The sequence below is a fragment of the Microbacterium sp. M1A1_1b genome (assembly GCF_053345565.1).
Genome location: NZ_JBKFAJ010000008.1, coordinates 57,672 through 113,738 on the forward strand (window position 1 = coordinate 57,672; position 56,067 = coordinate 113,738).

A 56,067-nucleotide genomic window follows, 5' to 3' on the forward strand; every position below is an offset into this window, starting at 1 on the left:
CGCGATCGCGAAGACCATCGCGTCGCTGCTGACCGGGTCGGCGTCGATGGTGGCCGAGGCGGCGCACTCGTGGGCGGACACCGGGAACGAGATCTTCCTGCTGGTGGCCGAACGCCGCGGCGCCCGCAAGCGCGACGTCAAGCACCCGATGGGCTACGGCCGCGAGACCTACATCTGGTCGATGTTCGCCGCATTCGGGCTGTTCACCGCCGGTGCGATCGTGTCGATCTACCACGGCATCACCCAGCTCGGCGAGACCGGCCCCGCCGAGGACGTCGTGCTCAACTACGTGGTGCTGGCCATCGCCGTGGTGCTCGAGGGCACGAGCTTCCTGCAGGCGTACCGGCAGGCGCACGGTGCCGCGACGAAGCGCAGCGTGCCCGTGCTGCGCCACGTGCTGCAGTCCTCGAACCCGACGCTGCGTGCGGTGTTCGCCGAGGACGCAGCGGCGCTGATCGGTCTGGTCGTCGCGTTCCTGGGCGTGTTCCTGCACCAGGTCACGGGCCTGGCGGTGTTCGACGCGATCGGCTCCATCGCGATCGGCGTGCTGCTCGGTGTCGTCGCGATCATCCTCATCGACCGCAACCGCCGCTTCCTGCTGGGCGAGAGCACGTCGCCCGAGCTCGAGAACGCCGTTCTCGTCGAACTGCTCTCCCGCAAGCAGATCGAGCGGGTGACGTACCTGCACCTGGAGTTCGTCGGGCCGTCGAAGGTGTACCTGGTCGCCGCGGTCGACCTGACCGGCAACGAGGACGAGTCGCACGTGGCGGTCCGGTTGCGCGACGTCGAGCAGTCGCTCGAGGACAGTCAGTACATCGAAGAGGCCGTCCTGACGCTGAGCCTGCCCGGCGACGCCGCGCTGGTGCCGACCGACGGCGTCGTCCCCGAGACGGTGCGCGACGGCACCGCCGAGGACGTCGCCGCGGGTGGCGCGGGAACGCTCCGCGCCTAGCAGTCCGCCTTCGTGAAGGTCATGTCGACCTTCTTGCTCGACCCGTCGAAGCCGTACGAGTACCGCATCGCGATGTCGCGGTCGAGCAGCTTCTTGGTCTCGGTGGTCGAGCACAGCTGTCGCAGCACGCTGTCGTGCAGCGCGCTCTCGTCGAGCTGCGACGGGTCCGCCTGCACGGTGTAGCGGTAGTGGATCGTGCCGTCCTCGGCCGACACACCGGTCCACGTCGTGACGGAGTCGACCTGTTTCGGCAGGTCCGTCTGCTCCTTGATCTGCTTGACGCCCTCGTTGACGATGTCCTGCTTGGACTCGCCGAAGGCGGCGTTGAAGCCCTGGCGGACGAGCACCGCGACGACGATCGCCACGACGATGCTGACGACCGAGATGAGCACGCGCTTGCCGCGGGACTGCCCGGTCGGCGGCGTCGGGGGCTGCGGCTGGTACGGCGGCTGGCCGCCGGGCTGGTACGGCTGGCTGTTCTGCGGGAGCGGCGGCTGGCCGTTCGGCTGGAACGGCGGCTGGCCGTTGGGCTGGTTCTGCGCAGGCATGTCGGACATGGTCCCCCGGTTCGTCGGACGCGCCTTCCCCCGTGGGCGGCGCAGGCTGAACCTAACAGTTCCGCGCGCGCCCCGGCAGGTGTCGTGCCGCGGCAGGGTGCGGACAGGAGGCCCGGTGCCGGCCCGCCACGCCGCTGCTGTCCGTATCAGCGTGCGTCGAGCCCCGCGACCACCGGCGTCAGCGCCGCGGCGACGTACTCGACGAGCGGTCGCCGCGAGACCCCGTCGGTGACCCAGACACCGAAGGCCGCAGCGGCCGCCCCGAGCATCGCCCCCGCGACCGTCTGCGGCCACAGCGCACCCGCGTACTCCCCCGTCCGTCGAGCGAAGTCGGCGGCGACCGCCGCGTGCTGCGCGGTCACCCGGGCCGCGACGCTCGCGACGAGTTCCTGCCCGATGCCCATCACCTCGGCCTGCGCGATGGCCCACGGCACCCGATCGGGATCGTGCGCCCGGGCGGCCGCGAGCAGGGCGCCCTCGACGGCACGGACCGCCGAGGTCTCGGTGGACGCGGCGAGCAGCTGCGGGAGCGACCCCACCGCGGCGTCGAGCTCGAGCCACATCACGTCGGACTTCGCCGGGAAGTAGTTGAAGAACGTGGCACGGCTGACCCCGGCACGGACGGCGATCTGGTCGACCGTGGTGCGCGCGTAGCCCTGCTCGAGGAAGAGCTCGGCAGCGGCGTCCGCCAGCACCTCGGCACTGGAGCGGCGCGGGCGTCCTCCGCGGCGGATCGGTTCGTCCATGGGCCCCATTCAACCGCTAGACTCGGTCGGTCATGATCTTGGACCGAGTACAGAAACGCCGCACGCGCATCGCGGGCACCATCGCCGGAGCGACGGCACTGCTCGTCACCCTCACCGCCTGCACCGGCGGCGGCACGAGCACCGCGGACAGCACCCCGGTCGCCGGCGGCACGCTGACGTACGCGTCGGGCGACGCCGAACCCACGTGCCTGGACCCGCACGTCGGCGGCAACTACCCCCAGGCGCTGCTGTCGACGCAGTACATCGAAGAACTCGTCGGGCTGCGGGAAGGCAAGCCCACGCCGGCGCTCGCGACGAAGTGGTCCACGAGCGACGACGGCAAGACCCTGACGTTCACCCTGCGCGACGACGTCACGTTCACCGACGGCACCCCGTTCGACGCGTCCGCCGTGGTGGCGAACATCGAGCACGTGCAAGACCCGGCGACGGCGTCGAGCACCGGGTACCTGGCGCTGCAGTCCATCGCGAAGGCCACCGCCACCGACGACCACACCGTGACGCTGTCGCTCAGCCGTCCGGACAGCGCCCTGCTCGAGTCGTTCTCGCAGCCGTGGGTCGGCATGGAGTCCCCGAAGGCACTACAGCGGACGCAGGCGGTCAACTGCGAGTCCCCCGTCGGCACCGGCCCGTTCCGGATCTCCGGCTGGCAGCACGGCGACCGCGTCACCCTGACGAAGAACAGCGGGTACTGGGGGTCGACGAAGCCCCGTCTGTCCGGTATCACGTGGCGCTTCCTGCCCGACTCGACCTCGCGGTACGCGGCGCTGCAGTCCGGGCAGGTCGACGTGATCGACAACGCCCAGCCCGACCAGCTGCGGGCGGCGTCATCCAAGGCCGCCATCCGTGACCTCGACGCTCCCCGACCCGGCGCGTCGAACCGGCTCGAGCTGAACTCCGGGCACGGGGTGTTCCAGGACGAAGCGGTCCGCAAGGCCTTCATCGCCGGTGCCCAGATCGACCCGGGGATCCAGTCGCTGTTCCTCGGGACGGCGAAGCGCTCGTACTCGCTGCTGTCGAGCGTCGAGCCGTTCGGGTACTCCGACAAGTCGCTGTTCCGGTACAGCCCGTCGACCGCGAAGCAACTGCTCGACGACGCCGGCTGGAAGACGGGCTCGGACGGCATCCGCGTCAAGGACGGCCAGCAGCTCACCGTGACGTTCCCGGTGTCGACCAACCAGTCGGTGCCCGCCGAGCGCAGCCTGTTCCAGCAGATCCAGGCCTCCGAGGCAAAGGTGGGGATCAAGGTCCAGCTGCAGGAGCTCGACCTGTCCAGCTGGTACGCCGCGCTGGCGAAGAACCAGTACGACGTGGTCAGCGCGCCGTACACCAAGGTCGGCGCCGACGTGCTGCGCATCCTGTACGACAGCGCGAGCATCACGCCCGCACCGTCCGGCTACTTCGCGAACCTGGCGCAGCTCGACGACCCCGACGTCGATGCCCTGCTGCAGCGGGCCGCGCAGACCTCGGACCGCTCCGAGCGCGCCGCCCTGTACGAACAGGCCCAGCAGCGGATCCTGGCATCCCGCACGGTGCTGCCGCTCTACGACCAGCAGAACCACTTCCTGTACCGCTCGGCCGTGCACGGCATCCAGACCACGGCCGTCTCCACGCCGTGGTTCGGCACGGCGTGGATCGACCGCTGACGCGGTGACGCGGTGACGCCCAGCAGGTCCGGCCCGGCTGGCAGGCGCTGGTCGCTGTGGGCGCTCCGGCGTCTGCTCGGCGCCGTCGGGGTGCTCTGGGCCGTCGCGACCATCGTCTTCGTCGCGATCCGGCTGATCCCCGGCGACCCGGCGCTCGCGGTCCTGGGTGGTCCGGGCTCCCAGGCCTCACCCGAGGCCGTCGCCCAGGTGCGCGCGTCGTACGGCTTCGACCGACCGGTGATCGTGCAGTACGCGGTGTTCCTCGGTCGTCTGGCGTCCGGGCAGCTCGGCGACTCGTACGCGTTCCGGACCCCGGTCGCCACCCTGCTGGCGCAGCAGCTGCCCGTCACGCTGACCCTGGCGGTCGCCGGTCTGGTCGTCGCCTGGGCGCTGGCGCTGGTCGCCGCGTGGTGGTCCACCCAGCGCGGTCGCGTCGCCGCCGGGCTGACCTCGGCGATCAGCGTGACCGCGAGCGTCATGCCGCACTTCTGGCTCGGCAGCGTGCTCATCGTCGTGTTCGCGAGCGCGCTCGGCTGGTTCCCCGCGGTCAGCGACGGCACCGTTCGGGGCTGGGTGTTGCCGGTGTTCACCGTCGCGGTGCCCGTGGCCGGCTACCTGGCGGAGACGGTGCGCGACGGCGTGGTCGATGCGCAACGGTCCGCGTTCGCGCTCGCTGCCCGCGGTCGTGGTGAGACCCGTGCGGGGCTGTTCGGCCGGCACCTGCTGCGCCACGCGGCCCTGCCCGGGATCGCCCTGTCGGCGTGGGCGTTCGGCTCGCTGGTGTCCGGAGCCGTCGTCGTCGAGTCCGTCTTCGCGCTCCCCGGCATCGGTCGCGCCCTGGTCACGGCGGTGACCCAGCGCGACATGCCCCTGGTCGCGGGCATCGCCCTGGTGTCGGCGCTGGCGTACGTCGTCGTGCTGACGGTCGCCGACCTGGTCGAACGCGTGGTCGATCCGCGCCCGTCGAGGGAGCAGACGACGTCGGGTCGACCCCCGGGTACCCGACGTCGGCTGCTCCCTCGACGCAGCCGGCCCGGGGCGGGTGCGCGGTGAGTGGGATCCTGGCGGGGGTGGCGGGCGTCCGCCGCCAGCGCTCGCTCGGGGGCGCCGGCACGGTGGCAGCCGTCGTCGTGGCGGTCGGTGTGCTCGCCGCGGTCTGGCCCGCTGTACTCGGGGGCGCGGCGCCCCTCGCCGTGCACCCCGCCGAAGCGCTGCTGCCACCCGGCCCCGGGCACCCGTTCGGCACCGACGAGTCCGGGCGCGACGTGCTGGCCCGGGTCGTCGCCGGCACCCACGCCAGCCTGGTGGTCGGCGTCGTCGCGACCCTGGTCGGCGGCGGTGTCGGCGTGCTGCTCGGGGTCGTCGCCGGGCTCGGTGGTCGGGTCCTCGATGCCGTCATCGGACGCGTGACCGAGGTCGCGTTCGCCCTGCCCCTGCTGCTCGTCGCGCTGGTCGTCATCGCCGTCACCGGTCCTGGTCCGGTCCCCGCGATGCTCGCGGTCGGGTTCGCGACCGCGCCCGGGTACGCCCGCATCGTCCGCGGCCTGGTCCGCGCAGCACGCTCGTCGCAGGTCGTCGAGACGGCCGTGCTGCAGGGGCGGTCCCCGGCGCGCATCGTCGTGCGGCACGTGCTGCCGGCGGCCCTGTGGCCGGTCGTCGCGGTCGGGACGCTCGGCATCGGCCAGGCGATCGTGTGGGCGTCCGCCCTCAGCTACCTGGGCGTCGGGACACCGCCGCCCGCACCGGAATGGGGCGCGATGCTCGCCGACGGCCGCACCTACCTGCAGACAGCACCGTGGATGAGCACCTTCCCCGGGCTGGCCATCGTCGTGCTGGCCACCGCGGTCACCGTCCTCGGACGCGCCCTCCGCCGCACCGGGGCACTGCGGTGAGCGCCGTCCTCGATGCCCGAGGGCTGCACGTCGCCATCGGCGGGACCCCGGTCGTCGCCGGTGTCGACCTGCAGGTCGATGCGGGCGAGTGCGTCGCGCTGGTCGGCGCCTCGGGTTCCGGAAAGACCGTGACCGTCCGGGCGCTGCTCGGCCTGTCGGCCGCCGGGTCCGCCGTCCGGGCCGACCGGCTCGACGTCGCCGGGCTCGACGTCCGCGCGTTCTCCGACCGACGCTGGCGGCCGGTGCGCGGAGCGCGTGTCGGCTACGTCGGACAGGAGGCCCTGGGCGCGCTGGACCCGCTGCGTCCGGTCGGACGCGAGGTCGACGACGTCCTGCGGCTGCACACCGAGATGACCGCACGCGAGCGCGTGGACGCCGTGCGCTCCGCGCTCGACGACGTCGGGCTCGACCCGGGCATCGCGACCGACGGACGACTCGCGGGGACCCTGTCGGGCGGGATGCGCCAGCGCGCGCTCATCGCCGCTGCGACCGTCGGCTCGCCGGCGCTCGTGGTGGCGGACGAGCCGACGACGGCGCTCGACGCAGGGATCGCCGTGCGCGTGATGGAGCAGCTGCGACGGGCGCAGGAGCGTGGCGCGGGGCTGCTCGTCGTGACGCACGACCTGGGGCTCGTCGCCGGGTGGGCGGACCGCGTCGTGGTGATGGACGCCGGGCGGGTCGTCGAGCAGGGCACCGTGCAGACCGTGCTGCGGGCGCCGAAGCACCCCGTGACGCAGGCGCTCGTCGCCGCCGCCGGCGCGGGCACGGGCACGGGCACGGGCACGGGCACGAAGAAGGGTGCAACCCCGCTCGGTGCTCCCCCGCACGGTGCGCCTCCGGTGCTCGAAGCGCGCGACCTCCGCAAGGCGTACGACGGCGTCGCGGTGGTCGACGGGGTGTCGTTCGGCCTGCAGCCCGGGCGGGTGCTCGGGGTCGTCGGGGCCTCGGGTTCGGGCAAGACGACGGTGGCCCGGATGCTGCTCGGGCTCGCGACGCCGGACACGGGGACGGTGACCCTCGACGGTGCCGCCTGGGCGCCACTCCCCGAGCGCGAGCGCCGCGCCCGACGCCCCCGGATCGCGGCCGTCGTGCAGGACCCCGGCGCGACGTTCGACGAGCGCTGGGACGTCGAGCGTGTCCTGGCCGATGCCCTGAGCGACGGCGATGCCCGGCGTGCGACGGGCCCGCTCGGCCCGCAGGTCGACGCGGCGCTGCGCCAGGTCGACCTGGGCCCCGGGCTGCGCGGCCGGTCACCGCTGACGCTGTCCGGCGGGCAACGGCAGCGGCTGGCGATCGCCCGGGCGCTGGCGACCGCGCCCGACGTGCTCGTGCTGGACGAACCCGTGACCGCCCTCGACGCGACGGTGCAGGACCAGGTGCTGACGCTGCTGGAACGGCTGCGCGACGACACCGGCGTGGCGATGGTGTTCGTGTCGCACGACCTGCGGGCCGTGCGACGGATGGCCGACGACGTGCTCGTGGTCGACGCGGGCACCGCGGTGGAGCACGGTCCCGCGTCGCGGGTGTTCACGAGCCCGGAGCACCCCGTGACGATCGCGCTCCTGCGGTCGGCCGAGCGCCTGGCAACCGGCCCCGGGACGGACCCGGGCCCGACGCGCTGACGCGGGTCGGGCCTCCTGGCCGTGCGTCCGTCAGCTGCGGGACGCAGCGGAGTCGTCGGCGGACACGACCGGGATCTCGCTGGTCGAGAACTCCTTGGCCCAGTCCGACTGCGCGAACTCGGACGACGGGTCGTTGTACTCGTCGATGACCTGGGCGACCTCGTCTTCGGACGCGACCGTCGGGCCCGAGCCCATGAGCGGGGTGGCGGCGGTCTCCTTCGTGAAGTACACCGCCACGAGACCGATGAGCGCCGCGGCCATCAGGTAGAACGCCGGGATGTCCTCGGCCCAGCCCAGTCCCGCGTCCTTCGCCGCGTTGATGAGCGCCGCCGTCGCCAGCGGCGTGGTGCCACCGAACAGCGAGACCGACACGTTGAACGCGATCGCCAGCGCGCCGTAGCGGATGATCGTCGGGAACAGGGCGGGGAGCGTCGAGGGCATCGTCGAGGTGAAGGTGACCAGCACGACGCCCAGGATGAGCAGACCGAAGAACACCCCGACCCCGCTGCCGGACTGCACGAGCTGCAGGGCCGGCCACGAGAACAGGAAGAAGCCGATGCACCCCGCGGCGAGCACGGGGCGGCGGCCGAACCGGTCGGACAGGCGCCCGCCGAACGTGATGACGACCATCATCAGGATCATCACGATGACGATGAGGATCAGGCCGAACGTGGCGTTCTGGCCGAGGTTCTGCTCGAGGTACGTCGGCATGTACGACAGCAGCATGTAGTCGGTCACGTTGAACACCAGCACCAGGCCGATGCAGATGACCAGCGCGCGCCAGTTCTCGGCGAACAGCTTGAGGAACGGGGTCTTCGCGGACTCACGCTCGGCGGCCTGCTCCTGCTGCTTCTGGAAGGCCGGGGTCTCCTCGAGCTTCAGGCGCAGGTACAGCCCGATCAGGCCGAGCGGACCGGCGACGATGAACGGGATGCGCCAGCCCCAGCTCAGCAGTGCCTGGTCGGACAGGCCGAACTGCAGCCCGGTGACGATCGAGGCGCCGAGCACGTAGCCGGCCAGCGTGCCGAACTCCAACCACGAGCCCATGAACCCACGACGCTTGTCGGGCGAGTACTCGGCGATGAAGGTCGCGGCCCCGCCGTACTCGCCACCGGTCGAGAAGCCCTGCACGAAGCGGGCGACGAGCAGCAGGACGGGGGCCCAGAAGCCGATCGTGTCGTACGACGGGATCAGGCCGATCATGAGCGTGCCGGCGGCCATCAGGATCATCGTGAGCGCGAGGACCTTCTGCCGGCCGATCCGGTCACCGATCGGACCGAAGACCGCACCGCCGATCGGGCGGACGATGAACGCGGCGGCGAAGAAGCCGAACGTCGCGACGATGTTCGACGCCGGGTCGCCCTGCGGCAGGAAGACCTGCGAGATCGTGACCGTCAGGTACGCGAAGATGCCGAAGTCGAACCACTCCATGGCGTTGCCGAGGGCCGCCGCGGCGACGGCACGCTTGAGCAGCGACTCCTCGACCACGGTGACGTCGTTCGTGGTCATCGTCCGGCGAGCACGCTTCGCAGCGCCCTTCGTCCGCAGCGGCCGGTCGCCGTGCGTGTTCGGTGCGGTGTTCGGTGTCAAGGGTGTTCCTCCGGTGTGCTGAGCGTCCTTCGGGCGTCCGACGGGACGGCGACGTTGCAGCTCCTACGAACTCGCGTTCGCCGGACAAACCCCGACAGACTAGCAGGTCGCAGTGGAGCGCTCCAGTGGAGGCCGTCGACGAGTCGCGGACAACCGGTACGATCAAGGGCACCACGTGCCACACGTGGACACTCAGGCACCTCATCACGGACTCGGTGCCGCACATACCGATCGAAAGGCGCAGCCATGACCAAGCCCATGCCCGACAAGCCCACGGTGGACGGACTCGAGCAGGTCTGGGGCCCACGATGGGAGCAGGACGGCACGTACCGGTTCGACCGCGACGCCGCCGGCCACCGCGACGCCGTCTACTCGATCGACACCCCGCCGCCCACGGCCTCGGGCTCGCTGCACATCGGGCACGTGTTCTCGTACACACACACCGACCTCAAGGCCCGGTTCGAGCGCATGCGCGGCAAGCACGTCTTCTACCCGATGGGCTGGGACGACAACGGTCTGCCGACCGAGCGGCGCGTGCAGAACTACTACGGCGTCCGCTGCGACCCGTCGCTCCCCTACGACCCCGACTTCACCCCGCCGTTCCAGGGCGGTGACGGCAAGTCGAGCAAGGCCGCCGACCAGCTGCCGATCTCGCGCCGCAACTTCATCGAGCTGTGCGACCAGCTGACCGTGCAGGACGAGCAGCAGTTCGAGGAGCTCTTCCGCACGCTCGGCCTGTCCGTCGACTGGACGCAGTCGTACCGCACGATCGACGCCACCTCGCGGGCGAGCGCCCAGCGGGCGTTCCTGCGCAACCTCGAGCGCGGCGAGGCCTACCAGGCCGACGCCCCGACGCTGTGGGACGTCACGTTCCGCACCGCCGTGGCCCAGGCCGAGCTCGAGGACAAGGAGATGCCGGGCGCGTACCACGGCATCGCGTTCCACAAGTCCGACGGCTCCGGCGACGTCGTCATCCAGACCACCCGCCCCGAGCTGCTCCCCGCGTGCGTCGCCCTGGTCGCGCACCCCGACGACGAGCGCTTCACGGACCTGTTCGGCACGACGGTCCGCTCCCCCCTGTTCGACGTCGAGGTGCCGGTGCTCGCGCACCACCTGGCACAGAAGGACAAGGGCGCAGGCATCGCGATGGTCTGCACCTTCGGCGACACCACCGACGTGGTGTGGTGGCGCGAGCTGCAGCTGCCGAACCGCGCCATCATCGGGTTCGACGGCCGCGTGCGCTCCGACGAGCCGGCGTGGATCACGTCGTCGCGTGGCCAGGAGCTGTACGCCGAGATGGCCGGCAAGACCGTGTTCTCGGCCAAGAAGGTCGTCGTGGACGCCCTGACCGAGTCCGGTGAGCTGGTCGGTGACGTGAAGACCATCCAGCACCCGGTGAAGTTCTTCGAGAAGGGCGACAAGCCGCTCGAGATCGTCTCGACCCGCCAGTGGTACATCGTCAACGGCGCCCGCGACGAGCAGCTCAAGGCCACCCTGCGCCAGCGCGGCCAGGAGATCGGCTTCCACCCCGACTTCATGCGCGTCCGCTACGACAACTGGGTGGGCGGCCTGTCCGGCGACTGGCTCATCTCACGCCAGCGCTTCTTCGGCGTGCCGATCCCGGTCTGGTACCCGCTCGACGCCGACGGCAACCCGGTGTACGACCAGCCGATCGTCCCGACCGAGGCCCAACTGCCCGTCGACCCGTCGTCCGAGCCCGCCCCCGGGTACCAGGACGACCAGCGCGGCGTGCCGAACGGCTTCGTCGGCGAGCTCGACGTCATGGACACCTGGGCCACCTCGTCGCTGACCCCGCAGCTTGCGGGCAAGTGGGAGACCGACCCCGCGCTCTACGACCTGGTGTACCCGTACGACGTCCGCCCGCAGGCGCAGGACATCATCCGCACGTGGCTGTTCACGACCGTGCTGCGCAGCCAGCTCGAGGCCGACGTGGTGCCGTGGAAGCACGCCAGCATCTCCGGCTTCATCGTCGACCCCGACCGCAAGAAGATGTCGAAGTCCAAGGGCAACGTCGTCACGCCGATGTCGGTCCTCGAGCAGCACGGCGCCGACGCGGTCCGCTACTGGGCTGCGTCGTCGAAGCTCGGCACGGACGCGGCGTTCGACCCGCAGAACCCGAAGCAGATCAAGGTCGGCCGCCGTCTGGCGATCAAGGTGCTCAACGCGGCGAAGTTCGTGTACGGCTTCGACCTGCCCACCGGAGCCACGAGCGTCACCGAGGCACTCGACATCGACATGCTCGCCGCCCTGGGCACCACGATCGAGCAGGCAACCACCGCGTTCGAGGGCTTCGACCACGCCCGCGCCCTCGAGGTCACCGAGCGCTTCTTCTGGACGTTCTGCGACGACTACCTCGAGCTCGTCAAGGAGCGCGCCTACGGCACCGCGCCGGACGCGACGCACGAGACCCAGGCGAGCGCGGTCCTGGCACTGCGCGCTGCGATCGACGCGCTGCTGCGCCTGCTGGCACCGTTCCTCCCGTTCGCGACGGAAGAGGTGTGGGCCTGGACCCACGACACCAGCGTGCACACCGCCGCGTGGCCGACCGCTGCCGACCTGCCGGTCGACGCGGCCGAGACGGGGCTGCTGGCCGCCGTCGGCCAGGCGCTCATCGGGATCCGCGGCGCGAAGACCGCGGCCAAGGCGTCGCAGAAGACCCCGGTCACCCGGGCCGTCGTGGCCGCGCCGGCGTCGACGCGCGAACTCGTCGAGCGGGCCGCCGTGGACCTGGCGGCCGTCGGGCGAATCGCGAACCTGTCGTTCGTCGACGGGCCGGAACTCGCCGTCGTCGAGATCGAACTGGCCGAGCAGCCCACCGCGTAGGCGGCGGTCCGCCGGTCGTCACCACACACAGCCAGGAGGCTCGGATGCAGTTGGGCACACGATGGAACGTCGGCGCCGTGGCACCGTCACGGCTCGACGCGGCCCTGGTGGCCGCGGCGCAGCAGGTCGAGGCCGAGCTGGTCTCGGCGTCGGTGGACACCGCGGGGTGGGGCTGGACGCTGACGTACCTGGAGGGCAAGCCGCGGGTGGAGCTGGACGACGGCACGTCGATCCACCTGGATGACGCCGGGCACGCCCAGGTCACGAACCCGGACGACGCGGCCGAAGAGGACTGAGTCCGGGTCGTCGTGCGCGTTCGCACGGCCCCGTTCGAACGGCGCGTTCGCACAACAGAAGCACCCCGAGCCACGCAATGCCGTGGTTCGGGGTGCTTTCGGTTGTGCGGTGTCGCTCGGGCTGGGCCCCGGCGGGTCAGGCCTTGGCGAGCCAGCCGAGCAGGACCTCGTTGACCTCGGCGGTGTGCGTCGTGAGCAGGCCGTGCGGGGCGCCCTCGATCTCGACGTACTCGGCGTGCGGCAGGGCCTTGGTGAACCGGCGGCCCGTCGCGTCGATCGGCAGGATGTTGTCCGACGTGCCGTGCACGATGAGCGCCGGCACGGTGACCTTCGGGATGTCCTGGCGGAAGTCGGTCGGCCAGGTCAGGGGTGCTGCGGCGCTGGCGATCGAGCCGGAGCCCGCCGCGACGTTCCAGGCGTTGCGGACGGCCTCTTCCGAGATGCGCGAGCCGAGGCTCTCCGACAGGTTGAAGAAGTCCTGGGTGAAGTTCGTGAAGTACGCGTACCGGTCCTTCTTGACGTCGGCCGCGATGCCCTCGAAGAACGACATCGGGCCGGCGCCGTCGGGGTTGTCGTCGGTGATCGCCAGGTACGGCTCGAGCGAGGCCAGGAACGCGACCTTGGCGATGCGGTCCTCGCCGTGACGGCCGATGTAGCGGGCGATCTCACCGGTGCCCATCGAGAACCCGACCAGGATCACGTCGTGCAGGTCGAGCGTCGTCAGCACGGTGTGCAGGTCGTCGGCGAACGTGTCGTAGTCGTAGCCGGTGGACGGCTGCGAGGACTGGCCGAACCCACGGCGGTCGTACGTGATGACGCGGTAGCCGGCGTCCAGGAGCGGCGGGACCTGACCCTCCCACGAGTTGCCGTCGAGCGGGAACCCGTGGATCAGCACGATCGGCTGGCCTGTGCCCTTGTCTTCGTAGTGCAGCTGGATGTCGACGCTGTTCTCGGTACCGACGGTGATCGAACCCATGATGTGCCTCCCTGATCCGGGGAGAACGAGCGTTCCCCTCCGGTGTGCCCTACGATAGAGAACGGCCGTTCCCAGCGCAACTCGGGTCCGGTGAACACGCAGGGAACGAGGTACGACACATGGCAGCCACGACAGCGGGTTCGGTCGCCGACGACACCAGGGCACACATCGTCGACGTCGCTGACGAACTCTTCTACACGCGCGGGATCCAGTCGGTCGGCATGGACCAGATCCGGACCGACGCCGGCGTCTCGCTGAAGAAGCTCTACGCCGCCTTCCCCGGCAAGGACCAGCTCATCGCGGCGGTGCTGGCGGGCCGTCACGACCTGTGGGAGCGGGGCATCGAGCAGGCGGTGCAGGCGGCGACCACCCCACGGGACAAGCTGCTGGCGATGTACGACTTCCTCGAGTCCTGGTTCGATGACGACACCTTCCGCGGCTGCGGCTTCATCAACGCGTTCGGCGAGCTCGGCGCGACCTCGCCGGCCGTCGCTGCGATCGCGAAGGACCACAAGGAGTCCTTCCAGCGCTACGTCGCCGGGCTGACCTCGCAGGCCGTCGCCGACCCGGCGCTGGCCGACGAGCTCGCCGCGCAGCTCGCGCTGCTGGCCGAGGGCGCCCAGACCACCGCTGCGATCGCCGGCGACACGGCGCCGGCCCGGCACGCGCGCCGCGCCGCCGCCGTCCTGATCGACGCCGCCACGCGGTAGCGCTGCCAGGGGTGCGTCCGAGGGCTGCCAGGGGTGCGTCCGAGGGCTGCCAGGGGTGCGTCCTAGGGTGGGGTGATGACGACGACGCCGTTCGATGCCCCGAGCACGCTTCCGTACGCACTCCCCCCGTTCGACCAGATCCGACTCGAGCACCACCGCCCCGCGTTCGACGCAGGCATGGCCGAGCAGCGCGACCAGGTCGAGGCCATCGCCACGAACCCGGATGCGCCGACGTTCGACAACACGCTCGTGGCGCTCGAACGCTCCGGGCAGCTGCTCGGTCGGGTCAGCGCGGTCTTCTTCACGCTGTCCTCGGCCGACTCGACGCCCCAACTCCACGACCTCGAGGCCGAGGTCTCGCCCCTGCTCGCCGCGCACCGCGACGCGATCACGCTGGACGCGCGGTTGTACGCCCGGGTGCAGGCCGTGCTCGACGGCGCCGAGGCCGCCGGGCTGACGGGCGAGGACCTGCGCCTGGTCGAGCGCACCGCCACCGAGATGACCCTGGCGGGAGCCGGCCTCGACGACGCCGGCAAGGCGCGCCTGACCGCGATCAACCAGGAGCTCTCGACCCTGACCACCACGTTCGAGCGCAACCTGCTCGACGAGACGAACGACCTGGCCGTGCACGTCACCGACGAGCACGAGCTGGTCGGTCTGGACGACGGCGCGAAGTCCGCCGCCGCCGCTGCCGCCGCCGACCGCGGGCTCGAGGGCTGGCTCATCACGCTGCCGCTCTACACCGGACACCCGTGGCTGGCCTCGCTGGCCGACCGCGGCCTGCGCGAGCGGATCATGCGCGCCTCGCTGTCCCGCGGTCGTCGCGACAACGAGCACGACAACCGCCCGGTCTTGCTGCGCATCGTGCGTCTGCGTGCCGAACGGGCCGAGCTGCTCGGGTTCCCGAATCACGCCGCCGTCGTCACCGCGGACGAGACCGCCCGGACCCCCGAGGCCGTCGACGGGCTGCTGTCCTCGCTCGTGCCGGCCGCCGCCGCGAATGCGGACGACGAACGTGCCGTCCGCGCCCGCACGCTCGGGCACGACGTCGAGGCCTGGGACTGGGCGTACGCCACCGAGATCCTGCGCGGCGAACAGTTCGCCGCCGACAGCACGGCCCTGCGCCCCTACCTCGAGGCCGACCGGGTGCTGCACGACGGGGTGTTCTTCGCCGCGAACGCGCTCTACGGGCTGAAGTTCACCGAGCGCCCGGACCTGCACGGGTACAACGACGAGGTCCGCGTGTTCGAGGTCACCGACGACGACGACACCCCCGTCGGGCTGTACCTGCTCGACCTGTACACGCGTGACGGCAAGCGGGGCGGCGCGTGGATGAACCCGATCGTCGAGCAGTCCGCGCTGATGGGCACCCTGCCCGTCGTGATGAACAACCTCAACGTCGCCAAGCCCGCGGCCGGCTCCCCCACGCTCCTGATCCAGGACGAGGTCGAGACGCTGTTCCACGAGTTCGGGCACGCGCTGCACGGGCTCATCGCCCGCACGACCTACCCCCGGTTCTCGGGGACGAACGTCGAGCGGGACTTCGTCGAGTTCCCCAGCCAGGTGAACGAGATGTGGGTGACGTGGCCCGAGGTGCTGGCGAACTACGCCAAGCACCACGAGACCGGTGCCCCGATGCCGCCGGAGCTCGTCCTGGGCCTGAGCGACTCGGCCGGGTTCAACGAGGGCTTCGGCACGACCGAGTACCTGGCAGCGGCCCTGCTCGACCAGGCCTGGCACCGCCTGTCGAAGGCCGAGGCCGACGCCGTCACCGACGTCGAGGCCTTCGAGCGCCAGGCGCTGGCGGACGCGGGCATCGCCGTCTCCGCGGTGCCGCCGCGCTACTCGTCGACGTACTTCGCGCACACCTTCTCGGGCGGGTACGACGCTGGCTACTACGGGTACATCTGGAGCGAGGTGCTCGACGCCGACACGGTGGAGTGGTTCCGCGACCACGGCGGGCTCGACCGCGCCGCCGGCCGTCGCTTCGCCACGATGGTGCTCGGTGTCGGTGGGTCGAAGGACCCGATCGAGGCCTTCCGCGAGTTCCGCGGCCGCGACGCCGAGGTCGGGCCGCTGCTGCGTCGCCGCGGCCTGCAGTAGGCAGCGGCCGGGCGCCACGCTCGCGCCGTCACGGCTGCCTCGTCGTCACGGCTGCCGCGTCGGCACGGCTGCCGCGTCGGCACGGCTGCCGCGTCGGCACGGCTGCCGCGTTGCACCCCCGGACGAACATCGCGCCCCGGAGAACCGGGGCGCGATGTTCGTGCGCGGGTGCGAAGGGCGGCGGGACCGTGCGACGCACGGCGGACCGCGGCGGCTAGGCCGACTTCTCGATGCGCCCTGCCTGCTGACGCGGCACGATCGTCGGCGCGGCGTTCTCGAGCACGGACTCGCGGGTGACGACGACCCGGGCGACGTCGTCGTCCGAGGGGACGTCGAACATGATCGGCCCGAGGACTTCTTCCATGATGGCGCGCAGCCCGCGAGCACCGGTCTGGCGGAGCACGGCCAGGTCAGCGATCGCCTCGAGGGCGCCCTGCTCGAAGTCGAGCTCGACACCGTCGATCTGGAACATGCGCTGGTACTGCCGGACCAGGGCGTTCTTCGGCTTGGTCAGGATCTCCATGAGCGCGGACTGGTCGAGCTGGGACACCGTCGTGACGACGGGCAGACGACCGATGAACTCGGGGATGAGCCCGAACTTGTGCAGGTCCTCGGGCAGGACGTCGGCGTACAGGTCCTGCTGGTCGAGCGGGCTGTGCAGCTGCGCCCCGAACCCGATGCCGCGCTTGCCGACGCGCGAGGACACGATCTCTTCGAGCCCCGCGAACGCACCGGCCACGATGAACAGCACGTTCGTCGTGTCGATCTGGATGAACTCCTGGTGCGGGTGCTTGCGACCACCCTGCGGTGGCACCGATGCAACCGTGCCCTCGAGGATCTTGAGCAGGGCCTGCTGCACGCCTTCGCCCGAGACGTCGCGCGTGATCGAGGGGTTCTCGGCCTTGCGCGCGATCTTGTCGACCTCGTCGATGTAGATGATGCCGGTCTCGGCGCGCTTGACGTCGTAGTCGGCGGCCTGGATCAGCTTGAGCAGGATGTTCTCGACGTCTTCGCCGACGTAGCCCGCCTCGGTCAGGGCCGTGGCGTCGGCGACCGCGAACGGCACGTTCAGGCGCTTGGCGAGCGTCTGCGCCAGGTACGTCTTGCCGCAGCCGGTCGGACCGATCAGCAGGATGTTCGACTTGGCGATCTCGACGTCGTCGCGGTCTTCGGCGGCGGTGATGGTGCCCTGCGCACGGATGCGCTTGTAGTGGTTGTAGACCGCGACGGCGAGTGCACGCTTGGCCGGGTCCTGCCCGATGACGTACTCCTGCAGGAAGTCGAAGATCTCGCGCGGCTTGGGCAGCTCGAACTCGCCACTGCCGGTCTCGTCGCTGGCTTCTGCCAGGCGTTCTTCGATGATCTCGTTGCAGAGCTCGACGCACTCGTCACAGATGTAGACGCCGGGACCGGCGATCAGTTGCTGTACCTGCTTCTGGCTCTTGCCACAGAAGGAGCACTTGAGGAGGTCCGCGCTCTCTCCGATGCGTGCCATGCCCGAGCCTTCCCTGGTCGACGTGCACCGATGCGCCGGTGCACGAGGTCGTCGTGGGTCCGAGCCTAACCGCATCCGACGACACTGACGGCGACGCCGAGCGCGTTTCGAGGGGCGCGTTCGCCGTGGGCGTTGCGTCCTGCTAGGTTGGAGCCCGAGGTTCTACAAGTTGTAGAGCAAACCCCGGTGACCACCGTGAGAGGAACCACCCCATGCAGAAGCGCCTCGCCGTCGGCAGCGCAGCGACCCTCGCCGTCGCCGCAGCCATCGTCCTGGGCACCGCCGCCTCCGCCAGCGCCCACGTCGAAGCGACGAGCACGAGCACCGCGGCGAACTCGTACACGACCGCCACGTTCTCGGTCCCGCACGGCTGCGACGGCTCCCCCACGACGACGCTGCAGTTCCACATCCCGTCCTCGATCATCGAGGTCACGCCGACCGTCAACCCGAACTGGGACATCACGAAGACCACCGAGCCGTACACCAGCACCAAGGCCGCGTCCGACGACGAGTCCGCCGCCGACGCCGGTGAGCGCGTGACGAGCGTCACCTACACGGCGAAGACCCCGCTCCCCGCCGACGAGCGCGACACGTTCTCGCTGTCGTTCTCGCTGCCCGACGGCAAGGCCGGCGACGTCGTCGCGTTGCCCGTCACCCAGACCTGCGAGAAGGGGGCCACCGAGTGGGACCAGGTGCAGAAGGCCGGGCAGGCCGAGCCCGAGCACCCCGCGCCGTCGATCACCCTCACCGCCGCATCCACCGCCGCCGGTGACGACGACGACGCAGCCGCCGCCACCACCGCGTCCTCGTCGTCGTCCGCCACCACGCCCGCCACGTCCGAGCCCGACCTGGTCGGTCGCTTCCTCGGCCTGGGCGGGCTGGTCCTCGGTGCAGCCGGACTCGTCGTCGCCGTCGCCGCGACCCGGCGCCGCAGCACCAAGTGACCAGAACCGGTCGCCGGCACGCACCGGCCAGGAGGATCGTGGCGGGCGCCGCCACGATCCTCCTGGCCGTCGGTGGTGCCGTCTTCGGGCTCGCCGGTCCGGCGAGTGCCCACAACTACATGATCGCGTCGACCCCCGCGGTCGACGGCACGCTGACGTCGCTGCCGAAGGCGTTCGAGATCACCACGAACGACAAGCTGCTCGACATCGGCGGCACCGGATCCGGGTTCGCCTACCGCATCGTCGGGCCGGACGATCGGTACTACGAGGACGGCTGCGTCGCGATCGACGGTCCATCGATGACCACGAAGGCCTCGCTCGGCGCCTCGGGGAAGTACCGGGTCGAGTGGCAGATCGTCTCGGCGGACGGGCACACCGTGTCGGACGAGTACGCGTTCACGTGGAAGGCCCCGTCCGGGTCCACCCCGGCGACGGGCTCGGCGAAGCCCCCGACGTGCGCGGCCGCGGGGTCGACCGCGTCGTCCGACAGCACGACGGGCACGGCATCCGGCAGTGGGGACTCCCCCGCGTCCGACGCACTGTTCATCGGCGCTGGCGGGCTGGTCGTCGTCGCGGCGATCGTCGGGGTGCTGCTGCTCGTGCGGCGCCGTCCCGCGCCCGAGGCCGACACCGACGACACCGACTGACCAGTCACGACACCGACGACCCCGACGCCTGACGACCCCGACGCCTCAACGGTCACAACACCCCGCTCACGTTCGTCCACCGGTCGGTGATCGTCGCTGCCGGCCCCGCCGACCGACGATTCCCGACCGGCCGGCGCTCGACCGACGGGGTGTCGTGACCAGTCGACCAGCGCCGCAGGCGTCCCGACCCACCGCCCCACCGCCCGCCGGCCCGCCGGCCCGCCGGCCCGCCCGCCACTGCCCCACGCACGACGAAGGCCCCGCACCAGATCGGTGCGGGGCCTTCGTGCGTTGCGCTACTTGACGAGTGCCGGCAGGTTCTTCCGGCTCGTCAGGACCTGGTCGATCAGGCCGTACTCCACGGCTTCGGCAGCGGACATGATCTTGTCGCGCTCGATGTCGTGGTTGACCTGCTCAGGCGTCTTGTTGGAGTGCTTCGACAGCGTCTCCTCGAGCCAGGTGCGCATACGGAGGATCTCCGCCGCCTGGATCTCGATGTCGGACGCCTGACCGCCACCCTGCTGGGTCGCGGGCTGGTGGATGAGCACGCGGGCGTTCGGCAGCGCCAGACGCTTGCCGGGGGTGCCGGCAGCCAGCAGCACCGACGCGGCCGAGGCAGCCTGGCCGAGGCAGACCGTCTGGATCTGCGGACGGATGTACTGCATCGTGTCGTAGATCGCCGTCATCGCGGTGAACGAGCCACCGGGCGAGTTGATGTACATCACGATGTCGCGGTCGGGGTCCATCGACTCGAGCACGAGCAGCTGGGCCATGACGTCGTCGGCCGACGCGTCGTCGACCTGCACGCCGAGGAACACGATGCGGTCCTCGAACAGCTTCGCGTACGGGTCCTGCCGCTTGTAGCCGTAGGCCGTGCGCTCTTCGAAGCTCGGGAGGATGTACCGATCAGAGGGAGCCGGGACGTTCTGCGCGCCACCGAGCATGGGGAGATGCATTCTCGTTTCCTTTTCTTCGGTGGGGGTCAGGACTGGGCGTCGGGGTCGGCCGCGGGGGTCTGCGTCTCGCCGTCGCTGACGGTGCCGCCACCGCCGATGACCTCGGCGCTCGATGCGCGGAGGTGGTCGACGAAGCCGTAGTCGAGCGCTTCCTGCGCCGTGAACCAGTTGTCACGGTCGTTGTCCTTGAGGACCTGGGCGACCGTCTTGCCGGTCTGCTCAGCCGTCAGCTCGGCCATCCGCTGCTTCATGTCGAGGATGACCTTGGCCTGCGTCTGGATGTCCGCGGCGGTCCCGCCGAAGCCACCGGACGGCTGGTGCAGCAGCACGCGGGCGTTCGGCGTGATGTACCGCTTGCCCGGGGTGCCGGAGGACAGCAGGAACTGTCCCATCGACGCGGCGAGGCCGATGCCCACCGTGACGATGTCGTTCGGCACGAACTGCATCGTGTCGTAGATCGCCATGCCGGCGGTGATCGAACCACCGGGCGAGTTGATGTAGAGGTAGATGTCCTTCTCAGGGTCCTCGGCGGCGAGCAGCAGCAGCTTGGCTGCGATCTCGTTCGAGTTGTCGTCGCGGACCTCGGAGCCGAGCCACACGATCCGGTCTCTCAGAAGGCGGTCAAAAACACTGGGGTTCAGTGTTGCTTCGGCCATGGAAAAGCTCCCGTTCAGTTGTCGCTTGATGTCGAACTTATCGGTTGCAACGCACCAGTTCGCGCCTGTTCGCTGTCGGCTGTGCGGGTCGCGGGAAACGCGGCCGGAACACACAGGAGGCGCGGTGCCAGCTGGCACCGCGCCTCCTGTGTGTGACGCGGTTGCGTCGGGAGCGTGACTACTCGGCGTCGACCGTGGTCGGCTGCTGCGCGACGCCCGCGGTGAACGCGGACAGGTCGACGGGCTCGCCGTTGGTGTCCTTGACCGTGACCTGGGCCAGCACGGTGGCGACGGCCTTGGACCGAGCGACCTCGCCGACCATGCCGGGGATCTGGCCGTTCTGGTCGATCACCTTGATGAACTCGCCCGGCTCCATGCCGTACTGCGCGGCGGCCTGGATCAGGTACTGCGTGAGCTCTTCCTGCGAGACCTGGATCGACTCCTTCTCGGCGATGGAGTCGAGCAGGATCTGCGAGCGGAAGGCGGTCTCGCTGGACTCGGCGACTTCCTTGCGGTGCTCGTCGTCCTCGAGGCGGTTCTCCTGCTCGAGGTGACGGTGGACCTCGTCCTCGATGAGCTTTTCGGAGATCGGGATGTTCACGTCCTCGAGCAGCTTCTCGACGAGCTTGTCGCGAGCCGCAGCGCCCTGACCGAAGGTCTTGGACTTCGCGATCTGCTCCTTGAGGTCACCCTTGAGCTCGTCGATGGTGTCGAACTGGCTGGCGATCTGCGCGAACTCGTCGTCGGCCTCGGGGAGCTCGCGCTCCTTGACGGCGGTGACGGTGACGGTGATCTGCGCGGTCTCGCCCTCGCGGTCGCCACCGACCAGCGTGGACTCGAACGTGGTGGACTCGCCGGCGGTCAGGGACTCGAGTGCCTCGTCGATGCCCTCGAGCAGGTCGCCCGAGCCGAGCTCGTAGGAGACGCCGGTGGCCGAGTCGACCTCGTCGTCACCGATGGTGGCGGTCAGGTCGATCTGGGCGAAGTCGCCCTTGGTCGCCGGACGGTCGACCGTGACGAGGGTGCCGAAGCGCGTGCGGAGGTTCTGCAGCTCTTCGTCGATCTCGTCGTCGGAGACCTCGACCGCGTCGACGGTCAGCTCGTAGGAGCTGTAGTCGGGCAGGTCGAACTCGGGACGGACGTCCACCTCGAAGGTGAGGACGAGGTCGCCGGTGAAGTCGTTGACGTTCGGCAGCTCGGCGACGTCGGCTTCGGCACGGCCGAGGATGCGCAGTTCCTGCTCGTCGATCGCCTGGCGGTAGAAGGTGTCGATCGCGTCGCTGACGGCGTGGTTCAGGACCTCGCCGCGGCCGACACGCTGGTCGACGATCGCCGGCGGGACCTTGCCCTTGCGGAAGCCGGGGATGTTGATCTGCTCGGCGATGTGCTTGTACGCGTGGTCGATGCTCGGCTTGAGCTCTTCCGGCGTCACGTTCACCGTGAGCTTGACGCGGGTCTCGCTCACCTTGTCGACGGTGCTGTTGGCCAAGGGGGAATCTCCTGATGGTTGTCGGTGGTGTGTCCTGGTCGGGGCGACAGGATTCGAACCTGCGACCTCCCGCTCCCAAAGCGGGCGCTCTACCAAGCTGAGCTACGCCCCGTTTGACTGGGCCAGGGTGCTCGCGCACACCGGTAGGGCGCATGCGACGCCGATGAGTCTAGCGGTCCGCAGGTGGCTGGTTCCCGGGAGGACCCTCGGGTGTGTGCAAACTCCGGCGCCACCGCACCCCGACGGCGACCTGTACCCCGAGTGCGGCCAGGGCGAGCACGAGTCCGATGACGATCCGCCACACGTGCAGCAGCGCGTGCGCCGGCTGGGTCTGCGGGTCCCCGAACAGCTCCGGACGCAGCGACAGGACGACCGCGGCCAGGGCGACGAGCACGAACGACAGGACCCGGGAGCGCTTGATCCTGCGCTGGGAGGACACGTCCGGTGGGGGCAGGATCATCGGGGGTGGTTCGTCCGGTATGGTGGTTGCGCTGCGCTTCGTGCGCAGGCGCGGGGATGTAGCTCAATGGTAGAGCCCCAGTCTTCCAAACTGGCTACGCGGGTTCGATTCCCGTCATCCCCTCCACCTCACTTTCCCCTGACCCCGAGTCCAGGGTCTGCAGCCAGTCGCGCGGGGCGGAACGGTACGCGGCAGGCATCGCGTCGCCGGCGGCGTCGATCGCCCGCTGCCAGCTCAGCACCCGCGGCACGACCGCGAGCGTGGTCGCCAGCCCGACGAGGTGCTGCACGTCCGGGTCCGCGGCCACGCCGGGCTCGTCGAAGAACGTCTCGAGGTAGGCGTCCACCGCGCCGGGTACTTCCTCTCGCCCGGCGACCAGCAGGCTGCAGAACGGGTGGGACACGCTGCCGTCGCCCCAGTCGAACGGCACGGCGCCCCGCGCGAAGGCGTTCCCCGTGTGCAGGTCACCGTGGTCGAGTGTCGCCATCGGCAGGAGCTCGTCGAGTTCGGCGGCGGTGTCGCTGAGCATGGGGAGCACCCTGCGGAGCTCGGGCGCCCACCGATCCACGAGCGCAGCAGCGACCTCCGGAAGCACCCCGAGACGCACGTCGGGCACGCCAGCGCGTACCAGGTCGTCGGCGGCCGCGGGTTCCGTCGCCCACTGGACCTCCGCGACGTTGCGCATGACCTGCTGCCACACAGCGTCCCGCTCGGACGCATCCGCGAGCCGCACGATCGGCCCACCGTCCGGCAGCAGCACGTGATTGCCCTGCACAGCGATCGCGCGTTGCACGTGCGGGACGCCGTGGAGCGCGAGCACCTCGAGCAGTGCGGGCTCGATCGCGGCGCCGTCGGGCGCGGTCTTCAGGTAGAGGTCACCGTCACCGGTGCGGACACGCCAGACGGTGCTCCATGCACGCTGCCGCACCTGCTCGACGGCCACCACGTCAGCGCCCTGCGCAGCGAGTACCTCGCGGGCCCACGACACCGCGTCCGTCCGGCCGTCGCGCACGTGTCAGACCGCCTGGATCGTCTCGGCCTCGATCTCCTGTCGCAACATCCGGTAGTGGTCTTCCCAAGCAGGGGTTCCGCGCCCGGCTGCGTGCAGGGCTCCGCGTACCGCACCGATACCGGCTTCGAGTGCATCGATCTCGCTCGGAGCCTCCACCACGAGCGAGAACGTCATCGTCCGCTGGGACAGGTCGATCGCGATGTCCTGGTCGAGACCATCGGTGTCGAAGAACGCCTCGGCGATCACGTCGACGTGCGACTCGATGTCCTCGGCCTCCGTGGCGGCGCATTCGAGCCGCAGCGAGTAGTTCGTCATCATGCGCCCTCCGGTCACCAGCATCCTAGGGACGAGCAACGACGGCTGCACCTGCCACGGAGGACCGCCGCGACCCCGTGCGCCGGCGACCGCCCGGTGCGAGGAAAGAACCTCGCACCGAGCGATCAACGGCGCACCAGCGCCGCGGCCCCTACCGGTAGACCGCCGTCTGCCCGTAGAGCACCTTCGTGAACGACGACACGTACGGCGAGACGTCACCGTCCGGCAGGTTGTACGTCATGAAGACGCCGTACCCGTCGGCCTTCGACCGCTGCGCGAGCGACACCGCGGTGGACTGCGGCGTGTTCTGGATGTCGACGGCTGCGGCCGACAGTCGGTCCTTGCCGAGCCCCGGGATCGACGGCGCCGAGTACGTGCCGTAGTACGGGTTCCAGGCGTAGTCGAGCTTCGACCCGATCGACGGGCTCGAGGCGGACAACGACGTCGACGCCGGGCCGATGTCGTAGAACGAGATGAGCTTGCCGGGCATGTCCGCACGGAGCGCGCTGATCAGCCAGCCGATGGACTGGTCGTTCGGCTGCGCGGTGCCGTTCACGCCGTAGTCGGAGTACTCGTCGTCCAGGTCGACCCCGTCGAGGCCGTACTTCGACACCGTCGCGGCCACCTGGGACGCGAAGTCGGCCGCCGCGGCCTGCGAGGTGAAGTTGGCGATGCCGGTGCCCTGGTGGTTGCCCAAGACCGACAGCGACACCTTGATGCCCTTGGCCTGCAGCGGACGGATCTGTGTCGCCGCGGCGTCGAGCGTGGCCTGCACGTTCTCGTTGTTGTACAGGACGGCACGGCCGTCCTGGTTGTTGATGTTCGCGGCGAAGATGATCGCCACGTCGAACGCGTTCGCACCGTTCGCCAGCGTGTACCGGCCGACGTTCGACAGCTGGTCGTTGTTGACCTCGACGTACGCGATGCTCGTCGGCCCGGTCTTGGTCGGTGCCGCGTGCGGCTGCCGGCCGTGACCGACCCCGTGGTGGGCACCGTGCCCGTGCGCGAGGCCGGTCGGCGAGGGCGCAGCCGAGGCAGCCGCTGGCGCGAGCGTCCCGGCGAGCACCGCCGCGACAGCCGCGACGACGACGGACTTCATGGACTTCTTCATGACACTCCTCTTCGAGTGATGAACCGGACGACGGACGTCGTCCGGCGTTCAGCTCCGCGGGAAGCGGAAGGTACGGACCTCGAACGCGTCGACGGGGAAGCTCCAGCCGCCGTCGGTCGAGGAGGCCGCCGTGACACCGGGCAGCGCGGGATCGGTCTCCTCGAGCAGGGTGACCTCGACCGGGTCGCCGAAGGGTCCGTCGACCGACAGGCCACCGGTCCCCCGGCGCCCAGCGGGCTCGTACACGCGCACGACCAGGTCGCCCGAGCGGTCGTCGGCGAGCTTCACGCTCGACACCACGACGTCGCCCGATGCCCGCACGAGGGGCGCGAAGGCACTGCCGCCCGACACCGTGCGCGACGCGGTGTTCATCACGATGCCGGCCGTGGTCGCACCGACGACGTCCGTCCCGATCACCATGCCGTAGCGGTGCGTCTGCAGACCCTGGTCCGTCTCGGGGTCCGGGAACCGCGGCGCACGCAGCAGCGACAGCCGCACGGTCGTCGTGACGTGTCCGTCGACGGCGTCGCGGGTGGTGTCGAAGCCGTGGATCGAGTCGTTCACGAGCGCGACGCCGAATCCGGGTTCCTCGACGAGCACGTAGCGGTGCATCGAGGTCTCGAACTTGGCAGCCTCCCACGAGGTGTTCGTGTGGGTGACCCGCTTCTGCGCGCCGAACTGGGTCTCGGCGACGGTGTGCTCGGCGCGGACGTCGAGCGGGAACGCCACCTTGAGGAACTTCTCGGTCTCGTGCCAGTCGGTGCGCTGGTCGATCTCGAGGGTGCGCGACCCCGGCGCCAGGCTGAGCTCCTGCGTGAGCGTCGACGACCCGAAGCTGCGCGACACGACGATCCGGGCCACCCCGTCATCGTCGACGGACGACGTCAGCGCGTCCACCTGCACCAGGTCCTCGACCCGGTTGCGGTAGTAGCGGTCGACGTCCCAGGCGTCCCACATGTTCGGGAAGTCCTGGTGCAGCTGCAGCAGGTTCGCGACCTGCCCGGGCGCGATCGCCTGCCGCCCGGTGGTCAGGTCGACGGCGCTGGTCACCAGGCCGCGGCCGTCGATGGTGATCTGGACGAGCTCGTTCGTGAGCACGACGCCGCCGTCGACGTCCTCGAGCGTGACCGGCGCGCCCGGTGCGACGTCCTCGGCGCGCGTCGCGCCGAGTGCGGGAGCACCGGACCGGAGGCTCGGGGCCGCGTTCACGACGACCGTGCCGTCCCCGGGACCGACGAGGGCCGACAGGGCGGACGCGATGAGGGCCTCCAGGCGGTCGGCGACCTCGGCGTACTTCGCGACCGCTTCGCGGTGCACCCACGCGATCGACGTGCCGGGCAGGATGTCGTGGAACTGCTGCAGCAGCACCTGCTGCCACAGCGCGTCGAGCTCGTCGTAGGGGTACTCGTACCCGGTGCGCGCGGCTGCGGTGGCGGCCCACAGCTCGGCCTCGAGCAGCAGGTGCTCGCTCCGGCGGTTGCCCTGCTTGGTCTGGTGCTGGCTGGTCAGCGTCGCACGGTGCAGCTCGAGGTAGAGCTCCCCGACCCACACGGGCGGGTCCGGCAGCTCGGCCTTGGCCCGGTCGAAGAACGCGTCGGGGTGCTCCCACGTGACGCGGGCGCTGCCCTCGAGGTCGGCGAGCCGGGCGGCCGTGCCGGTCATCTCACGGGTGGTGCCACCGCCGCCGTCACCCCAGCCGACCGGGGCGATCGACCCCGACGCCAGCCGGTTCTCGCGGAACTGGCGTGAGGCCTTGGCGACCTCGGACCCGGACAGACGCGAGTTGTACGTGTCCATCGACGGGAAGTGCGAGAACACGCGCGACCCGTCGATGCCCTCCCACAGGAACGTGTGGTGCGGGAACTTGTTCACCTGGTTCCACGAGATCTTCTGCGTGAAGAACCACGCGAAGCCCGCGCGGCGCATCAGCTGCGGGAGCGCCGGCGAGTACCCGAAGCTGTCGGGCAGCCACACGCCCTCGGGCCGGATGCCGAACTCACGCTCGAAGAACCGCTGCCCCTGCGAGAACTGCCGGACGAGGCTCTCGCCGGTCGGCATCACCGTGTCGGACTCGACCCACATCCCGCCGAGCGGCAGGAACCGTCCGGCGGCGACGGCGTCCTTGACCCGCGTGTAGACCTCGGGGCGGTGCTCCTTGATCCACGCGTACTGCTGGGCGCTGGACATGCCGTACAGGAAGTCGTCGGTCTGGTCGATGAGCTCGGTCATCGTCGAGGTGGTGCGGGCGACCTTGCGGATCGTCTCGCGCACCGGCCACAGCCACGCGGAGTCGATGTGGGCGTGGCCGACGGCCGAGATCCGGTGCGCCGAGGCCTCGGCGGGCGCGGCCAGCACCTCGGCGAGCGCGGCGCGGGCATCGGGGGCGGTCTCGGCGATGTGCTGCAGGTCGAGGGCGTCGAGGGCGTCGTCGAGCGCCTGCAGGATCCGCATCCGGCGGGGCCCCTCGGGGAGTTCGGCCTGCAGTTCGAGCAGCACGGCGATGTCGAGAGCCAGTTCGTGCACCTCGGACTCGAACACGGCCAGGTCCATCCGGCGGCTGGTGTAGAGCTTCTTCGAGGACGCGGTCTGCACGTCGCCCTCGTGCGTGACGAGGAAGGGGTGGTAGTCGAGCAGCACGGGGTTCGACGCCGCCTCGACGAAGAACTCGACGGTCTCGCCGCCCACGGCCCGTTCGGCGACCAGGACCCACTGGTTGCGGGGGTTGATCGACTTCACCGGGGTGCCGTCGGCCAGGTACACGAGCCCCTCGCACTGGAAGCCCGGCATGTTCGGGTCGAAGCCCAGGTCGATGACGGCCTCGACGCGTCGGCCGGCCCACGCGTCGGGGACGGTGCCGCGCAGCCGGAACCACGTCGTGCCCCACGCGGCACCCCAGGTCGTGCCGACGTCGTACGGCTCGAAGGTCAGCGTCAGGCCCTCGGCGGGGGCGATCGGCTCTCCGGGCAGCTCGTGCCACGCGGTGTCGAGCGGGACGGCCGTGGCGTGCACTGCCGGGGTGATGCGCTCGTCGAGGACCCGACGTGCGCGGCCGGTGGTCAGGGGGATGTCGTCGTGCATGGTGCCTTCCGGGGCGTGTGGCGGGTCCGGTGGTGAGCCGGGTCGGTCAGGGCATCGTCGCGGGGTGCGCGACGCTGCGTGGTTCATGGTGCACGTCACCGGGGACGTCCACCCAGGTGGTGATGCCGCGGGCCTGGAGCAGCGCCCGGTCGGTCAGCCGCGAGCGCAGCACGACCTGGGGGCCGCGCCCGTGCTGTTCGGCCAGGGCGAGCCACGCGGCGGCGAAGCGGCCACCGGGCGCGCACTCGGCACGGACGCCGAACGCCGGCGAACCGTCGGGGCGCACGTCGTCGAGCACGAGCCCGACGTCCGGGCCGGAGGCGCCAACCCTGGCCGCGCGGACGTCTGCCGCGCGGCCGCCGAACTGCTGCGCCATCGCCCGGAACCGCTCCCCCGTGGGCTTCACGCGCCCGTCGTTCGTCAGCAGGCCGAGGTCGTACTCCAGCTCGGGGAAGTCCGCGAGCGACCGGGACACGTCGTGCGAGCACCACCACGTGACGCCGAGCAGGTGCTGCACGTCGAGGGCGTGCCGGATGGTCTGCTCGGTGAACGACGGGGCGTCGGCGACGTCGACCACGTTCGTCGGCGCTCCCACCTCTTGCAGCCAGTTCGGCCGGTCCGCGCGGTGGTTCCACGCGGCGGCGAGCTGCAGCAGGTACTCGCCGTGCCGCACCGACCCGGCGCCGAGCGCTCCGTGCACGGCGGCCGTGCCGTTGAACACCCACGAGTGCGTGACCGTGGCGTCGCCGTGGTCGGCGGCGTGCTCCGGCCCGAAGGGCTGGGCGTCGTCGTACCAGGCCGCGTCGTACTGGGCCACGGTGACCAGCGGCACCGGACGCGACCCGCTGCCGGCGCCGGGCGACGCGGCGGACGGCAGCCGGGCCTCCAGTCCGTCGCGTGCCGCGGCGACCATCGCTGCCGCCCACGCGTGTCCCTGCTCGGGCGTGATCCCGTGCGGGGACGGGTGCGGGGCGTGGGCGAACTGGTTGACCTCGTTGCCGATGGTGATCCCGAGCAGGTTCGGCCGGTCCCCCACCGCCGCGGCGAGCGCTCGGACGTAGGCGCCGGTCGACGCGACCACGTCGGGGTCGGTGAACATGTTGCGCCGGTGCCACGAGTCGAGCCACGACGGCAGGAAGTCGAAGCTCGACAGGTGGCCCTGCAGCGCGTCGACGTTGACGTCGAGCCCGAAAGACCCCGCCAGGTCGACGACCGTGCGGACGTCGTCGAGCGCCTGCTGCCGGATGAGCGTCCGGTTCGGCTGGACGACCGGCCACAGCGGGAAGACCCGCACGTGGTCGGCGCCGAGCGACGCGATCGCCTCGAGGTCGCGTGCCGTGTCCGACGCCGAGAAGTCCAGCCACGAGTGGAACCAGCCGACCGATGGCGTGTAGTTGACACCGAAGCGCATCAGCCCTTCACACCGCCCTCTTCGACGCCCTTGAAGAAGAACCGCTGCAGGACGGCGAAGATCACGGCGATCGGGATGAACGCGATCATGGTGCCCGCGGCGATCAGGCGCTGGTCGGTGCCGAACGTGCCGCGCAGGTACTCCAGGCCCACCGTCAGCGTGAGCTTGTCCGGGGACTGCAGGACGATGAGCGGCCACAGGAAGTCGTCCCACGCCCCGATGAACGAGAAGATCGCGATGACGGCGATCGTCCCCTGCACCGCCGGCAGCGAGATGTAGCGCAGCCGCTGCCAGACGTTCGCGCCGTCCATCACGGCGGCCTGGTCGATCTCGTCCGGGATCTGCCGGAACGCGTTGAACATGAGCAGCACGTTGAGCGCCGCGATCATGCCGGGCAGGGCGACGCCGACCAGGTTGTCGGCGAGGCCGAGGTCCTTGACCGTGACGAACTGGGAGATGATCGTCGCCTCGCCGGGGAGCACGAGCGTGGCGAGGAACAGGCCGAGCACGGCCTTGCGGAAGCGCCACTGCAGCCGGGCGAGCGCGAACCCGGCGAGGGTCGCGAACACGATGTTCCCGATGACGTCGATCGCGGCGACGATGAGCGAGTTGCCGATGTAGCCGAACACCGGGATCGCGTCGCCCACCCGGAGGTAGTTGCCGATCGTCGGCTGGCTCGGGATGAACGACGGGTTCGCGGTGTAGATGTCCTCCCCGGGGCCCTTGAGCGAGGTGGAGAGCTGCCAGAGGAACGGGCCGATCGTGATGAACAGCACCACGATGAGCAGGACGTAGCGGATGGCCTTCTCGCGGGTGGACATGACGCCCCAGACCACGCGGCGTCGCTTGCGGGGCGGCCTGGAGGCTCCCCCTCCGCCCGTCGCGCCGGTCACGTCCGGCGTCGGGCTGGCCGTGCCCTGCACCCCGCCCAGGGTGGGTTCGCTGGTGTCGGTGGTGTTCGTCATCGGTCCGCCTTGCTGTTCATCCGCGCGAGGGCGAGCATCGGGATGAGCGTCACGGCGAAGAGCAGGAGGCTCAGCGCGGACGCGTACCCGAGGTTGCCGGTGAACCCCCGTGCGTACTGCTGGATGAGCATGACGAGGGAGTTGTCCTGGCCGCCGGGGCCGCCCGTCCCGTTCGTCAGGATGTAGAGCTCGCTGAACACCCGGAGCGCACTCACGCACACCAGGATCCCGACGAGGGTCAGCGTGCCGCGGACGCCGGGCATCGTGACCGACCAGAAGCGGCGGACGGAGCCGGCGCCGTCGAGTGCCGCGGCCTCGTGCAGCTCCTTGCCGACGTTCCCGAGGGCCGCCAGGAAGATGATCATGTAGTACCCGAGGCCCTTCCAGACCGTCAGGCTGATCGCGCTGAACAGCAGCAGCCACCGGTCGGTCAGGAACGGGATGCTGCCCTGCGCGATGCCGAGCGACTGCACCATCTCGTTGATGACGCCGCGGTCGTCGAGGATCCAGTTCCAGATCAGCCCGACGACCACCGCGCTGGCGATGACCGGCGTGTAGTACGCCGTGCGGAAGAAGGCGATGCCGGGCAGCTTCTGCTGCACGAGCACGGCCATGAGGAGCGGGAGGACCGTCAGGAGCGGCAGGCAGATCGCCATGTAGATGACGCTGTTGAGCAGCGCCTCCCACACCTGCGGGTCGGCGAGCAGGGTCTGGAAGTTCTGCAGACCGACCCAGCGGCTGACCCCACCGAGCGGGCTGGCGTTGGTGAACGACAGCCGGACGGTGTTGATCGACGGCCAGAGGCTGAACGCGACCAGCCAGACGAGTGCCGGCAGGACGAGCAGCCACGGGGTGAACCAGCGGTTGGCGCGCATCAGCCGTTCGCCAGCAGGGTGTTCATCTTGGTCTGCGCGGTCTCGAGCGCCTGCTTCGGGGTGGTGCCGCCCTTCATGGCCAGCGCGATCTGCTGGTCGAGGAAGTCCGTCATCGCCGAGTTGGCCTCGACCGGGTTGAGGTTCTTCGCGGTCTTCAGCGCGTCGTTCGCGAGCACGCGGGCCTTCGCCTCGACGGTGCCGTCGTCCTTCGAGAAGAACGGGTCGGACTGCGACGAGGTGGTCGACGGGAAGATGTTCACCAGGTGGGCGAACGACTCCTGGTTCTTGGCGTTCGTCATGAACGCGGCGAGCGCCTCGGCCGTGGCGATGTGCTTGGACTTGCTCGACACGGACAGGCCCTGCACGTACAGCGGCGGGTTGTCCAGCGCCGGCGAGACGACGATGTTGCCCTTGAGGGACGGGTTGTTCTTCTCGAAGTCGCTGATCGCCGTCGCGCCACCGGTGGTCCAGGCGACCTTGCCCTGCGTGAACAGGGTCGAGTTGCCGAGGTAGTCCGTGTTCAGGACCGACGAGGGCATCAGGCCGTCCTTGTAGGCCTTGGCGTACTTGCTGATCAGGTCGGCCGCCTTGGACGAGTTCGCGAACGTGAACTTGGTGCCCTGGTCGTTGATGATCTTCACGCCGGCCAGCGAGAAGTCGCTCAGGCCGGGCTTGCGGCTCATCAGGTAGTCGTCCGGGCAGTTCTGGTGCATCGTCTCGGCCTGGCTGAACAGCTGGTCGGTGGTCTTCGGCGGGCTGTTCGGGTCGAGCCCGCACTTCGTGAACATCGACTTGTTCCAGTAGTCGATGTCGGTGTTGAGGTACCACGGGTAGCCGTACGTGCCGTCGACGCCCTTGTAGTTGTACGCCGCCAGCGCGCCCTTGACGTAGGTGCTCGACAGCTTCGAGTCGTCCTTGGCGACGTCCTGCAGGAACCCGCGCTTGGCCAGGGGCAGCGCGATGTCCGGCGGCAGGTTGATGACGTCCGGCAGCGAGTTCGACGAGGCCTGGCTGAGCACCTTGTCGGCGTAGCCGTCACCGGGCTGGTCGACGAGCTTGACCTTGGCGTCCGGGTGTTGCTGCTCGAAGGCCTTCACGACGCCGTTGAGGTAGTCCGTGTAGGTCGGCGTGAGCGCCCACGTCTGCAGGGTGATCGTGCCGGAGATGTCCCCCGAGCCGGAGCTTGCGGCACCGCTGCCCGACGAGCAGCCGGTCAGGACGAGGGCGGTCGCGGCGGCGCCGGCGAGCAGCGCCAGTGCTCGCTTCGTGGTGGTGCGGGTGGTGGTTCTCATCGCGTCGGACTCCCTTGTGCGTGCGGATGGTGCGTGTGGTGGTGCTGGTGCTCGTCGGTGCTGGTGTTGGTTGGTGCTGGTGTTCGTTGGTGCTGGTGTTGGTTTGGGCTGAACCGGTTCAGTGTTGCTCGACCGGTCCTGCGTGATGGAGCCGACTCTGGACAACTAAAGCGTTATAGTCAAGTCATGGTCATCCAGCGTCGGACGACGATCGCCGACATCGCCGCGAAGGCCGGCGTGTCCATCAGTGCGGTGTCGTTCGCGCTCAACGACCGCCCCGGCGTCTCCGACGCCACCCGGGCCAGGGTGCGTGCCGTGGCGCGCGACCTCGACTGGCAACCGCACACCGCCGCGCGGGCGCTCGGCGGCGCCAAGGCCGGCTCGATCGGCTTCGTGCTGAACCGACCGGCCCGCACGCTCGGCACCGAGTCGTTCTTCGGCGACCTGATCTCCGGCATCCAGCTCGGCCTGGCGGGGTCGCACGTCGGCATGAACCTGCTGGTCGCACGCGATGCCGACGAAGAGCTGCAGACCTACCGCGACTGGTGGAACGGGCACCGCGTGGACGGCGTGATCGTCATCGACCCACGGCACGACGACGTCCGGCTCCAGCTGCTCGGGCGCCTGGGCATGCCGACCGTGGTGGTCGGCTCGCACCCGTCACCCCAGGGCGCTGCGCCCACCGTCTGGATCGACGACTCGGACGCCACCGAGAAGGTCCTGCGCTACCTGCACGCCCTCGGCCACCGGCGCATCGCCCACGTCGCCGGCCTGCCGGAGTACGAGCACACCGCGATGCGCATCGAGCGACTGCGGGCGTTCGCCGTCGAACACGACCTCGACGACACGGTGTCGATCCCGACGGACTACGCGGCCGACACCGGTGCCGCCGCCACGCGTGAGCTGCTGTCGCGGCGCACCCGTCCGACCGCGATCGTGTTCGACAACGACGTGCTGGCGGTCGCCGGCCTGGGCGTGGCGAGCGAGATGGGCGTCGCGGTGCCGGGCGACGTGTCGATCGTGTCGTTCGACGACTCCGCGATGGTGCGCCTGGTCCGGCCCACGATCACCTCGCTGACGCGCGACACCGTCGAGCTCGGGCAGCGCGCGGCGACCCTGCTGCGCCGCCAGATCGACGCCGACCACGTGCTGCCGTCCGAACCCGGTCCGGTCCTGACGCTGAGCGTGCGCGAGAGCACGGGGCGCATCCGCGACTGACGACGGGCGCCGCGCGACACGCGCATCCGACTCACATCGCGGCCCGTCGTGGTGGCGTGGACTTGACGCCGCATTCGAACACACGTTCGAATTGCGTCGTGGGACGGCGTCGCGAGAACCGGTGGCAGCCCCCGGAGCACCCGGAGGTCGAACGTCCGCACGCCTACTCCCTGTCGGACGACGCCCGCGGGCCGGACGTCTGCCATGCGGTCACGCCACTGCCCGTGTGGGCATGGGTGCAGTTCCCGACCTTCCACGTCCGCGTCAAGGCGTTCGCGAAGAGCTGGACGCGCGATGCCGTCCTGGTGGAGTGGGCGCAGTTCGGGCAGCACGCCGAGGCCTGGGTCTGGCGATCGGCCGTGAAACACCGCGTTCTGCGGACAGAGCGCGTGCATCGGACTCCGCTTGGCGCACCCGATTGACACGTCGGTGACCACGGAGGATCGTTCGATCCGCCCCGGCTCAGCAAGAATCACGACGATCGAGACATCCGTCCCGTGCCGTCACCACCCCCCCCCGACCGGAAGGAGGCACCCGTGAAGAACCACGACGTGCCGTCCTGGGTGGCACACGTGCTCACGCCGCCCGACGTGATCGCCGCCTACGTCGAGCGACGGGTGAACGACCCCGCTCTGCTGTCGGGCGAGCAGCACGAACCCACCTACGCGGACTTCCTCCGCGCCGAGTAGACCGTCACGCCGACGCTCGCCACCGTCACACAGGCGAGCGCGACCACCTCGACGAGCGAGAGCGCCTCGCCCAGCACGACCAGCCCCGCAAGGGCCGCGACCGCCGGGCCGAGACTCTGCAGCACGCCGAACACCCGGGTCGGCATGCGTCGCAGCGCCGACATCTCGAGCGCGTACGGCAGCACGCTCGACAGCACCCCGACGACGCCGAACAGGACCAGCAGTGACGGGTCGGCCCGGACGCCCGTGATCGCGGTCCCGAGGCCGAACGGCAGCGAGACCACCATCGCGACGAGCATCGACACGGCCAGGCCGTCGACCCCGGGGATGATCGAGCCGACGTGCCGATTCATCACGATGTAGCCCGCCCAGCACACGGCGGCGGCGACCGCGAACGCGACACCACCGAGCTCGGTCACGGCAGTCGGTCCGACCCCGAGCAGCACGACACCGACCAGGGCGAGCACGGCCCAGAGCGCGTCGCGCCACCGCCGGGTGTGCACGAGCGACAGCGAGAGCGGTCCGAGGAACTCGATCGTCACCGCGACACCGATCGGGATGGACGCGAACGCCAGGTAGATGAACACGTTCATGCCGCCGAGGGCCACGCCGAGGCCCAGCGCGCCGAGCCACTGCGCCCGTCGCCAGTGTCGGACGCGGGGGCGGACGACGAGCGCCAGCACGACGGCGCCGAGGACGAGCCGGAGGGTGGCCGCGCCGACCGGTCCGACCTCGTCGAAGCGGGTCTTCGCGATGGCCGCGCCGAGCTGCACCGAGACGATCGCGGCGAGGGACAGCAGCGGCGCGGGCACGCGCGGCTTCGCACCCGGTGCGACGTCGGTGGGCGGGGTCATCCGAGGTACGCGAGGACGGCGAGCACGCGGCGGTGGTCCTCGCCGGTGTCCTCGAGCGCGAGCTTGCCGAAGATGCTCGTCACGTGCTTCTCGACCGCGCCGGTCCCGATCACCAGCGCCCGGGCGATCGCGGCGTTCGTCCGGCCCTCGGCCATCAGGCCCAGGACCTCGCGCTCGCGCGGCGTCAGCGCTTGCAGCGGGTCACGGCGGCGGCGCATCAGCTGCGTGACCACCTCGGGGTCGAGCACGGTGCCGCCGGAGGCGACCCGCCGCACGGCGTCGTCGATCTCCTCGAGCCGGGTGACCCGGTCCTTCAGCAGGTAGCCGATGCCCGCGGACGAGGACGCCAGCAGCTCTTCGGCGTAGGTGGCCTCGACGTACTGCGACAGCAGGAGCACGCCGGTCGCGGGCGCGAGCCGACGGGTCTCGACGGCGGCACGGACGCCTTCGTCGGTGAACGTCGGCGGCATCCGCACGTCCATGACGACCACGTCGGGTGCGTCGTGGGGCAGCGTGGCCAGGAACGAGACGGCGTCGGCGTGCTGTCCGACGACGTCGATCCCGGCTTCGTCGAGCACCCGCGCCAGGCCTTCGCGCAGGAGCACCGCATCGTCGACGACGACGGCCCGGATGCGTGCTGCATCCGGGCCGTCGGTCATGACACCAGACTAGTGGCGCGCCTCACCGTGCCGTCGGCACCCCGTTGAGTGCGCCGAGCGGGATCCGTGCGGTGGCCTGGGTGGGGCCGCCCTCGGGGCTCGACACCGTGAGCTCGCCGTCCAGGGAGCGCATCCGCCCCATCAGGCCCTCGATGCCGTGGCCCTCCCGCACGCTCGCGCCGCCCACACCGTCGTCCGTGACGCTGACCGTCAGGTGCCACACCGCCGACGCGTCGACGATCAGCCCCATGTACACGCCCGCCGCCGAGGCACCGGCGTGCTTGGCGGTGTTCGTCAGCAGCTCGGACACCGTGAAGTAGACGTTCCGCTGGATCTCGGACCCGAGGGTCAGCCCCTCGGGCAGACGGATCTCGAGCCCGGTCGGGATCGAGGTGCGGGCGACCAGGGCCTCGAGCGCTGCGACGAGTCCGCGGTCGAGCAGGATCGGCGGTGCGAACCCCCGCGAGAGCGCCCGGAGCTCGTCGAGCGCGTCGCGGGCGTGCTCGGACGCCTCGCCGATGAGCCGCTTCGCGCCGACCGGGTCCTTCTCGAACGCCCGCTCGGCGGCAGCCAGGTCCATCCGCAGCCGGACGAGCCGCTGCTGTGGCCCGTCGTGCAGGTCACGTTCGATCTGCCGCAGCGCCTGTCCCTCGGCCGTCACCGCACCGGCACGGGAGGCCTGCAGCCCCGCCACCCGCTGCTCGAGCTGTTCGGCACGGAACCCGCCGAGCAGCCCGAAGTCGATCCAGTAGTGCGCGAGCACCGACGCCCGTGCCCACAGCGGGAACAGGGCCACCGACGCCGCCATCGACACCAGCCCGAGCAGACCGACCCCGAGCACGGTCGCCGAGCCGTAGGGGAAGTACCCGCTGCGCAGGTTGTTCACCAGGAACGCGCCGACGAGTGCGACGGGCCACAGGAACCCCGCGACGAGCAGCAGGCCGGCACCGACCGTCGCCAGGGCGGCGAGCGGGTAGACGACGATCGCGTGCAACAGGTACAGCCAGTAGTGCGGGTTCGCGACGGCCGAGCCGGTGCGGGTCCACCAGTTCTGCTGCCAGCGTGGCGTCCAGTCGACGGGCCGGATCGGTCGACGGTCGGCCCAGGACATCCGGAGTCGCTCGAACTGGCCGAGCCACCGCGCGACGAACAGCGCGACGAAGAACATCAGCAGCACGAACGGGTTGAACAGGTCGCGGAACCCGCCGCCGAACACCGCCGTCGGGAACGCGACGTACAGCGTGCAGAGCAGCACCGCGGTGAGGGCCATGTAGCCCACGTCGCGGGGCAGTCGTCGCCACGCGTCACGGTAGAACTCCCCCGCCGTGGGCGGCGGCTGGACCGGGTGCTGCGGCGGCTGCTGTGCCGACGACGGCTCGGGAGCGGCGGCCTGTGGCTGCTCGTGGCTGGGGTGCGCCGGCATGGGTGTCGTGGCTCCCGGAGGTACGGCGTCGTCCAGCGGCACGGTGATCGCCTGGTCGAGTCGGTCGGTGTCGGTCATGTCCTCGAGCCTCGCGGAACGCGGCTCGAACCCCCATCCTGCCCCCTCCCGCACACGGGGTGGGGTTGGCCCTACCCTGGGCCGATGGGGAACAGCACGAGGGAACGACTGATCGCACTGGCCGGGGTGGTGGCGGCACTGCTGCCGGCGGTGGACGGTGTCGCCGGACTGGCGACGCTGACGACCTGGTACCCGGGCCGCGGAGTGCTGGCGACGGGAGCGGTGGTCGCCGCCCTGTGCGCCGTGGTGATCGGTCTCGGCGCGTGGCGACGGGCCGATCGGACGACCCTGGCTCTGGCGTTGTCCGTGGTGCTGTTCGCCCTGACGTGGCTTCCGGTGCCGCTGGGCCTCTGGCCGATCTCGGCCATCGCGCTGCTGGCGTCCCAGGCGCTCCTGATCGCGTTCGGCGTGCTGGTCGCACGGCGCAGCACCGGCCTGACGCGCATCACGGGGTGGTCCGTCGCTGCCGGCGGCATCGTGTGGCTGCTCGGCGGACTGGTCACGTGGTTCGGCGCGGTCCCGAACGCGTCCCAGGAGCTGCTCGGAGCGCTGTTCGTCATCGCTCCGCTCGGGATGCTGATCGGTTTCCTGGCGGCAGCCGTGCTGTTCGCCGGTCCGCTGCTCCGTCCGGTCGCCCAGGGCGCCCGGTACCTCTGGTCCACCGCCGAGGTGCGCTGAGCGGTTCTCCACAGCTGGTCGGTCCGGCTCCGTCGCGCCCGTCACCCTGGGTGCATGGGTGACGCACTCCGAGCCGCGGTCGACGCCGTCGGCCTGCAGGTGACGCATGTCGCCGAACTGGAGGCCGACCCCGGCTCCGCCTGGACCCACCGGTTCCCCGCGTCCCGGCACCACGTCTGGGTCGCCACGCGGTCCAGCCCGGTCTGGGTCGGCCGAGGCGACGCAGCCGAGCCCCTGCGACCCGGGACAGCGGCCCTGCTCGCTCCCGGGGCACCCCGTTGGGTGGGCACGCATCCCGACCAGCCACCCCCGCGGGTGACCCCACCGGACTTCGACCTCGGCGTGCCGACCGGGTTCACGGACGTCCACCACGGCGCGGCAGCGTTCGGTCCGCTCATGCGCGAGGTGCTCGCGCTGCCCGACCTCGTCTCGACGGCGTGGCGCCCGGACGCCGACACCGACGTGCTGTCGGCCCTGCAGCACATCGACGACCAGATCGGTCGCCGCTGGCCCGGCCCCCACCGCGACGCCCTCGCCCGCGTGGTCGTCGTGACGATCGTGGACGCCTGGCGGCCGCCCGTCCTGCGGGACAACAGCCTGACCCGGCCGATCGACGCCATCGCTGGGACCCTCCGTCTGCCCGGAGCCGGACCGGGCGTGTCCGTGCCGCAACTCGCCGCACACAGCAGGGTCTCCGAGCGCACGCTCCGACGGCGGTTCCTCGACGCCACAGGACTGGCACCCGACGCCTTCGCCCGCTGGTTCCGCACCCTGCAGGTCCGCCGCGACCTGCTCGACGGCCGCGACCCCGAGGCCGTCGCGCGCGACCACGGCTACTCGTCCCGAGCAGCGATGGACCGCGTGCTGGCCCGCGTCGAGGCGACCCTCGGGTCACTGCACGGTCCGGACGACCACTTCCGGTTTCCTGGCTGACCGATCCGGTGGGCGATCCCCGAGGATCGCCGACCAGATCGGCCACGCGCGGAAACGGAAATGGTGTCGAGTCGGGGTCGGGGTCGGGGTCGGGGTCGGGGTCCGGGGTCCGGATCGGGGTCGGGGTCGGGTCCGGATCGGGGTCGGCGAAGAGTGGGATGCGGGTCGGTCAGGGCACGAGGGCGGCGAGTCGAGCGGCGCGGCGGATCGCCTGTTCCTCCGGGTCCGGCACGGGCGCGGCCTGCACCAGACGTCGGGTGTACGGGTCTCGCGGCGCGCGCAGGACGTCGTCGCGGGATCCCTGCTCGACCACCCGGCCGCGGTGCAGGACGACGACGCGGTCGCACAGCGTGTCCACCACGGCGAGGTCGTGCGTGACGAACAGGCAGGCGAACCCCAGCCGTTCCTGGAGTTCGCGGAAGACGTCGAGCACGCGCGCCTGCACCGACACGTCGAGTGCGCTCGTGGGCTCGTCGGCGATGAGCAGCGCGGGATCGAGGGCGACGGCACGGGCGATCGCGACACGCTGCCGTTGGCCGCCGGAGAGTTCGTGCGGGAACCGCTCGCGGAAGCCGCCGTCCAGGCCCACGTCCGCCAGCAGCCGTTCGACGCGTCTGGACGTCTCGGCGGCCGGCAGGCGCAGGATCTGCCGGAGCGGTTCGGCGACGGTCTGCCCCACCGTGTACCGCGGGTTCAGCGAGCGGAGCGGGTTCTGGAACACCACACCGACGCGTCGACGCATCGCACGTCGGGCCGCTCGACCGGCATCGGTCAGGTCGACGCCGTCGACCGAGACCGCTCCGCCCGTGATCGGCGCAAGGCCGACGGCAGCACGCCCGATCGTCGTCTTGCCGCTGCCGGACTCGCCCACGAGCCCGACGATCTCGCCACGGCCGACGGTGAACGACACCTGGTCCACCGCGCGGAACCGGCGCCGCAGCGCGCCGCCGTACTCGACCACCAGGTCCTGGACGTCGAGCACGGTGGACGGGACGGACGGGGCGGGGGTGACCACGGCCTCCCGTTCGGTGACCGACGCCAGGCGCGGGACCGCTGCCAGCAGTTCACGGGTGTAGGCGTCCTGCGGCGACCGGAAGACGGCGACCGCGTCGCCGGTCTCGACCACGCGACCCTGGCGCATCACGACGACGCGGTCGGCCAGGTCGGCGACGACGCCCATGTCGTGCGTGATCAGCAGGATCGCGGTCCCGGTGCGCTCGCGCAGCCGACGCAGGACGTCGAGGACCTCGGCCTGCACGGTGACGTCGAGCGCGGTCGTCGGCTCGTCGGCGATCAGCAGATCAGGGTCCGCGGCGAGCGCCATCGCGATCATCACGCGCTGGCACTGCCCGCCGGAGAGCTCGTGCGGGTACTGCCGGAGCCGACGTTCGGGCTCCGGCACCTCGACGGCACGCAGGAGGTCGAGCGCGCGCTCACGGACGTCGGGCTTCGTGGCGGACGGGTCGGCGCGTCGGACGGCCTCGGCGAGTTGGAACCCGATCGTGAACACCGGGTTCAGCGCGGCGGACGGGTCTTGGAAGACCATCGAGACGCTGCGTCCCCGGACGGCTCGCAGGTGCGCTCCTCCGGCCTGCAGGACGTCGACGCCCGCGAGCCGGACCGCCCCGCTGGCCGAGGCGCCGTCGGGGGCGATGCCCATCGCGGTCATCGCGGTCATGCTCTTGCCGGAGCCGGACTCGCCCACCACCGCGACGACCTCGCCGCGCCGGACGCTGAACGACGCGTCGTCGACGGCGCGGACGACCTGGCCCTCGACGTCGAACGTGACGGTGAGGTGGTCGACGACGAGGACGTGGGCGCTGTGCTCGGTCATGACGGTCCTGTTCCTGGTGCGTCGGTGGTCGAGTCGCGGTCGGCCTTGAAGGCCTCCCAGTCCTCGAGCATCTTCCGGTGGTGGCCGTGCAGCCACTGCATGTAGTCGCGGCCGTTGCGCAGGCGTTCCCGCACGGGGGCGTCGACGTCGCCGTCGGCCGTCCGACCGTCCTGCTCGACGACGGCCAGTCCCCGCGCGATCACGTCCCGCTGACGGTCGAGGTACTTCCGCTCGCTCGCCAACCAGCTCCCCCACACGTCGGTCTCGGCGCGGAAGTAGTGGCTCCGCTCCCCCGGCACCGTGTGGCGTTTGACGAAGCCGGAGTCGACGAGCCGCCGGGTGGCCATCGACACCGACCCGGAGCTCGCGCCGAGCGCCGCCTGCAGGTCCGAGGACGACGAGTAGGGCGCGCGGGTCATGATGAGGTAGCCGAGCACCCGGGCATCCGTCAGCGGCATGCCCGCGCCCTCACCGAGCATCAGCGCGAACTCCTCGACGAAGGCCTGCCGGACCGGGTCCAGGACGCGGTCGTCCGTCGTGGTGGTCTGCTGCTGGTCGGTCATGGTGGTCCCCTCGTCGATCCGTCGTGCGCGCCAGGCTATGCGAGGCCGGCCGCGACCTCCGGGGCTTCGTCCGGGATGGCCCACTTCGCCTCGCTCATGCCGCCGCTGCCGCGGATCCCGATGACCGTGCCGTCGGCATCCCGATCGAACGTGATGTCCTCGTCGACGGAGCCGAACCGGTTGCCGTGGGTCATGCGCAGGGTGTCGCCGTCGACGACCTCGAGCCGCGTCGGCGACTCCATCGGGTCGGGACCGGACGGGTCGACGGCGAGCAGTCGGTCGCCCACCCGGACGATGTCGGTGACACCCCAGGGGTTGGCGTACCGGCCCGTGTACCGGGCGGCCTGCTCGGCGGTGACGACGGCGCCGGGCGCTCCGGTGTCGGCCGCAGCGTCGAGCAGGTTGACGATGCCGGTCGCCAGCAGCGACGCTGGCCCCGCGGCGGCACTCGTCATCACGGACACGACGAGCCCGGAAGCGGGGTCGAAGACCGACTGCGTGATGTGTCCGGGGAAGCCACCGGAGTGGCCGCGGACCTCGCGCCCGTTGACGCGGTCGACGATGAAGCCGGCGCCGTAGCCACGGGCAGCCGGGTCGTCGTCCGAGGCGCTCCACGACTTCCGCTGCGCCAGGCGCTTCGAGTGGTCGGTCAGCAGCGTGCCCTGGCCGAGCACGTGGGCGGAGAAGTACCGGACCAGGTCCGAGGCGGTGCCGTGGAAGCCCGTCGCCGCCGCCATCGCCCGGGTGTCCACGTGGGCGATGCGCTGCCGGTGCCGCGCGGTGTGGAAGCCGGAGTAGCCCACGACGAAGTCGTCGCTCCGTGCCGGGTCCCAGTCGGGTCCGGTGTTCCGCAGGCCCAGCGGTTCGACGATCTCCTGCCGGACGAAGTCGTTGTAGCTCCGCCCGGAGACCGCCGCGATCACGAGTCCGAGCAGGGAGTACCCGAGGTTCGAGTAGTTGAACGAGGACCCGGCGGGGACCTTCTGTCCGCGGTCGAGGACCAGGGCGAGCAGTTCCTCCTGGTCCGGGAACGGCCGCGCGAGCGACCAGTAGTCGCCGTCGTGGCCGTCGCGGATCACGCCCGCGCCCATCTCCATGAGCTCGCGGACGGTTGCGTCGGCGATGGGCGACCCGCCGTCCGCGAGCGCCGGGACGTACGTGCCGACGGTGTCGTCGAGCCGCAGCGCCCCACGCTCGACCAGGATCAGCAGCGCGGTCGCCGTGAAGGTCTTGGAGTGCGACGCGATCCGGAACAGGTCGTTCGTCGTCAGGCGCCGGCCGGCCTCGACGTCGGCGTACCCCCACGCCTCGGAGAACAGCTCCTCGCCGCGGTGGCCGATGGCGACCTGCACGCCGGGCACGCGGAGCTGCCAGACCTTGTACGCGACCCAGTCGCGGATGGCGGGCAGGGTCGTGCGGTACGCGTCGCGCGTGGCCTCGGTGTCGAGCACGGTGGTTCCTTCCAGGAGTGCGGTGGTGCGGGGTGCGGTGGTGCGGTCGTGTCGAGTCTGGTCTCAGCGGCGACGCGGGTCGAGCGCGGCCCGCAGGGTGTCGCCGAGCGCGATGACCGCCAGCACCGTGACGGCGAGGAAGCTCGCCGGCGCGATGAGCATGTGCGGGGCACGCAGGAACTGAGAGGTCGCGGCGGACAGCTGCAGCCCCCAGGAGATCGCCGGGCTCTCGAGCCCGATGCCCAGGTAGGTCAGCGAGGACTCGGACACGATGACCCCGCCCACCGTGATGGTGGCCAGGACGAGCAGCGGCGACACCGATGACGGCAGGACGTACCGGGTGGTGATCCGCCACGTGGACAGCCCCATCGTCCGGGCTGCCAGCACGAACTCGGCGTTCCGCACGCCGCGCACGCTCGACCGCACCAGCCGCGCCATGGTCGGCCACCCGAACAGCGCGAGGACGAGCGAGACGGTGAGCACCGAGCGCTCGCCGACGCTGTTGAGCACCACGACGGCGCCGAGCAGGAACGGGAAGCCGAGGAACACGTCCGTCAGGCGGGCCAGGACCGCGTCGACCCATCCGCCGACCATGCCCGCCACCGTGCCGACGACGAGCGCCACCATGCCGGCGAGCACCGTCGTCAGCACCGCGACGGCGATCGAGGACCGGGTGCCGTAGACCACGTTCGCGTAGACGTCGCAGCCCTGCAGGTCGAAGCCGAACGGGTGCCCGGCCGCGGCACCGTCGCCGCTCCGCCCGAGGTCGCACACGCGGGGGTCGCCGTGCCCGAAGAGTCCGGCGAACAGCTGCGGTGCGGCGGCGATCGCGAGCACGAGGGCGAGCACGACGGCCGGCACCCAGAACCCGGGCGTTCGCACCGCGGCGAGCAGGGGGCGCCGCCGGGTGGCGACGACGGGTTCGACGGTGGCGCCGATGGCTGCGGTGGTCATGCGGCGGCTCCTGATCGGACGCGAGGGTCGAGGGCGGCGTGCAGCAGGTCGACGAGCACGCTCGTGACGAGGAACACCAGGATGAGGGCGGTCGAGATCCCGACGACGACGGCGCCCTCGTGCGAGCGGATCCCCTGGAACAGCAGGTTCCCGACGCCGGGCAGGTTGAAGATGCCCTCGATGATGACGGTGCCGCCCATCAGGTACCCCAGGTCGGTCGCCAGGTAGGTGGCGGTCGGGATGAGCGAGTTGCGCATCACGTGCACGCCGACCACGCGTCCCGGCGTGAGCCCCTTGGCCCGGGCGGTCCGGACGTAGTCCGCGTCGAGCGTCTCGATCATCGACGTCCTGGTGAGTCGTGACACGGCCGCGAGCCCGAACAGCGCGATCACGAACGCCGGCAGCACGTACGCCGTCGGCCACCCCGCGGTGGACCCGGCGACCGGGAACCAGTGCAGCCGGACGGAGAAGACGAGCTGCAGGGCGACGCCGAGCACGAAGACCGGGACGGCACCCACGACGATCGTCCCGACCAGCACGGTCTTGTCGAGCACGGTGCCGCGCTTGAGGGCCGACAGCACGCCGAACCCGATGCCGAGGACGATCTCCAGCGCCCAGGCGGTGAGCGCCAGGGTGATCGTCACCGGCCACCGCGACGCCATCTGCGCGCCCACGGATGCTCCGGTGAAGTCGGTCCCGAAGTCCCCGCGGAACAGCCCGCCCAGGTACTGCACGTACTGCAACCAGAGCGGCTGGTCGAGGTGGTACTCCGCGCGCAGCGCCCGGACGACCGCGTCGCTGAGGGGTCGGTCGCCGCCGAGCGCGCGGATCGGGTCACCTGGCAGCGCGAAGGTCATCGCGTAGATCAGGAAGGTCACCCCGAGGAACACGACGACCAGGCCGCCGAGTCGGCGGCCGACGGCGAGCGTCGGACGCATCACGCGCCTCCTGCGATGCTCGCGGCGAGCGGACGGGAGGCCCGACCCACCTCGGCGACGTGGCTCGCGCAGGCGAGGATCGCCCCGTACTGCACGCCCACGAGCTTGCGCACCGGGATCGGTTCCGCCCCCGTCCCCGCGTCCGCCTGCCAGCGGCCGTACCGCTCGGCCAGCTGGTCGCGCAGGCGCCGGAGCGGCGCGGGCGCCGTGCCGGCGGTCGTCTCGGCCTCGAGGGCGCGCAGCAGCATGCCGCCGTAGCGCAGGCGGAAGCACCGCACGAGGTCCTCGCAGCCGAAGCGCTCGGCGACGGTCGCCATCCGGTCCACGGGCTCGCGGTCGGCGCGGGCGCGGTCGGTGTCTGCCATCGACACGAGCATCGGCACGAACGCGCGGCATCCGTCGAGGAACGGTGTCGCGAGCGTGAGCATCGGCGATGCGGCGTCGAGGACCTCGCGCAGCTGCGTCCCTGTGGTGCCCAGGTCGTCCGCGCACCGCCGGAGCAGGTCGGCGTACGACTCGTCCGTCGGTGTCGGGTCGTCCGCGTCGGGGTGGCTCCAGTACGGCAGCTCGGCGACCATGCACAGCGCCCCGTGCCGCATCGCCCACGCGGCACTCGACGCGCCGTGGATGTGCTCCGCCGGGTCGACACCGAGCCCCTCGAGGTAGTCGTACGCCACCTCGACGCCGTCCATCGCGAAGACCGCCGGGGCGAGTTCGCGCAGGTACGGCGACTCGGGCTCCCCGGTGTCGAGCGGCAGCCCGAGCGCGGCCGGCACCGCGTGCAGGACCTCGATCACGTCGGGCAGGTCCTCGGACAGGTAGTAGTAGACGCCGCCCATCTCGCCGTTGTGCAGGCTCACGAGCAGGTCCGGCTCGGTGTCGTCGATCAGCCGCATGAACGCGAGCGTCTCGGGCAGCACCTGGTCGAAGTACACCGACCCGTGACTGTTCGGGAACGTCCACTCCACCTGGCTGTCCGGAGCCGGACGGTGGAAGTGCCGCGCGTAGGACGCGCGGTCGTGCGGGTCGTGGAACCACGCCTCGTTGAGCCGCATGCCGTCCGGGTCGATCGTCGGCACGATGTGCCACGTCGTGTCGAGCGACGCCGCGGTCTCCGGGTCCTCGAGCATCGTCGTCGCCAGGTGCAGCGCCGTCCACGAACCGATCGGCTCGTTGGGGTGCACGCCGCCGACGACGACCGCGGCGTGCGACCCGGTGCCGATGCGGTAGGCGTGCAGTGGTTCGCCCAGGCGGCTCGTCCCGATGCGGGTGACCGTCACGGTGTCCGAGTGGGCCGCGGCGAGCGCGTCGAACCGGGCGTGCAGGTCGTCCACCAGCGGGAACCCGTCGTGGTCGGGCACCTGGCTGACGAGTCGGAGGACGGTGTCGCGGTCCATGCGGTGCTCCCCGGCCCTACTTGACGGTGATCTGCGCGATGACCGGGCTGCCCGCCACGGCCGGGAGCTTCGCGATCTTGTCGCTCGTGACGTACGAGTACTTGTCGAAGAAGGTCGGGACCACCGGGAAGTCCCGCAGGACCGCCTGCTGCGTCTGCGTGTAGTACTCGTTCGCCTCGGACTGCGACCCGGCCGAGTCGGCCTTCGCCAGCAGCGCGTCGACGGTGTCGTCCTGGTAGTACCCCGTGCAGGGAGCGCAGCCGCCCGCCGTGGTGAACAGGGCCCGGAGGGTGTTCTGCTGGCTGATGTACAGCGCGCCCCAGTGGCCGAAGTGCGGGCCCTGGACCTTCTTGTCGGTCAGCTCGGAGTAGTACGACGCCCAGTCGGTGGTGGCCTTCGCCTGGGCGTCGACCCCGAGGTTCTGCCGGATCTGGTTGGCGTACGCCTGGTACAGCGAGTCCAGGCCGTTGCCCCCGGGGTAGACGAGCGTGATGGCGCCGTCGAAGCCGCCCGCCTTCGCCAGCAGCTGCTTGGCCGCTGCGGGGTCGAACTCGCAGGCCGTGCCGCAGATGCCCTCCTGGGTGCCGGACATCGACGGCGGGGTGAGCGCCGTGGCGGGTTCGTACAGGCCGCCGTAGATCGCCTTGTTCACCTGGTCGCGGTCGATCGACATCGAGATCGCACGGCGGACGTCGGGGTCGGAGTACCGCTCGTCCCACAGCGGGAAGCCGATGTAGTCGATGCCGGGTGCCTCGAACGAGTGCAGCTTCTCGCCGAAGTCGGCCTTCGCGCTCGTCATCTTGTCGGTCGGCAGGAAGAGCACGTCCGCGTTGCCGGCCAGAACGTCGGTGTACGCGGTGTTCATGTCGGAGTAGCTCCGGAAGGTGACGTCCGCCGTCGCGGGCTTCGTGCCCTCGTAGCCCTTCCACGCGTGCACGGTGAACTCCTGGTTCGCCTTCCACGCCGTCGTCATCTCGTAGGGGCCGTTGCCGATCGGCTTCTTGTCGTACGCCTTCAGGTCGTCGTACGCGGCCGAGGGCATCGGGTAGAACGCGGTCTGCGCCTGGCTGAGCTGGAGCGGGAACTGGCTGTCGGCGTGGGTCAGGGTGACGGTGAAGGTGTCCTTGCCGGTGACCTTCAGGCCCGACATCTCCTTCGTCGTCGGGGTGCCCGACGTCGGGTTCAGGTCCGAGTACCCGACGATCGATGCGAGCTGCCCGCTGTTCTCCCAGGCGTTCGGGCCGTAGGCGACGTGGTTCCACGCCTTCACGTAGCTCTCCGGGGTGACGGCCTCGCCGTTCTGGAACTCCCACCCGTCCCGCAGCGTGATCGTCCACGTGGTGGCGTCGTCGCTCTCGACGCTCTTCGCCGCGACGTCGTGCAGGTCGCCCTTCGCGTCGGTCTGGGTCAGCGGGGCGAACAGGCTCATCACCTGGTCGAACGCGACCGTCTGCCGTCCGGGCGTCAGGTGGTCGGGCTCGCCGGTCGCGTAGACCAGGCTCGCGTCCGCCGCGGTGCTGCCGGTGCTGCCCGACGAGCATCCGGCCACCACGAGTGCCACCGTTGCCGCCGCGGCCAGCGCGGTGATCGTCCTGCGTCGCATGCGTGCTCCTCGATCAGTGCGTCCGGTCCACTGGCCGGTCGCGTTGTCGGAAAGCTAGGGGCGAGCGAATACCGACCACAAGACTTCTTTCAATGATCTCTGAGACTTTTACCACCCGGAAACACGGGCGAAACGCCCGCCCTCGCGCCCGGGCGACGCGCTGTGCCACGCTGACGGGCATGCGGCACACACCCCACTTCCTGATGACGGACGTCGACGAGGTGCGGCGCCTGGTGCGCGAGAACCCGTGGGCGACGATCGTGTCGCACACCGACGCCGGCATCGTCGCGTCGCACTACCCGTTCCTGCTCGAGACCCCCGGCCCCGACGACGACCCGGACGCCGTCGTGCTCGTGTCGCACGTCGGACGGCCCGACGAACGCGCGCACGAACTCGGGCAGCACCAGGTACTGGTCATCGTGCAGGGGCCGCACGGCTACGTCTCCCCCGGCTGGTACCCGCCCGACCAGTTCGTGCCCACCTGGAACCACGTCACGGCACACTGCTGGGGTACGCCGGAGATCCTGTCCGACGACGAGAACCTCCGCGTGCTCGGGGAGCTCGTCGACCACTTCGAGCAGGCGATGCCCTCGCCCGTCTCGCTCGACGTGGACATCGAGACCGCCCGCCGCATGGCGACGGGCACGGTCGGCATCCGGATCCGCGTCACCCGGTTCGACGCCCGCGCCAAGCTGTCGCAGAACAAGGCACCCGAGGTCATCGACACGATCATCGCGGGCCTGCGTGGTGACGGCCCCTACGCGTCGCCCGCACTCGCGGCCGAGATGGAGCGGGTCCGACCCGACGGCAGTGACGATCACGACGGCCGTGACGACCAGGACGGACAGGAGGCACGGTGAGCGACCTGCTGCTGCGCACCGTCCGGCGCGTGGGCACGTCCGGAGCCCCCGCCGACGTGCGCGTCCGTGCCGGGGTCGTCACCGCCGTGGCACCCGCCGGCACGCTCGACCCCGGCGACCACGACACCGAGGTGGTCGAGGCCGACGGCGCCTGGCTCGGCCCCGGACTCGTCGACCACCACACCCACTTCGACCAGTGGGCCCTGGTCCGACGGCGCATCGACGTCTCCGCGTGCGCATCCGCCGAGGCCGTCGCGGACGTGCTCGCCGGGGCAGCGCGGACCGGCGTGACGGACGCCGTGCTGATCGGACACGGGTACCGCGACGGGTTGTGGCCGCGGCCCGCCCGACGTGCGCTGCTCGATGCAGCCGCACCGGGCCTCCCGGCCGTCGTCATCAGCGCCGACCTGCACGCCGTCTGGTGCAACGCCCGCGCACTCGCGCACTTCGCCGCTGCGGTCGGACGGCCACTGCCGGCCGGCGAGGACGGCGTGCTGCGCGAGCAGGACGCTTTCGACGTGACCGCCGCACTGTCGCGAGTCCCCGACGACGTGCTCGACACCGCCGTGGCCGACGCCGTCGACGCGGCGGCCACCCGCGGTGTGACGCGGGTCGTCGACCTCGAGATGCGCTTCGGCCTCGACCGCTGGACACGCCGCGTCCGCGACGGCATCGACGGGCTGCGGGTGACGTGCGGCGTGTACCCGGACGACCTCGACGCCGTCATCGCGCGCGGACTCCGCACCGGCGACGTGGTCGACGGCACCCGGGGCCTGGTGACGATGGGACCGTTCAAGGTCGTCACGGACGGGTCGCTCGGCACCCGGACGGCAGCCATGGCGACCGGCGAGGGCATGCTCGTCTGGCCGTTCGACGAGCTCCACGCGATCACCCGCCGCGCCGTCGACGCCGGACTCGTGCCCGCGATCCACGCCATCGGCGACCGGGCCAACACCGTCGCCCTCGACGTCTTCGAGGCCGTCGGCGCCCGCGGCTCGATCGAGCACGCGCAGCTGCTCACCGACACCGACGTCGAGCGCTTCGCCCGCCTGGGCGTGACGGCGTCGGTGCAGCCTGAGCACGCGATGGACGACCGTGACGTCGTCGACAAGTACTGGGCGGACAGCGCCGAGCGTGCCTACGTGTTCGCGTCGCTCGCCACGGCCGGCGCCCGCGTGGTGCTCGGATCCGACGCGCCCGTGGCACCGCTCGACCCGTGGGTGTCCCTCGCCGCCGCGGTCGGACGCGCGCGAGACGGCCGCGGTCCGTGGCACCCGGAGCAGCGGATGACGGCGCTCGCCGCGTGGCAGGGGTCGACGGACGGCCGGGTGAGCGTGTCCGTGGGGGACGTCGCCGACCTGGTGCTGGTGGCGGACGACCCGCTCACCGCGTCGACGGCCACGCTGCGGACGATGCCGGTGCTCGGCACCGCGATCGCCGGACGGTGGACCCATCTGGAGCGCTGAGGGCTACTTCTGGTCCTTCGGGCACCAGTAGAGCTTGCGGCCGGCCATGTCGGCCATCCGGATCTCGGTGCCGCACACCCGGCAGGGCTCGCCCTGGCGGTGGTACACCCAGTGCCGGTCCTTCCGCGAGCGCAGCGCCTTCTTGTGGTCGGCCGGCGACAGGCCGTCCATGGTGAGCATCAGGCCGTCACGGACACCCTCGTGCAGCAGCTTCGACCAGTCCGCCCACAGCGCCTTCGCCTGCTTGACGGTGATCTTCTTGCCCACCTTGTACGGGTCGATCCGCTGCCGGAACAGCAGTTCGGCGCGGTAGATGTTGCCGATGCCGCTCACCACGGACTGGTCCATCAGCAGCTGCCCGATCGCGACGTTGCGCTTCCGGACGTTGTCGACGAAGGCCTGCTCGGCCTCGGGTCCGTCGTCGTTCACCGGGTCCGGGCCGAGCTTGTCGAGTGCGCGCTGCACCCCGGCCGCGTCCTCGACCACACAGGCGGTCGGCCCACGCAGGTCGGCGACGGTGTCCTCGGTGAGCAGCCGCACGCGCACCTGGCCGACGGGGTCGGGCGGGAAGGCCTCGATCGGGTCCTCGGACTTCTCCTGCTCGGCCATCCGGTACCGGGCCAGCCGGGGCGCGCCGATCGAGGACAGGGACTCCTCGCGGTCGTCGTCGTCGGACAGCGCCTGGGACGTCGAGATCACACCGGCGAAGTCCCACGCCCCGTACAGGCCCAGGTGGACCCGCAGGAACAGGTCGTCCTCGAACTCCAGGAACAGCTGCTTGCCCACCGCCCGCGACGCGACCATGCGCTTGCCGTCGAGCTGCGCGGCACCGGCGGCGAACCGACCCTGCGGACTCGACACCTCGCAGCGTTTGCCGACGAAGTGCCGGGAGAACTGGTTGGCGATCCTGTGGACGGAGTGACCCTCGGGCATGCGACCTGTCTACTCGGCCGAGCCGTCGATCTGCTTGCCGGCGATGTGCCCCGTCTGCTCGTACTCCGCCAGCTGCGCGATGCGGCGGGCGTGGCGCTCCTCGCCCGAGAACGGCTCGTTGATGAACAGGTCGACGAAGTCGATGACCTCGGCCTCGGTGTGCTGGCGGGCGCCGAGCGAGATGACGTTGGCGTCGTTGTGCTGGCGGGCGAGCAGCGCGGTGGACTCGTTCCACACCAGCGCGGCGCGGACGCCCTCGACCTTGTTCGCCGCGATCTGCTCGCCGTTGCCCGAACCGCCGAAGACGACCCCGAGCGCTTCGACACCCGCACGCTGGTCGGCGACGACGGCGTGGGCGGCGTTGATGCAGAACGAGGGGTAGTCGTCGAGCGCGTCGTACTCGGTCGGACCGTGGTCGATGACCTGGTGTCCGGCGTCCGTCAGGTGTGACGCGAGGGTCTTGCTGAACTCGAGGCCGGCGTGGTCCGTTCCGAGGTGGATGCGCATGCCCCGATCCTATTCCCGGCCGCGCGCGCCCCTGGCCACGACGACGACGTACCGGCAGGCGTCCGCGCTGGCGTTGCGGTACGTCACCTCGGCGGGGTCGCCGAGCTCGATCCGGTCCCTCGGTTCCAGCACCACCGTCTCGCCGCCGACGACGAGTTCGAGGGTGCCCTCGACGACCCAGATGCAGTGCCGCAGGAACGCGTACGCCGACGCCGGGTAGGTCACGTGCGCACCGGCCGGGAGGACCACCTCGGTCACGTCCACGGGGAACTCCGCGCTCGACACGGGACGGCGACGGTACCCGGTGTCGGGATCGGTCCAGTGGTCGGCGGTCGCGCCGCGTTGCACGCCGGCCCGGTCGTCGGGGCTGCCGGACCCGGCCTGGTGCTCGGTTCCGTCGCCGGCCGGGCCCTCGTCGAGCAGCTGGGAGATCGTCATCCCGAACGCGCCCGACAGTCGTCCGAGGATCGTGGCCGTGGGGCTCGACACCCCGCGTTCGACGCGGTTGATCATGGCGCGCGAGACCCCGGACTCCTCGGCGAGCTCGGTCAGGCTCCACCGCCGCTCGGTGCGCAGGTGCTGCAGGCGTTCCCCGAGCAGCCGGTCATCGTCTACGATCTGAGACATGGCGACAGCATATGCGACAACCGGTCCGTCATCGGCCGCCGACGTGCGCGTGCGGGACTGCGAGCCCCGCGACCTGGACGTGGTGCACGCGCTGCACGTCGACGCCGTGCTGCACTCCACCGCGATCTGGCAGGACGAGCCGAACCCGCGCGCCTGGTTCGACGCCTGGCTGTCGGAACGCCAGCGCGACGGGTGGCCGGTCGTCGTCGCCGAGGTGGACGGACAGGTGGCGGGCTACGCGTCGTACGCGCAGTGGCGTCCGAATGCCGGGTACCGGCTGACCGTCGAGCACAGCGTGTACGTCCTGCCCGAGTTCCGGGGCCGGGGCGTGGCGACGGTGCTGATGGGGGCGCTGGTCGGGCAGGCCCGGGCCGAAGGCCGCCACGTGATGATGGCCGGGATCTGCAGCAGCAACACCGTGTCGATCGCACTGCACGAGCGGCTCGGCTTCACCACCGTGGCCGTCGTGCCCGAGGTCGGGCGCAAGTTCGGCCGGTGGCTGGACCTGACGATGATGCGCCTGCCGTTGGTCTGACGCGCGCCCGGCTGCCCGGCGCGCGCCGAGTCTCGGCCCGGCGGACAGTTCGCGCCATCCGGAGGGCGTGCGGAGTCCGCGGGGCCGAGTCTCGCCGGACGCACCGTGCGTGCCGGACGCGAGCCGGGCCTCCTGTCAGGCGGTGGGCTCGGTGTCGAACAACGGCCCGACCGTGCGCGAGCGCTTGAGCTCGAAGAAGCCCGGGTAGCGGGCTGCGGCGACGACGCCGTCCCACAGGTCGAGCGCCTGCTGGCCCTTCGGGGCCGGCGAGATCACCGGACCGAAGAACGCGGTGCCCTCGACGGCGATCACGGGCGTGCCCACGTCCTGGCCGACGCGCTCGATGCCGTCGCGGTGGCTCTCGCGGGTGGCGGCGTCGACCTCGTCGGTCCAGGCGTACTCGGCCAGGTCGGCATCGAGACCGAGCTCGGCCAGGACGGCGGGGACGACCTGCGCGGGGTCCTGCTCCTGCCGGTGGTGGATGTGCTCGCCGAGCGCGTCGTACAGGGGCTTCACGATCTGCTGGCCGAGACGCAGTCGCGCGGCGGTGACCAGGCGGGGGTAGACCTGCCCGTTGTGCAGTCGCTCCTTGTAGGACTCGGGGACGTCCTGGTCCTCGTTCAGGACGAACAGGCTCATCACCTTCCAGGTCACGTCGAGGGGGCGCTGGCGCTCGACCTCGCCGACCCAGCGGCTGGTCATCCAGGCCCACGGGCAGTTCGGGTCGAACCAGAACTCCACAGGGGTGGGGGTGTCGGTCGTCTTGTCCACAGTCGTCTCGGTCACGCTTGGAGCGTACGCGTGCTCGCTAGGCTGGAACCCACACGTCCCCACGGTGCACGACGCCGCGCGGGACCCCGAAGCGCGGACATCGATCGTCCGCGCCCGCATCGAAGATGGAGCGTCCGTGCCCGGAGAGAACCTCACCAGAATCGAAGCCCAGGAACGTGCCGCGATCGTCGACGTGCAGTCGTACGACGTCGAGCTCGACCTGACCCGTGGCGCTGAGACCTTCGGCAGCACCACGCGGGTCCGCTTCACCGCGACGCCCGGTGCGTCGACGTTCATCGACGCGATCACGAAGACCGTGCACTCCGTCGAACTGAACGGCACCGCGCTCGACGTCGCCGCGGTCAACGACGGCGTGCGGATCCAGCTCGCCGACCTGCAGCAGCAGAACGAGCTCCTCGTCGTCGCCGACGCGCTGTACACGAACACCGGCGAGGGCCTGCACCGCTTCGTCGACCCCGTCGACGACGAGGTCTACCTGTACTCCCAGTTCGAGGTCCCGGACTCGCGCCGCATGTTCGCGGTGTTCGAGCAGCCCGACCTCAAGGCCGAGTTCACCTTCACGGTCACCGCACCGGCGCGCTGGCAGGTCGTCTCGAACTCCCCCACGCCCGAGCCCCGCGTCGACGGCGACATCGCCACGTGGGCGTTCCCGCCGACCACCCGCATCTCCAGCTACATCACGGCCCTGATCGCCGGCCCGTACCAGGTCGTGCGTGACGAGCTGACCTCGAGCGACGGCCGCACGATCCCGCTCGGCATCTTCACGCGCAAGTCGCTGGCCGAGTACCTCGACCCCGAGTACGTGTTCGACATCACCCGCAAGGGCTTCGCGTACTACGAGTCGAAGTTCGACGTGCCGTACCCGTTCGACAAGTACGACCAGCTGTTCGTGCCCGAGTTCAACGCGGGCGCGATGGAGAACGCCGGCGCCGTCACCTTCACCGAGACCTACGTGTTCCGGTCCAAGGTCACCGACGCCATCAAGGAGCGCCGGGTCGTCACGATCCTGCACGAGCTCGCGCACATGTGGTTCGGCGACCTGGTCACCATGAAGTGGTGGAACGACCTGTGGCTCAACGAGTCCTTCGCCGAGTGGGCGTCCACGATCGCCACCGCCGAAGCGACCGAGTGGACCGAAGCGTGGACCACGTTCCAGGCGATGGAGAAGTCCTGGGCCTACCGGCAGGACCAGCTCCCCTCGACGCACCCGATCGTCGCGACGATCAACGACCTCGAAGACGTCCAGGTCAACTTCGACGGCATCACGTACGCCAAGGGCGGGTCCGTCCTGAAGCAGCTCGTGGCGTGGGTCGGCATCGACGCGTTCTTCGCCGGTGTGTCCGCGTACTTCAAGAAGCACCACCACGGCAACACCGAGCTCAAGGACCTGCTGGTCGAGCTCGAGGCCACCAGCGGGCGTGAGCTCGGCGAGTGGTCGAAGCTCTGGCTCGAGACCGCCGGCGTCAACACGCTGCGCCCCGAGATCCAGGTCGACGACGACGACGTGATCACGTCGTTCGCCGTGCTGCAGGAAGCCCCGACCGACTACCCGACCCTGCGGCCGCACCGCCTGGCGATCGGCCTGTACGCCTTCCAGCAGGACGCCGACGCACCGTTCGGCGCTGACACCGCCTCGGCCGGCGGCACGCTCGAGCGGATCCACCGTGTCGAGATCGACGTCGACGGCGCACGCACCGACGTCCCCGAGCTCGTCGGGCAGCACCGGGGCGACCTCGTCCTGCTCAACGACGACGACCTGGCCTACGCCAAGATCCGCCTCGACGAGCAGTCCCGCCGCACCGCGATCGAGCACCTCGCCTCGATCGCGAACCCGCTGGCACGCTCGATCGTGTGGGGTGCGATGTGGGACGCCACCCGTGACGCCGAGTCCCCCGCCAGCGACTACGTGCGCCTGGTGCTCGGCAACATCGCGACCGAGACCGAGTCAACCACGATCCGCACGACGCTCTCGCAGCTGCTGCTGACCGCGCGCAACTACGTGGCCCCCGCCAAGGTCGACGCCACCGTGCGCACCGTCGGCGAGACGCTGTGGAACCTGGCGTCGTCGGCCGAGGCCGGCTCGGACGCGCAGTTCCAGTTCGTGAAGTTCTTCGCGCAGATCGCCTCGACGCCCGAGCACGTTGCGACCCTGTCAGGGCTGCGCGACGGTTCGGTCACGCTCAGCGGACTCGAGATCGACACGGACCTGCGCTGGGAGCTCCTCGAAGGGCTCGTCCTCGCCGGAGCCGCGGGCAACACCGAGATCGACGCCGAACTCGCGAGCGACCGGACGGCGTCGGGCGAACAGGCCGCAGCGCGTGCCCGGGCGACGATCCCCACCGCCGAGGGCAAGCTGGCGGCGTTCTCGTCGCTGGTCGACTCGGACTCGGCACCGAACGCCATCGTCCGCCAGACGA

General features: G+C 70.8%; 50 protein-coding genes and 2 tRNA genes (2 of these 52 running past the window's edge). 20 read left to right on the forward strand and 32 right to left on the reverse strand.

The features are described 5' to 3' along the window. Positions 1–952, forward strand: partial view of a cation diffusion facilitator family transporter gene (locus tag ACLBWP_RS16005; RefSeq protein WP_447655896.1) — the 3' portion only. The gene continues 77 nt to the left of window position 1, outside the view; only the last 952 of its 1,029 coding nucleotides appear in the window; the start codon falls outside the window, past its left edge; it ends in the stop codon at positions 950–952. Here the strand turns inward: ACLBWP_RS16005 and ACLBWP_RS16010 are convergent. Together ACLBWP_RS16010 and ACLBWP_RS16015 are read right to left on the reverse strand one after the other, a co-directional pair. Continuing rightward, a complete protein-coding gene (locus ACLBWP_RS16010) occupies positions 949–1,500 on the reverse strand; it encodes a hypothetical protein (protein ID WP_447655897.1) in 552 nt (183 codons plus the stop codon). The genes ACLBWP_RS16005 and ACLBWP_RS16010 overlap by 4 nt on opposite strands. Before the next feature lie 155 nt (positions 1,501–1,655). After that, entirely contained in the window at positions 1,656–2,255 is a 600-nt protein-coding gene (locus ACLBWP_RS16015) for a TetR family transcriptional regulator (RefSeq protein ID WP_447655898.1), read from the reverse strand. A 32-nt stretch (positions 2,256–2,287) separates the two neighbouring features. On the opposite strand from ACLBWP_RS16015, the gene ACLBWP_RS16020 reads away from it, so the two are divergent. From ACLBWP_RS16020 to ACLBWP_RS16035, 4 genes are read left to right on the forward strand one after another with little or no spacing between them, the layout of a single operon-like run. After that, entirely contained in the window at positions 2,288–3,919 is a 1,632-nt protein-coding gene (locus ACLBWP_RS16020; protein ID WP_447655899.1) for an ABC transporter substrate-binding protein, read from the forward strand. A 12-nt stretch (positions 3,920–3,931) separates the two neighbouring features. Beyond that, complete coding sequence (locus ACLBWP_RS16025) at positions 3,932–4,972, forward strand: ABC transporter permease (protein WP_447655900.1); 1,041 nt, start codon at positions 3,932–3,934, stop codon at positions 4,970–4,972. A 17-nt stretch (positions 4,973–4,989) separates the two neighbouring features. Then, a complete protein-coding gene (locus tag ACLBWP_RS16030; RefSeq protein ID WP_447655901.1) occupies positions 4,990–5,811 on the forward strand; it encodes an ABC transporter permease in 822 nt (273 codons plus the stop codon). Next, a complete protein-coding gene (locus ACLBWP_RS16035) occupies positions 5,808–7,433 on the forward strand; it encodes an ATP-binding cassette domain-containing protein (protein ID WP_447655902.1) in 1,626 nt (541 codons plus the stop codon). Before ACLBWP_RS16030 ends, ACLBWP_RS16035 begins: the two co-directional genes overlap by 4 nt. A 30-nt stretch (positions 7,434–7,463) precedes the next feature. Here the strand turns inward: ACLBWP_RS16035 and proP are convergent, their stop codons facing one another. Further along, the gene (gene proP / locus ACLBWP_RS16040) at positions 7,464–9,023 is read right to left on the reverse strand and encodes a glycine betaine/L-proline transporter ProP (RefSeq protein ID WP_447655903.1); all 1,560 of its coding nucleotides are present in this window, start codon (positions 9,021–9,023) and stop codon (positions 7,464–7,466) included. Positions 9,024–9,269: 246 nt separating this feature from the next. Between proP and valS the strand changes: the two genes are divergently transcribed. Together valS and ACLBWP_RS16050 are read left to right on the forward strand one after the other, a co-directional pair. Further along, positions 9,270–11,867 carry a valine--tRNA ligase gene (valS, locus tag ACLBWP_RS16045; RefSeq protein WP_447655904.1) on the forward strand — a complete coding sequence of 866 codons (2,598 nt, stop codon included), beginning with the start codon at positions 9,270–9,272 and terminating at the stop codon, positions 11,865–11,867. A gap of 44 nt (positions 11,868–11,911) precedes the next feature. After that, a complete protein-coding gene (locus ACLBWP_RS16050; RefSeq protein ID WP_447655905.1) occupies positions 11,912–12,163 on the forward strand; it encodes a hypothetical protein in 252 nt (83 codons plus the stop codon). A gap of 136 nt (positions 12,164–12,299) precedes the next feature. Here ACLBWP_RS16050 and ACLBWP_RS16055 read toward each other — a convergent pair whose 3' ends face one another. Beyond that, positions 12,300–13,139, reverse strand: coding sequence for an alpha/beta fold hydrolase (locus ACLBWP_RS16055; RefSeq protein WP_447655906.1), 840 nt, complete (start codon positions 13,137–13,139; stop codon positions 12,300–12,302). 119 nt (positions 13,140–13,258) lie between these two features. Here ACLBWP_RS16055 and ACLBWP_RS16060 point away from each other — a divergent pair, with 119 nt between their 5' ends. Together ACLBWP_RS16060 and ACLBWP_RS16065 are read left to right on the forward strand one after the other, a co-directional pair. After that, entirely contained in the window at positions 13,259–13,849 is a 591-nt protein-coding gene (locus ACLBWP_RS16060; RefSeq protein WP_447655907.1) for a TetR/AcrR family transcriptional regulator, read from the forward strand. Positions 13,850–13,924: 75 nt separating this feature from the next. Further along, positions 13,925–15,952, forward strand: a complete 2,028-nt coding sequence (locus ACLBWP_RS16065; protein ID WP_447655908.1) for a M3 family metallopeptidase — start codon at positions 13,925–13,927, stop codon at positions 15,950–15,952. Positions 15,953–16,166: 214 nt separating this feature from the next. On the opposite strand, the gene clpX is transcribed toward ACLBWP_RS16065, so the two are convergent. Then, a complete protein-coding gene (clpX, locus tag ACLBWP_RS16070; RefSeq protein ID WP_243564373.1) occupies positions 16,167–17,447 on the reverse strand; it encodes an ATP-dependent Clp protease ATP-binding subunit ClpX in 1,281 nt (426 codons plus the stop codon). Positions 17,448–17,659: 212 nt separating this feature from the next. Between clpX and ACLBWP_RS16075 the strand changes: the two genes are divergently transcribed. Both ACLBWP_RS16075 and ACLBWP_RS16080 read left to right on the forward strand, forming a co-directional pair. Then, positions 17,660–18,391 (forward strand): YcnI family copper-binding membrane protein, encoded by a 732-nt coding sequence (locus tag ACLBWP_RS16075; protein WP_447655909.1) that lies wholly within the window; start codon positions 17,660–17,662, stop codon positions 18,389–18,391. 38 nt (positions 18,392–18,429) lie between these two features. After that, entirely contained in the window at positions 18,430–19,038 is a 609-nt protein-coding gene (locus ACLBWP_RS16080; RefSeq protein ID WP_447655910.1) for a copper resistance CopC family protein, read from the forward strand. Between the two features lie 296 nt (positions 19,039–19,334). Here the strand turns inward: ACLBWP_RS16080 and ACLBWP_RS16085 are convergent, their stop codons facing one another. The 5 genes from ACLBWP_RS16085 to ACLBWP_RS16105 form a co-directional block, all read right to left on the reverse strand. Beyond that, the gene (locus ACLBWP_RS16085; protein ID WP_243564370.1) at positions 19,335–19,994 is read right to left on the reverse strand and encodes an ATP-dependent Clp protease proteolytic subunit; all 660 of its coding nucleotides are present in this window, start codon (positions 19,992–19,994) and stop codon (positions 19,335–19,337) included. Between the two features lie 26 nt (positions 19,995–20,020). Continuing rightward, positions 20,021–20,650 carry an ATP-dependent Clp protease proteolytic subunit gene (locus tag ACLBWP_RS16090; RefSeq protein ID WP_447655911.1) on the reverse strand — a complete coding sequence of 210 codons (630 nt, stop codon included), beginning with the start codon at positions 20,648–20,650 and terminating at the stop codon, positions 20,021–20,023. Positions 20,651–20,828: 178 nt separating this feature from the next. Next, on the reverse strand, positions 20,829–22,139 hold the full coding sequence (gene tig, locus ACLBWP_RS16095; protein ID WP_447655912.1) for a trigger factor: 1,311 nt from the start codon (positions 22,137–22,139) through the stop codon (positions 20,829–20,831). A gap of 35 nt (positions 22,140–22,174) precedes the next feature. Then, positions 22,175–22,251: transfer RNA gene (locus tag ACLBWP_RS16100), tRNA-Pro, on the reverse strand. 57 nt (positions 22,252–22,308) lie between these two features. Continuing rightward, positions 22,309–22,599 (reverse strand): hypothetical protein, encoded by a 291-nt coding sequence (locus tag ACLBWP_RS16105; protein WP_447655913.1) that lies wholly within the window; start codon positions 22,597–22,599, stop codon positions 22,309–22,311. A gap of 52 nt (positions 22,600–22,651) precedes the next feature. Here ACLBWP_RS16105 and ACLBWP_RS16110 point away from each other — a divergent pair. Further along, a tRNA-Gly gene (locus ACLBWP_RS16110) sits at positions 22,652–22,725 on the forward strand. On the opposite strand, the gene ACLBWP_RS16115 is transcribed toward ACLBWP_RS16110, so the two are convergent. The 8 genes from ACLBWP_RS16115 to ACLBWP_RS16150 form a co-directional block, all read right to left on the reverse strand. Then, positions 22,694–23,611 (reverse strand): hypothetical protein, encoded by a 918-nt coding sequence (locus ACLBWP_RS16115; RefSeq protein ID WP_447655914.1) that lies wholly within the window; start codon positions 23,609–23,611, stop codon positions 22,694–22,696. The genes ACLBWP_RS16110 and ACLBWP_RS16115 overlap by 32 nt on opposite strands. A gap of 3 nt (positions 23,612–23,614) precedes the next feature. After that, positions 23,615–23,944, reverse strand: coding sequence for a hypothetical protein (locus ACLBWP_RS16120; RefSeq protein ID WP_447655915.1), 330 nt, complete (start codon positions 23,942–23,944; stop codon positions 23,615–23,617). A 133-nt stretch (positions 23,945–24,077) separates the two neighbouring features. After that, the gene (locus tag ACLBWP_RS16125; RefSeq protein ID WP_447655916.1) at positions 24,078–25,037 is read right to left on the reverse strand and encodes an endo-beta-N-acetylglucosaminidase H; all 960 of its coding nucleotides are present in this window, start codon (positions 25,035–25,037) and stop codon (positions 24,078–24,080) included. 48 nt (positions 25,038–25,085) lie between these two features. Next, the gene (locus tag ACLBWP_RS16130) at positions 25,086–28,115 is read right to left on the reverse strand and encodes an alpha-mannosidase (RefSeq protein ID WP_447655917.1); all 3,030 of its coding nucleotides are present in this window, start codon (positions 28,113–28,115) and stop codon (positions 25,086–25,088) included. Between the two features lie 46 nt (positions 28,116–28,161). Further along, positions 28,162–29,526, reverse strand: coding sequence for a glycoside hydrolase 5 family protein (locus ACLBWP_RS16135; RefSeq protein WP_447655918.1), 1,365 nt, complete (start codon positions 29,524–29,526; stop codon positions 28,162–28,164). Then, positions 29,526–30,491 carry a carbohydrate ABC transporter permease gene (locus tag ACLBWP_RS16140; protein WP_447655919.1) on the reverse strand — a complete coding sequence of 322 codons (966 nt, stop codon included), beginning with the start codon at positions 30,489–30,491 and terminating at the stop codon, positions 29,526–29,528. The genes ACLBWP_RS16135 and ACLBWP_RS16140 overlap by 1 nt, the downstream gene beginning before the upstream one ends. Continuing rightward, entirely contained in the window at positions 30,488–31,366 is an 879-nt protein-coding gene (locus ACLBWP_RS16145) for a carbohydrate ABC transporter permease (protein WP_447655920.1), read from the reverse strand. Before ACLBWP_RS16145 ends, ACLBWP_RS16140 begins: the two co-directional genes overlap by 4 nt. Further along, complete coding sequence (locus ACLBWP_RS16150; protein ID WP_447655921.1) at positions 31,366–32,658, reverse strand: ABC transporter substrate-binding protein; 1,293 nt, start codon at positions 32,656–32,658, stop codon at positions 31,366–31,368. The genes ACLBWP_RS16145 and ACLBWP_RS16150 overlap by 1 nt, the downstream gene beginning before the upstream one ends. 186 nt (positions 32,659–32,844) lie before the next feature. On the opposite strand from ACLBWP_RS16150, the gene ACLBWP_RS16155 reads away from it, so the two are divergent. Together ACLBWP_RS16155 and ACLBWP_RS16160 are read left to right on the forward strand one after the other, a co-directional pair. Next, positions 32,845–33,876, forward strand: coding sequence for a LacI family DNA-binding transcriptional regulator (locus ACLBWP_RS16155; protein ID WP_447655922.1), 1,032 nt, complete (start codon positions 32,845–32,847; stop codon positions 33,874–33,876). A gap of 536 nt (positions 33,877–34,412) precedes the next feature. After that, positions 34,413–34,565: a hypothetical protein gene (locus tag ACLBWP_RS16160; RefSeq protein WP_243561199.1), complete on the forward strand. Its 153-nt coding sequence runs from the start codon at positions 34,413–34,415 to the stop codon at positions 34,563–34,565. On the opposite strand, the gene ACLBWP_RS16165 is transcribed toward ACLBWP_RS16160, so the two are convergent. From ACLBWP_RS16165 to ACLBWP_RS16175, 3 genes are read right to left on the reverse strand one after another with little or no spacing between them, the layout of a single operon-like run. Then, positions 34,538–35,419, reverse strand: a complete 882-nt coding sequence (locus tag ACLBWP_RS16165; protein WP_447655923.1) for an EamA family transporter — start codon at positions 35,417–35,419, stop codon at positions 34,538–34,540. The genes ACLBWP_RS16160 and ACLBWP_RS16165 overlap by 28 nt on opposite strands. Then, entirely contained in the window at positions 35,416–36,078 is a 663-nt protein-coding gene (locus ACLBWP_RS16170) for a response regulator transcription factor (protein WP_243561201.1), read from the reverse strand. The genes ACLBWP_RS16165 and ACLBWP_RS16170 overlap by 4 nt, the downstream gene beginning before the upstream one ends. A 22-nt stretch (positions 36,079–36,100) precedes the next feature. Then, the gene (locus tag ACLBWP_RS16175; RefSeq protein WP_243561202.1) at positions 36,101–37,579 is read right to left on the reverse strand and encodes a sensor histidine kinase; all 1,479 of its coding nucleotides are present in this window, start codon (positions 37,577–37,579) and stop codon (positions 36,101–36,103) included. An 84-nt stretch (positions 37,580–37,663) separates the two neighbouring features. Here ACLBWP_RS16175 and ACLBWP_RS16180 point away from each other — a divergent pair, with 84 nt between their 5' ends. Together ACLBWP_RS16180 and ACLBWP_RS16185 are read left to right on the forward strand one after the other, a co-directional pair. Beyond that, a complete protein-coding gene (locus ACLBWP_RS16180) occupies positions 37,664–38,257 on the forward strand; it encodes a hypothetical protein (protein WP_243561203.1) in 594 nt (197 codons plus the stop codon). A gap of 54 nt (positions 38,258–38,311) precedes the next feature. Then, positions 38,312–39,190, forward strand: coding sequence for a helix-turn-helix domain-containing protein (locus ACLBWP_RS16185; protein WP_447655924.1), 879 nt, complete (start codon positions 38,312–38,314; stop codon positions 39,188–39,190). Between the two features lie 169 nt (positions 39,191–39,359). Here the strand turns inward: ACLBWP_RS16185 and ACLBWP_RS16190 are convergent, their stop codons facing one another. The 7 genes from ACLBWP_RS16190 to ACLBWP_RS16220 all read right to left on the reverse strand — a co-directional run bounded on the left by ACLBWP_RS16190 (position 39,360) and on the right by ACLBWP_RS16220 (position 47,930). Next, the gene (locus ACLBWP_RS16190) at positions 39,360–41,024 is read right to left on the reverse strand and encodes a dipeptide ABC transporter ATP-binding protein (protein ID WP_447655925.1); all 1,665 of its coding nucleotides are present in this window, start codon (positions 41,022–41,024) and stop codon (positions 39,360–39,362) included. After that, entirely contained in the window at positions 41,021–41,587 is a 567-nt protein-coding gene (locus ACLBWP_RS16195) for a GbsR/MarR family transcriptional regulator (RefSeq protein WP_447655926.1), read from the reverse strand. The genes ACLBWP_RS16190 and ACLBWP_RS16195 overlap by 4 nt, the downstream gene beginning before the upstream one ends. A gap of 35 nt (positions 41,588–41,622) precedes the next feature. Continuing rightward, a complete protein-coding gene (locus ACLBWP_RS16200) occupies positions 41,623–43,038 on the reverse strand; it encodes a serine hydrolase (protein WP_447655927.1) in 1,416 nt (471 codons plus the stop codon). Positions 43,039–43,101: 63 nt separating this feature from the next. Beyond that, positions 43,102–43,992, reverse strand: coding sequence for an ABC transporter permease (locus ACLBWP_RS16205; RefSeq protein WP_447655928.1), 891 nt, complete (start codon positions 43,990–43,992; stop codon positions 43,102–43,104). Then, positions 43,989–44,930 (reverse strand): ABC transporter permease, encoded by a 942-nt coding sequence (locus tag ACLBWP_RS16210; RefSeq protein WP_447655929.1) that lies wholly within the window; start codon positions 44,928–44,930, stop codon positions 43,989–43,991. Before ACLBWP_RS16210 ends, ACLBWP_RS16205 begins: the two co-directional genes overlap by 4 nt. After that, positions 44,930–46,327, reverse strand: coding sequence for a M14 family zinc carboxypeptidase (locus ACLBWP_RS16215; RefSeq protein WP_447655930.1), 1,398 nt, complete (start codon positions 46,325–46,327; stop codon positions 44,930–44,932). Before ACLBWP_RS16215 ends, ACLBWP_RS16210 begins: the two co-directional genes overlap by 1 nt. A gap of 16 nt (positions 46,328–46,343) precedes the next feature. Continuing rightward, positions 46,344–47,930 (reverse strand): peptide ABC transporter substrate-binding protein, encoded by a 1,587-nt coding sequence (locus tag ACLBWP_RS16220; RefSeq protein ID WP_447655931.1) that lies wholly within the window; start codon positions 47,928–47,930, stop codon positions 46,344–46,346. A 179-nt stretch (positions 47,931–48,109) separates the two neighbouring features. Here ACLBWP_RS16220 and ACLBWP_RS16225 point away from each other — a divergent pair, with 179 nt between their 5' ends. Both ACLBWP_RS16225 and ACLBWP_RS16230 read left to right on the forward strand, forming a co-directional pair. Further along, a complete protein-coding gene (locus ACLBWP_RS16225) occupies positions 48,110–48,790 on the forward strand; it encodes an FMN-binding negative transcriptional regulator (RefSeq protein ID WP_447655932.1) in 681 nt (226 codons plus the stop codon). Further along, complete coding sequence (locus ACLBWP_RS16230) at positions 48,787–50,256, forward strand: amidohydrolase (RefSeq protein WP_447655933.1); 1,470 nt, start codon at positions 48,787–48,789, stop codon at positions 50,254–50,256. Before ACLBWP_RS16225 ends, ACLBWP_RS16230 begins: the two co-directional genes overlap by 4 nt. A 3-nt stretch (positions 50,257–50,259) precedes the next feature. On the opposite strand, the gene ACLBWP_RS16235 is transcribed toward ACLBWP_RS16230, so the two are convergent. The 3 genes from ACLBWP_RS16235 to ACLBWP_RS16245 are packed head-to-tail and all read right to left on the reverse strand — an operon-like array spanning position 50,260 to position 52,323. Next, positions 50,260–51,189: an Fpg/Nei family DNA glycosylase gene (locus tag ACLBWP_RS16235; protein ID WP_447655934.1), complete on the reverse strand. Its 930-nt coding sequence runs from the start codon at positions 51,187–51,189 to the stop codon at positions 50,260–50,262. Between the two features lie 9 nt (positions 51,190–51,198). Continuing rightward, complete coding sequence (locus ACLBWP_RS16240; protein WP_447655935.1) at positions 51,199–51,696, reverse strand: ribose-5-phosphate isomerase; 498 nt, start codon at positions 51,694–51,696, stop codon at positions 51,199–51,201. A gap of 9 nt (positions 51,697–51,705) precedes the next feature. Further along, positions 51,706–52,323: a helix-turn-helix domain-containing protein gene (locus ACLBWP_RS16245; protein ID WP_447655936.1), complete on the reverse strand. Its 618-nt coding sequence runs from the start codon at positions 52,321–52,323 to the stop codon at positions 51,706–51,708. On the opposite strand from ACLBWP_RS16245, the gene ACLBWP_RS16250 reads away from it, so the two are divergent. Further along, on the forward strand, positions 52,322–52,858 hold the full coding sequence (locus ACLBWP_RS16250) for an N-acetyltransferase family protein (RefSeq protein WP_447655937.1): 537 nt from the start codon (positions 52,322–52,324) through the stop codon (positions 52,856–52,858). The two genes, ACLBWP_RS16245 and ACLBWP_RS16250, sit on opposite strands and share 2 nt — an antisense overlap. 135 nt (positions 52,859–52,993) lie before the next feature. On the opposite strand, the gene ACLBWP_RS16255 is transcribed toward ACLBWP_RS16250, so the two are convergent. Further along, positions 52,994–53,644, reverse strand: a complete 651-nt coding sequence (locus tag ACLBWP_RS16255; RefSeq protein WP_447655938.1) for a mycothiol-dependent nitroreductase Rv2466c family protein — start codon at positions 53,642–53,644, stop codon at positions 52,994–52,996. A gap of 121 nt (positions 53,645–53,765) precedes the next feature. Between ACLBWP_RS16255 and pepN the strand changes: the two genes are divergently transcribed. After that, positions 53,766–56,067, forward strand: partial view of an aminopeptidase N gene (gene pepN, locus ACLBWP_RS16260; protein WP_447655939.1) — the 5' portion only. 278 nt of this gene lie beyond the right edge of the window; the window shows 2,302 of its 2,580 coding nt (coding positions 1–2,302); it begins with the start codon at positions 53,766–53,768; its stop codon lies off the right edge, out of view.

Excerpts from the sequence above, each read along its gene's own strand:
- ACLBWP_RS16140 (WP_447655919.1), bottom strand. The coding sequence starts at position 30,491 with ATGACGAACACCACCGACACCAGCGAACCCACCCTGGGCGGGGTGCAG.
- ACLBWP_RS16055 (WP_447655906.1), bottom strand. The coding sequence starts at position 13,139 with ATGGGTTCGATCACCGTCGGTACCGAGAACAGCGTCGACATCCAGCTG.
- ACLBWP_RS16205 (WP_447655928.1), bottom strand. The coding sequence starts at position 43,992 with ATGACCACCGCAGCCATCGGCGCCACCGTCGAACCCGTCGTCGCCACC.
- ACLBWP_RS16245 (WP_447655936.1), bottom strand. The coding sequence starts at position 52,323 with ATGTCTCAGATCGTAGACGATGACCGGCTGCTCGGGGAACGCCTGCAG.
- ACLBWP_RS16235 (WP_447655934.1), bottom strand. The coding sequence starts at position 51,189 with ATGCCCGAGGGTCACTCCGTCCACAGGATCGCCAACCAGTTCTCCCGG.
- ACLBWP_RS16250 (WP_447655937.1), top strand. The coding sequence starts at position 52,322 with ATGGCGACAGCATATGCGACAACCGGTCCGTCATCGGCCGCCGACGTG.
- ACLBWP_RS16180 (WP_243561203.1), top strand. The coding sequence starts at position 37,664 with ATGGGGAACAGCACGAGGGAACGACTGATCGCACTGGCCGGGGTGGTG.
- ACLBWP_RS16020 (WP_447655899.1), top strand. The coding sequence starts at position 2,288 with ATGATCTTGGACCGAGTACAGAAACGCCGCACGCGCATCGCGGGCACC.
- ACLBWP_RS16125 (WP_447655916.1), bottom strand. The coding sequence starts at position 25,037 with ATGAAGAAGTCCATGAAGTCCGTCGTCGTCGCGGCTGTCGCGGCGGTG.
- ACLBWP_RS16175 (WP_243561202.1), bottom strand. The coding sequence starts at position 37,579 with ATGACCGACACCGACCGACTCGACCAGGCGATCACCGTGCCGCTGGAC.
- ACLBWP_RS16010 (WP_447655897.1), bottom strand. The coding sequence starts at position 1,500 with ATGCCTGCGCAGAACCAGCCCAACGGCCAGCCGCCGTTCCAGCCGAAC.
- ACLBWP_RS16155 (WP_447655922.1), top strand. The coding sequence starts at position 32,845 with ATGGTCATCCAGCGTCGGACGACGATCGCCGACATCGCCGCGAAGGCC.
- ACLBWP_RS16075 (WP_447655909.1), top strand. The coding sequence starts at position 17,660 with ATGCAGAAGCGCCTCGCCGTCGGCAGCGCAGCGACCCTCGCCGTCGCC.
- ACLBWP_RS16165 (WP_447655923.1), bottom strand. The coding sequence starts at position 35,419 with ATGACCCCGCCCACCGACGTCGCACCGGGTGCGAAGCCGCGCGTGCCC.
- ACLBWP_RS16210 (WP_447655929.1), bottom strand. The coding sequence starts at position 44,930 with ATGCGTCCGACGCTCGCCGTCGGCCGCCGACTCGGCGGCCTGGTCGTC.
- ACLBWP_RS16065 (WP_447655908.1), top strand. The coding sequence starts at position 13,925 with ATGACGACGACGCCGTTCGATGCCCCGAGCACGCTTCCGTACGCACTC.
- ACLBWP_RS16050 (WP_447655905.1), top strand. The coding sequence starts at position 11,912 with ATGCAGTTGGGCACACGATGGAACGTCGGCGCCGTGGCACCGTCACGG.
- ACLBWP_RS16215 (WP_447655930.1), bottom strand. The coding sequence starts at position 46,327 with ATGGACCGCGACACCGTCCTCCGACTCGTCAGCCAGGTGCCCGACCAC.
- ACLBWP_RS16190 (WP_447655925.1), bottom strand. The coding sequence starts at position 41,024 with ATGACCGAGCACAGCGCCCACGTCCTCGTCGTCGACCACCTCACCGTC.
- clpX (WP_243564373.1), bottom strand. The coding sequence starts at position 17,447 with ATGGCACGCATCGGAGAGAGCGCGGACCTCCTCAAGTGCTCCTTCTGT.
- valS (WP_447655904.1), top strand. The coding sequence starts at position 9,270 with ATGACCAAGCCCATGCCCGACAAGCCCACGGTGGACGGACTCGAGCAG.
- ACLBWP_RS16135 (WP_447655918.1), bottom strand. The coding sequence starts at position 29,526 with ATGCGCTTCGGTGTCAACTACACGCCATCGGTCGGCTGGTTCCACTCG.
- ACLBWP_RS16220 (WP_447655931.1), bottom strand. The coding sequence starts at position 47,930 with ATGCGACGCAGGACGATCACCGCGCTGGCCGCGGCGGCAACGGTGGCA.
- ACLBWP_RS16185 (WP_447655924.1), top strand. The coding sequence starts at position 38,312 with ATGGGTGACGCACTCCGAGCCGCGGTCGACGCCGTCGGCCTGCAGGTG.
- ACLBWP_RS16015 (WP_447655898.1), bottom strand. The coding sequence starts at position 2,255 with ATGGACGAACCGATCCGCCGCGGAGGACGCCCGCGCCGCTCCAGTGCC.
- ACLBWP_RS16105 (WP_447655913.1), bottom strand. The coding sequence starts at position 22,599 with ATGATCCTGCCCCCACCGGACGTGTCCTCCCAGCGCAGGATCAAGCGC.
- ACLBWP_RS16085 (WP_243564370.1), bottom strand. The coding sequence starts at position 19,994 with ATGCATCTCCCCATGCTCGGTGGCGCGCAGAACGTCCCGGCTCCCTCT.
- ACLBWP_RS16130 (WP_447655917.1), bottom strand. The coding sequence starts at position 28,115 with ATGCACGACGACATCCCCCTGACCACCGGCCGCGCACGTCGGGTCCTC.
- ACLBWP_RS16225 (WP_447655932.1), top strand. The coding sequence starts at position 48,110 with ATGCGGCACACACCCCACTTCCTGATGACGGACGTCGACGAGGTGCGG.
- ACLBWP_RS16195 (WP_447655926.1), bottom strand. The coding sequence starts at position 41,587 with ATGACCGACCAGCAGCAGACCACCACGACGGACGACCGCGTCCTGGAC.
- ACLBWP_RS16060 (WP_447655907.1), top strand. The coding sequence starts at position 13,259 with ATGGCAGCCACGACAGCGGGTTCGGTCGCCGACGACACCAGGGCACAC.
- ACLBWP_RS16145 (WP_447655920.1), bottom strand. The coding sequence starts at position 31,366 with ATGCGCGCCAACCGCTGGTTCACCCCGTGGCTGCTCGTCCTGCCGGCA.
- ACLBWP_RS16090 (WP_447655911.1), bottom strand. The coding sequence starts at position 20,650 with ATGGCCGAAGCAACACTGAACCCCAGTGTTTTTGACCGCCTTCTGAGA.
- ACLBWP_RS16150 (WP_447655921.1), bottom strand. The coding sequence starts at position 32,658 with ATGAGAACCACCACCCGCACCACCACGAAGCGAGCACTGGCGCTGCTC.
- ACLBWP_RS16240 (WP_447655935.1), bottom strand. The coding sequence starts at position 51,696 with ATGCGCATCCACCTCGGAACGGACCACGCCGGCCTCGAGTTCAGCAAG.
- ACLBWP_RS16170 (WP_243561201.1), bottom strand. The coding sequence starts at position 36,078 with ATGACCGACGGCCCGGATGCAGCACGCATCCGGGCCGTCGTCGTCGAC.